A 57671-nucleotide genomic window follows, 5' to 3' on the forward strand; every position below is an offset into this window, starting at 1 on the left:
CCCGTCCTCCCTCGGGGGAGAGGACGGGCGCCGCCGTTCGGTCGTGGGGGTGCCTTCCGGACCCGCCCTAGGTGACCGTGAGATGGAGGATCTCCTCCAGGAACGGGATCCTGAGCCAGGGGTTCGGCTGCACCATGAGCGCCAGCAGCACGATCAGCCCGCCCATGACCCCGTACGTGACCATGTCGGTGAAGCGCGACCGTACGGCGAGCATCCCGACGGACGGCAGCGCGCGCCGCAGCCCCGCGCCGGTGAGCAGCGCGACTCCGACGAGCATCGTCCCGACGCGGAACGACTGCGCGAACAGGTCCGTCCCGACGATGAACAGCCCCAGCGCGGCCAGTCCCAGCACCGTGAGCAACGGCCACTGCCGGGCAGGCGCGGGCGCGCCGCCGGGAGCGGCCCGGCCGCCGCCCTCGGGTCGCGCGGTGTCCGTGGTCATGGCCGGCGGACGCCGCGTCCGCCCGGCGGCGGTCGCGGCGGCGTCCTTGGCGTCCGGGTCGGCGAGGTCCTCGCCGGGAACCGCGGACTCGTCGGGGGCGTCCGGCTCCTCGCCCCCCGTCCGGGCGGCGGCCGGCTCCTCGCCCGGGCCCTCGGCGCCGGCGGCGCCCTTGGTGCTCACGCGCGAGGTCATCGTCAGAGCGCCGCGGCCGCGCGCTCCGCGGCCTCGACGACGTTGACCAGGAGCTGGGCGCGGGTCATCGGGCCCACACCGCCGGGGTTCGGCGAGATCCAGCCGGCGACCTCGGCGACACCGGGGTCGACGTCGCCGAGGATCTTGCCCTCACCGTTGCGCGAGACACCGACGTCGAGCACGGCGGCGCCCGGCTTCACGTCCTCGGCCTTGATCAGGTGCGGCACGCCGGCCGCGGCGACGATGATGTCGGCCCGCCGCAGATGCGCCGCCAGGTCGCGCGTGCCGGTGTGGCACTGCGTCACCGTCGCGTTCTCGGAGCGCCGGGTGAGCAGCAGGGGCATCGGGCGCCCGATGGTGACACCGCGCCCCACGACCACGACCTCCGCGCCGTTGATCTCCACGCCGTGCTCGCGCAGCAGCTGGATGATGCCGTACGGGGTGCAGGGCAGCGGCGCCGGCTCGTTCAGGACCAGACGGCCGAGGTTCATCGGGTGCAGACCGTCGGCGTCCTTGGCCGGGTCCATCAGCTCCAGGATGCGGTTCTCGTCGATGCCCTTGGGGAGCGGGAGCTGCACGATGTACCCGGTGCACGCCGGGTCATCGTTGAGCTCGCGCACGACCGCCTCGATCTCCTCCTGCGTGGCGGTGGCGGGCAGCTCGCGCTGGATGGAGGCGATGCCGACCTGCGCGCAGTCGCGGTGCTTGCCGGCGACGTACTTCTGGCTGCCCGGGTCGTCACCGACCAGGATCGTGCCGAGGCCGGGCGTGACGCCCTTCTCCTCGAGAGCCGCCACACGGGCGGTCAGGTCGGACTTGATCGCGGCCGCGGTGGCCTTGCCATCGAGAATCTGGGCGCTCATGGCCCCATCCTCCCGGATGACCCCTCGCTTGTTCCAATTCGGCCGTACACAGCCTCGGAGCGCGCGTCCGGAGAGGTTGCACTTGCACAACTCCCGGCATTCCGACTGGACAAAAAGTCGATGCTACGACGACGATGACCGCGCAGTGCCGCGGGCAGTGCAGGGGGGCAAATCACTCATAAGGCGTGAGAAGTACCTCCGCGCGGGCCGCGTCGTCCCCGCACAACCCACGGAGGAACCCGCGATGAGCTTCGGCGAACCGAACAACCCCTACGGCCAGCCGCAGGGCCAGCAGCCCGGATACGGTCAGCCGCAGGGCCAGCAGCCCGGCTACGGCTACCCGCAGCAGGCTCCGCAGGGTGTGCCCCAGCAGTACGGCTACCCCCAGGCCCCGCCGATCCAGCAGCCGTACGGCGCCGGCTACCCGGGCGCCGTCGCGGAGATGCCGGGCGGTGTGAAGTCCGCGCGGGTGATCCTCTGGATCATCAGCGCGCTCAACGTGCTCGGCGGCCTCGGCGCCATCGCCTTCTCGTTCGTGATCGACAGCGAGCTGGAGAAGTCCGGCGCCTCGTCGGCCGACGCCGACGCGCTGGCGGACCTCGGCCAGGGCCTCATGATCGGTGTCGGCATCTTCTCGATCATCGTCGGCGCGCTGGGCATGGTGCTCGCGGCCAAGTTCAAGACGGGCGGCAACGGCGTCCGGATCTGCACCATCGTCTACGCCTCGTTCATGGTGCTGTTCAGCCTCTTCTCGCTGCCCGTGGGCATCATCAGCCTCGCCCTCGGCATCCTCATCATCGTCTTCGTGGCGAAGGCGGACGGCTCGGCCTGGTTCAACCGCCAGCGCAGCCAGTACTGACCCGCGTACGCGAAGGGGCCCGGTTCCTGAGGGAACCGGGCCCCTTCGCGTCCGTACACGTCACTCGCGTCACACGCGGCGCAGCACCGCGAACTGGCCCGCCCGCGTCGCCACCTCGTACCGCGCCTCCGGATGCAGCGAGGCCGCCAGCTGGACCGGGTCCGTCACCGGCTGGGACCAGCCCGAGTCGAGGTCGAGGGCGAGGTAGTCGGGACTGACGCCCTTCGCCCCGCCCACCCAGTAGACGGTGCGGTCCGCCGTGAGGTGAGCCATCAGCGTCACGTTGGTCTCCACGCTCGCCCCCTCCGGCACCGCGTCCACCGCGCGCCTGGCGTCCAGCGTCCGGGAGTCGGTGGCGTACGTCTCCGGGCGGAGCAGCTCCCGCAGCGGGAGGTTCAGGGCGACCACGATCGAGACGGCCGTGACGACGGGGACGGCGACCTTCCCGTAGGCGACGAGCCAGCCGCGCGGTGACGTCCGGACGGCCCGGACGGCGTCGACGAGGGCGAGGAAGACGACCGGCATCAGGATGGCGCTGTAGTGCCAGATCATTCCCCAGTGGTTCGGGTCCTGGGAGAGGAAGCGCCAGCCGAGCGTCGGCAGCACGAGCAGCATCAGCGGGGAGCGCAGGGCCAGGAAGCCGGTGATGCCGACGAGGAAGAAGAGCATCTCCCACTTCACGTCGGAGCCGAGTGACGAGAGCAGGGCCTGCGCCAGGGGGACGTCGGCCCCTTCGCTCGACTTCTCGATCTTGGCCCAGTAGTCGTACTGACCCACCTTGCTCGCGGCGGGGATCAGGACCAGGACCGTGAGGGCGAAGAAGGCGGTACCGAACGCGGCCACGGCGGCGCCGAGGCGCTTCTGCCCCCGCACGAAGAGGACCGCTCCGACCATGGCGACGGTGAGCCCCATGTCCTCCTTGACGAGGACGAGGGGGACGGACCAGGCGACGGCGGCGGTCCAGCGCCCCAGGAGCAGGGCCCGGCAGGTCAGCGCGAGGAGCGGGACGGCGAAGGCGATCTCGTGGAAGTCGGACTTGACCGCTTCCTGGAGCCCCCAGGACAGGCCGTAGGCCACGGTGAGGCCGAGGCCGGCCGCGCGGCTGCCGAGCACCTGCTGTGCCGTGCGGCCGACGACGACGGCGGAGGCGGCGAAGAGCGCGGCCTGCGCGAAGAGGAGGGCGAGCGGGGAGGACCAGATCCAGTACAAGGGCGCGAGGAGTGCGGTGACCGGACTGAAGTGGTCCCCGAGTATGAGGAAGCCGGGGCCCTTGATGTCGACGACGGGCGCCCGGAACTCGGCGTAGGCCCTGACGGACTGATTGAAGATCCCCAGGTCCCAGGAGGGCGTGCGGAACTGCTCGTACTGCACCCAGGAGTAGAGGAAGTACAGCGCGCACAGCACGCCCGCCACGAGGACGTACGGCCTCAGGGGCGCCTCGGGCAGAGCGCCCTCGGGCGGCCCGGCGCCGGCCTCCGGGGCGGTGGTCTCCGCCGCCGCCCCGCTCTGAACATCCAACACCGCGCCCCCACCTAGCAGCCGCCGACAAAAGAGCAACCCATTAGACCAGAGAGGACACGACCGGCGGAATCACCGGCCAAACCCGCACGGAAGGGGAAACCTGGAAAGAGGATCAAGGGAGTGTGATGCGGGTCACATTGACGGGAGTTGGAATTCACCACTCCACTCCCAGCCGTCTCCCACCGCTCAGCGATTCTCACTGGCTGCACACCACGAGGATCTCCACCCCCACGCATTCACCATGAGCGGAATCGCTCCATCACGCTGCGATATTTCGGCCACGCTTCTTCGGCCCTGGCCCGAACTCGTCCCGCGGAGCAAATAGTTCCGTCCGGGGCCCTTCCGCACTGTGCTAGCTTCCTCGACCGCAAGACCCGTTTTTCCCACTCACTGGCACGTGAAAGGAAGAGCACATGGTCAAGCGCAGAGTCCTGGCCGCCGTTCTCGGCACCGCCGCCGCGGCCGGTATGACGATGGTCGCCTCGTCTCCCGCCCAGGCTGTCGACCGGAACTGCTACGACGGCAACTTCTGTGTCTATCAGGCGAGCAGCTTCAGCCAGTCGTACCCCATGTACCGCTTCAACATCGCGGACTCCAACTGGGGCTCCGGCCAGCCCGAGATCTACGACAAGGACAGCTCCTGGCGGAACCGGTGGAGCGTCACGGTGAAGGTGTACGCCCTCAGCGACTACCGCACCGTGAACACCTGCTTCAACCCGGGCTACGAGCTCCACCAGGGCGGCTCCTCGCAGAACGACAACGGCCGTTCGCACAAGTACGACGGAACCGGCTGGTGCTGACGCTCCGCTGAGGGCCGTCCGGCCGTTCCCGGCCGGGCACTTCCGGTGAGAAGCCGGATGCCTCCCCCTCGTCGCAGGAGGGGGAGGCATCCGGCCCCACCCTATCCCCGAGAGGACCCAGATGCTTCCCCGTCACCGGATCGGCGCCGGCCTGGCCGCCGCCGCTCTGACCGCCGTCGTCGGCTGCGGTTCCGGCACCGGCACCGGCCGCGAGGAGGCCGGCGACACCTCCGGCGGCCCGGCCGCCGCACCCGGCTCGGCGGAGGCCGCCAAGGCCGCGTCCGCCTTCGAATCCGCCAAGGAACTCGCCCGCCAGGTCGGCGCGATGGAGCTGCGGATCACCAGGAAGTGCATGGTCGCCCAGGGCTTCACCGTCCATCCCCCGGACCCGGTCGCCGCGCCGGACGCGGGCGGGGAGAAGGCTCCCGAGGGCCGCGTCTCGCCCACCGCGGAGCAGGCCGCGCGGGTCGGCTACGGCGCCGCGCCGGACGCCGGCGGCGAGCGGCCGGAGAACTCCACGCAGGAGCTGCCGGGCCCCTGGCGGGACCTGCCGGAGTCGGAGAAGCAGCGGTACACCCTGGCCAAGAACGGGGCGCCCGACCAGGTCGTCAGCTACGAGACCGGGGAGGGCACGTTCGCTTCGCCGAGCGGCGGTTGCATCGGGGAGACCCGCAAGAAGCTCTACGGGGACATGCCGAAGTATCTCCGCCTCATGTGGCTGACCGACAACGGAATGCGCCATGAGGCCGGCCGCACGGCGGAACAGTCGGACACATTCCTGAAAGCCGTCGGAATCTGGTCCTCCTGCATGGAGAAAGCGGGATACGGCGGTCTGAAATCTCCGGCCGACGCGGTGAAGAAGGCCAAGGACCACTACGGCGGAAAAGACGCCGGAAAGAATCTTGACGCGGCGGCCGTGGAATCGGGCCGAAAGAAGGAGATCGCCCAGGCGAAGGCCGATGCGAGCTGTGCCGACACCGCGAAGTACGACAGCGTGTGGCGCACCGCGAATCAGCGGGCCCTGAGCGCGCTTTACGTCAGGAACGAGGCGGACCTCGTCGCCTATCAGGAAATCCTGACCGAGGCTCAGCAGAAGGCCCGGAAGATGCTGGAGTCCTGAGATGGAGATCAGCGGCGGCCGCGCCCCGGACGACGGGGCGGTCGGCGAGGAGCGGTCGTCCGGCCCGGGACGCCGCTGGGGCCGGGCCGCGGCCGCGGCCGGAGTCGTCGTCGCGCTGGCGGCGAGCGGCGCCGCCTGGCTCGCCGCCTCCCAGGCCCGCACGCCCGAGCAGCGCGCCGCCTCGGCCGCCGCCCCGCCCCGCTCCGACGTCACCGTGCCCGCGGAGCCGGGCCCGCTGGTCGACCGCGGCACCTGGGACGGCACCCTGACCCGCAGCAGCAGTCTCGTCGTGCGCGGCCCCGAGTCGGGCGGGGGCGCGGCCCGGCAGGTGGTGACCCGGCTCTCGCTGAAGCCCGGCGCGAAACTGGCCAACGGCTCGCCGGCGGCGGAGATCTCCGGCCGCCCGCTGTTCCTCCTCGAAGGGGCGTTCCCCGCCTACCGCGACCTGGCCGAGGGAATGCGGGGCCCGGACGTACGCCAACTCCAGCAGGCGTTGCGGCAGCTGTACGGGACGCCTGCCACGGGCACGTTCGACGGCCGGACGGCCCGGGACCTGCAGCGGCTGTACCGCAGCGCGGGGTACCAGCCTCTGCCGACGAGCGGGTGCGGAGCCGCGCCCGGCGACGGCACGGACGCCAGGACGGGCGGGAGCGGGGCGGGCGGGAGCGGGTCGGCCGGGAGCGGGTCGGGCGAGAGCGGGTCGGGCGGGAGCGGGACCGGTGGAAGCGACAGCGGCGGCAGCACGACGGCCGGGAGCGCGACGGCCGGGAGCGGGACCGGTGGAAGCGGGGCGGGCGGGAGCGGGACCGGTGGGCCGGGGGCGACCTCCGCGCCGGAAGGGTCCCCCGGCCCGGCCGTGCCACCACCGCCCGCCCCGAGGGCCGTCGTCACCCTCCCCATGTCCGAGGTCGTCTTCCTCGACGCGCTCCCGGCGACCGTCGGCGAGGTCTCCGGCCGGGTCGGCGCCAACGCCTCGGACCCCCTCTTCACCGTGACCGGCGGCCGCTGGCTGATCAAGGTCCCGGTACCGGACACGGCCCTGCCCGCCTTCACCTCGCTCCCCCGCGGCACACGCGCGAAGATCACCGGCGACCGGCTCGGCGGGGGCGCGCTCCAGGGCTCGTACGAGAGCGTGTCGACCGGCAGCCCGCGACATGCGTACTTCGGCGTCACCGGCACGGTGTCCGACACGGCCCTCGGCAGCCCGGTCACGGTCGACGCCGTCCGCCGCAGCAGCTCGCCCGACTCCCTGATCGTCCCCGTCTCCGCGCTCTGGACCGACCCCGCCGGCCTCGTCTCGGTCACCGTCGTCCAGGGCGACCGGCGCCGGCACGTACCGGTGGACGTCGGCCTCACGGTCGGCGGCCGGGCGGCCGTGACCGGGACCGACCCCGCGCTCGCGAAGGGCGCGCGGCTGCTCGTCGGGTACGCGTACCGGGAGGCCGGCCTTGGCTGACGGAGCGGCGCCCGCGCCACGGGTCGTGATCGCGATGCGCGGGATCTCCAAGACCTACCCGGCCGCGACGCCGGTGACCGCGCTCAGGGACGCCACGCTGGAGATCCGTACCGGCGAGATGGTCGCCATCACCGGCCCGTCCGGCTCGGGCAAGTCCACCCTCCTCAACATCCTGGGGCTCCTCGACACCGCCACGGGCGGCACGTACGCCATGGACGGCGTCGACGTCCGCACACTCGGCGAGCGGGAGCGGACCCGGCTGCGGGCGACGCGGCTCGGGTTCGTCTTCCAGTCGTTCCACCTGGTGCCGTACCTGACCTGTCTGCGCAACGTGCAGCTGCCGCTGGTGCACACGCGCCACCCCCGCGCCGACCGCCGGGAGCGCGCCGAGCGGGCGCTGCGGTCGGTCGGGCTCGGCCACCGCGTCTCGGCGCGCCCCACGACGCTCTCCGGCGGCGAACGGCAGCGGGTCGCCCTCGCCAGGGCGGTGGTGCACCAGCCGTCGGTGCTGCTCTGCGACGAGCCGACCGGGAACCTGGACTCGGCCAGCACCGACCAGGTGATGACCCTGCTGCGGGGACTCGTCACCCCGGAACGCACCGTGGTCGTCGTGACCCACGAGCGGGACGTGGCGGAGCGGGCCGACCGCGAACTGAGGGTCGTGGACGGCCATGTGGTCTGAGCGGCCCGGAGGGCGGAACGGCCGACGCGGACGGCCCGGAGCGCGGGTGCGGACCGGGACGGCGTTCGCGGACATCGTCGTCCAGGCGGTCCACGCGGTCCTCGGGCGCCGGCTGCGCTCCGTCCTGACCGTCCTCGGGATCGCGCTCGGCATCGCCGCGGCCCTGGCGACCACCGGCATCACCGCGAGCGCCGCGGACGCCGTGTCCGGACGCTTCGACGCCCTGAAGGCGACCGCCGTGACCGTCCGCTTCCCCAACGAGGCCGCACGGCCCACCACCACGGCGACGGAACGGGCCCGGAAGCTGAACGGCGTACGGTCGGCCGGGCTGCTCTGCCCCGCCGACGAGCGTCCGACGATCTCGGCCCTCGGCCCCGGACACGACGGGGCGACCCCGCAGGAGCTGCGGGTCCTGGCCGCCGACGAGGGCGCCCTCGCGGCGCTCGGCGTGACCGCGCGTTCCGGACGGCTGCCGGACGCGGGGCACACGGCGCGCGGCGACGCGGTGGCACTCGTGGACACGGTGGCCGCCAAGGCCCTCGGTCTGGACGCGCTGCTCGAACGGGCGCCGGAGGCGGCCCCGTCGGTCCATCTCGCCGGCCGGCCCTTCACCGTGATCGGTACGTTCCGGGCGCCGGCCGGCGAGGCCCGGCTGACCGGCAGTGTGATCGTCCCGTACACCTCCTGCGCGGGCGACGGCGGCGTCCTGAATCGCCCCTCGCAGGCATCGGGCGGCGATCACCTGGTCTTCGGCGCCACCGAGGCGGTGCTGCGCACCGAACTGGGCGCCGCCCAGCAGGTGGGCCTCGAAGCCCCGCTGGCGCTCCGTCCGGAGGGCCCCGACCGGCTCGCGGCCATCGTCCCGGCCGACCTCGGGACCTTCCGCGGTGGGGTGGAGAGCGAGACACGGGCGCTGTTCCTCGGTCTTGCCGGGGTGTCCCTGCTGATCGGCGCGCTCGGCGTCAGCAACACCACGTACGTCTCCGTGGTGGAGCGCCGCTCCGAGATCGGACTGCGCCGGGCGGTCGGCGCGGGCCGGGCGGCGGTCTCGGCCCAGTTCCTCGTGGAGTGCGGGCTCCTGGGTCTGGTGGGTGGGGTGCTGGGGACGGCGGTCGGGGTGGACGTGACGGCGGGCACGGCGCTGGCGAAGGGCTGGCTGGTGGTCCTCGACCCCCGGCTCACCGCCGCCGGACCGCTGCTCGGCCTCGCGGTGGGCATGGTGGCGGGCGTGTACCCGGCGCTCACGGCGTCCCGTGTCGCCCCCGCGGAGACGCTGCGCGGCTGAACGACGGAAAGGACGGCGCCCCCCTGGGGCAGGGGGGCGCCGTCCTCACATCCGTGGAGAGGTGCGTGTCAGTGGAAGAAGTGGCGCGTGCCGGTGAAGTACATGGTCACGCCGGCCTTCTTCGCGGCCTCGACGACCTGCTCGTCCCGCACCGATCCACCCGGCTGGACGACCGCCTTGACGCCGGCCGCCGTGAGGATCTCCAGGCCGTCCGGGAACGGGAAGAACGCGTCCGACGCGGCGTACGAGCCGCGGGCCCGCTCCTCACCGGCGCGCTCGACCGCGAGCTTCGCGGAGTCGACGCGGTTGACCTGGCCCATGCCGACGCCGACCGAGGCGCCGTCCTTGGCGAGCAGGATCGCGTTGGACTTGACCGCGCGGCACGCCTTCCAGGCGAAGGCGAGCTCGGCCAGCTCCTCGGCGGACAGGGCGTCGCCCGTCGCCAGGGTCCAGTTCGCCGGGTCGTCGCCCGCGGCCTGGAGACGGTCGGTGACCTGCAGGAGCGCGCCGCCGTCGATCGGCTTGACCTCGACCGGGTTGGCCGGGGCGCCCTCCGCCCGCAGGACGCGGATGTTCTTCTTCTTGGCGAGGATCTCGACGGCGCCGTCCTCGTAGCCGGGGGCGACGACGACCTCGGTGAAGATCTCGGCGACCTGCTCGGCCATCGCGACGGAGACCGGACGGTTGACGGCGATCACGCCGCCGAACGCGGAGAGCGGGTCGCAGGCGTGCGCCTTGCGGTGCGCCTCGGCGACGTCCGCGCCGACGGCGATGCCGCACGGGTTGGCGTGCTTGATGATCGCGACGCAGGGCTCGGTGTGGTCGTACGCGGCCCGGCGCGCGGCGTCGGTGTCCGTGTAGTTGTTGTACGACATCTCCTTGCCGTGGAGCTGCTCGGCGTCGGCGAGGCCGCCGGTGCCGTCGACGTAGAGCGCGGCGCCCTGGTGCGGGTTCTCGCCGTACCGCAGCACGTTGGAGCGCTCGTACGTGGCGCCCAGGAAGTCGGGGAAGCCGGAGTCGTCGGCGGCGGCGTAGTCGTCGGCGAACCAGGAGGCGACGGCCACGTCGTAGGCCGCGGTGTGCTGGAAGGCCTCGGCCGCCAGGCGCTTGCGCGTGGTCAGGTCGAAGCCGCCGCTCTGGGCGGCCGCGAGGACGTCGGCGTACCGCGCCGGGCTGGTGACCACGGCCACGGAGGGGTGGTTCTTGGCGGCGGCGCGGACCATCGACGGGCCGCCGATGTCGATCTGCTCGACGCACTCGTCGGGAGTGGCGCCGGAGGCGACGGTCTCCTTGAACGGGTACAGGTTCACGATCACCAGGTCGAAGGGCTCGACGCCCAGCTCGGCGAGCTGGTTGCGGTGGTCCTCCAGGCGCAGGTCGGCGAGGATGCCGGCGTGCACGCGCGGGTGGAGCGTCTTGACGCGGCCGTCCAGGCACTCGGGGAAGCCGGTGAGCTCCTCGACCTTGGTGACCGGGACGCCGGCCGCGGCGATCTTCGAGGCGGTGGAGCCGGTGGAGACGAGAGAGACACCCGCCTCGTGCAGGCCGCGGGCCAGCTCCTCAAGGCCGGTCTTGTCGTAGACGCTGACGAGTGCGCGGCGGATGGGGCGCTTCGTACCTTCGGCGGTCACGGGATTGTTACCTTTCGTCCCTCAATGCGGTAGCCGTGCCGGGCCAGACGCCCCACGACCTCGACGAGCAGCGAGCGCTCGACTTCCTTGATGCGCTCATGGAGAGCGTCTTCATCGTCCTCGTCCCGGACCTCGACCACGCCCTGGGCGATGATCGGGCCGGTGTCGACGCCGTCGTCGACGAAGTGGACGGTGCACCCGGTGACCTTCGCGCCGTACGCGAGTGCGTCCCGCACTCCGTGGGCACCGGGAAAGCTGGGCAGCAGCGCCGGGTGGGTGTTGACGACCCGGCCGCCGAAGCGGGCGAGGAACTCCTTGCCGACGATCTTCATGAAGCCGGCCGAGACGACGAGGTCGGGCTCGTACGCGGCGGTGGCCTCGGTCAGGGCGCGGTCCCACTCCTCGCGGGTCGCGTGGTCCTTCACCTTGCACACGAAGGTGGGCAGTCCCGCGCGCTCGGCCCGCTCCAGGCCGGCGATCGCGTCGCGGTCCGCGCCGACGGCGACGATCTCCGCTCCGTACCCCTCGGGGTCGGCGGCGATGGCGTCGAGCAGGGCCTGGAGGTTGGTGCCGGACCCGGAGACCAGGACGACGAGGCGGGCGGCGGCCACTCGGTCACTCTTTCCGTGGTGTTTGTACGGTCGCACAAAGGAATCGTGCCTCCGGATACGGGGAACCCTACGAAGGGCCCGACCGTCAGCAACGATACCGGCACACCGGACGGCCCCCACGGGACGGGGGCGTGGCCGGGGGGTAGCGTCAGGGTTCGACGACACTGGTGACACCAGTCGACACGGCAGTTGAGACAGCAGTTGCGACGACAGAGGGAAGACGTTCAGCAGATGCCGGAACGCCAGTCCACGGACGACAACAACCCGTTCGCGCCGCCGCCCGAGGGGCAGCCGGACCAGCCGTGGCAGCCGCGGCGGCCGGAGGGCTCGGACGACGACGCGTCGTCCGGCGACTCCGGTGGCTCGGGCCGCTCCGGAGGCCGCTGGAGCAGTCGCCAGCCCGGCCGCTCCACCGACGGCTTCGGCCGCCGCCCCGAACGCCAGGGAGGCCAGGGCGAGGGGCCGAACCCGAAGTGGGACCCGACGGACCCCGCGCAGCGGCGGGCGCGGTACGCGCTGCTCGCGGGCATGTGGGCGTTCTTCTTCGCCATCTTCGAGATCCAGGAGCTGGCGCTGCTCCTGGGCGCGCTGGCCCTGTACTGGGCGATCAGCGCGCTGCGGACCAAGCCCAAGGCGGCGCCCGCGGACCCCTCCGCGCCGCCGGCGCCCGCCGCCCCGGCCGGCAACCTCCCGGCGCGCGCTCAGCGCACGGCGGCCGTCAGCGGCCTGGTCGCGGCGGTGCTGTCGCTGCTGATCGTCGCGGGGAGTTTCACGATCCAGCTCGTGTACCGCGACTTCTACACCTGCGCCGACGACGCCCTGACCAAGTCCGGCCAGCTGGCCTGCAACGACCTGCTGCCGGAGCCGCTGCGGGACGTGTTCGGGGTGCAGGAGTAGCACACGCGCCAGGGGTGTCCGACCGATCGGCCGGACACCCCCTAGTCCTCGGCGGGAGCCGGGGAGGGTGAGTCCGGCGTCGGAGGTGGCTCCGACGCCGGAGTCGTATCCGGCGTCGGGCGCTGCTCCGGCGCCGGAGGTGCATCCGGCGCCTTCCGCGGCGGGACCGGGGGCGGCGGCGTCCGTTCCCAGGCCGCCGGGAGGTAGTCGTACGGCTCGAAGCCGCCCTCGTCGTCCTCCTCCTCGGTGAGCGGCACGGGCACGGGCGTCGGCTCGGGGGCGGGCCCGGCCGCGGCCGGCGCGGGCACCGGGGCGGCGAGGGGCGCGAGCGGTACCGCCTCCGGCTCGGGGACGGAACGCTCCGGCTTCGCACCGCGCCGCACCCAGGCCCGTACGCCCAGGGCCGCAGGCACCCCGAGGGCCGCGCACCACAGCACCGTCGCCGCGCCCGTCTGCCACCACACCGGGCCGAACGCCGACAGACGGCCCGAGCCGAGCGGGCCGCCCGCGGCCGCCGCGAGGAGCGTCACCGCCGCGCCGCACGCCCAGGCCGCGAGCAGGACCGTCAAGGCCGCCTCCCGGCCCGTCCACGTGCGCGCCGAACGCCCCACGGCTCCCCCGAGGAGCAGCACGGCGACGAGCGGCACGGCGACGGCGGCCCAGTGCGGCCAGGTCCCGGGACCCTGGGCGGGCAGCGCGGCCAGCAGCGGGAAGGGCGGGACCGCGGCGGTCCCGGCGAGTCCCAGCGGTGTCGCCGAGGCACCCGCACCGAGCGCGAACCCGGGGCCGAGGCCGTACGACGCGCCCCAGACGGCCGCGTTCGGCAGCAGCGCGACGGCCAGCAGCAGGACGGAGACCTGCCCCGTCCACTCCCCCGCGAGCCCGGCGAAGGACTGCTGCGCCGCGCCCGCGTGCCAGACCAGCGAGGCCCCGAACAGCGCGGCGCCTCCCCCGATCAGAGCAACGAGCGCGGTCCCGGCGGAGCGCAGCGCCACGGCGGCGTGCTCCTGTTCCGGCAGCGGCCGCCCGTGCGCCGTCCAGACGCCCAGGCCGGCCGCGGCGCCGACCGTCGCGGGCAGCCAGAAGACGGCGGTCGGCAGGTCCGCCGGGAGCGGACCGTTCGCCGCGTAGCTCACGACACCGGCCGCGACCAGCAGGTATCCGCCGCACACCGCGGTCACCGCGCCGCCCGCGGAGGGCCTGGGCCCTCCGCCGGCCGACTCCAGCGTGTCCCGTGCGGCCCGGTGCGCGAGCCAGCCCGGCAGGGCCATCAGCAGCAGGGGCGCGACGCCCAGGGGGGCGGGCACCCCGGTGAGGGTCTCCGTGCGGACGAGGTCCACCCCGTGGGCGAGCAACCACAGACCGGCGGTCGTGTGCAGGGCCCCGCCCGGTCCGCTGTCGGGGTACGGGGAGCTGATCCACGCCGCCATCACCAGGACCGCCAGCGCGCCGAGCCCGAGCCCGGCCGCGACCCCGCCCCGCGCGACCGCTGTGGCCAGTGCGGCGGATCGCCCGCCCCGGACCCGCGGATCGGCCGTCGGCGAAGGGGTGTGCTCGGTCAGCTGCGTCACGCGCCCCATGCTCCCAACGACACGCGCTTTTCACGCGTAACAGGCAAACCGCCGTTGTGTCGCTCAAGATACGTTTATGTACTTTTCCGCCCGGAGAAGCTCTGCGGGAGGTAGTCGCCCATGAGTCCGACGAGTCGGGGAAAAGCCGATTCCGTCTCGCTGCCGCCTCCGAAGGAGCGGCGCCGATTGCGCGAGGCGTTGGGCCTCAGCGAGGAACACGTGGCCGACGCGGTCGGCGTCACACGGGCCACGGTCCGCTCCTGGGAAACCGGCCGGACGGAGCCACGCGGCCGGAAGCGGGAGGCGTACGCGAAGTTCCTGACCGCCCCTGAACCCTCCTTCGCACCCCCCGTCGCCCCCGCACCACCGGCAGCGCCCCCCGTCGCCCCCGCACCACCGGCAGCGCCCCCCGTCGCCCCCGCACCACCGGCAGCGGCCCCCGGCCGAACCGCGAGCGCCTCCCGCACGGGAACGGCCGCCGCGGCGGAGCCGGGAGCGGAGCCCGGGACGGCGTCGCCCCCGGTCAAGACGTCGCGCGCGGCCGGTCCGGGAGCCGGAGCCGGACCCGGCGGCCGCACCCCCCGGGGCGGCGCGCCCACGCCGGTCAGACCCGGCAAACCCGCCGCCGCGCCCGCCGCGGCGGCGGCGAACACACGGCCGAAGGCCGCGCCCAAGCGGGCCGGCAAGCCGCCCAGAACCCCGGCACCCGCCGGACTCGGCATCGGCGTCGGACGCGGGCCCGCGCGGCCCGTCCGGGCCGGCGCCGCCCTCACCCGACACCCCCAGGAGCGGCGGAAACCGTTGGAGACCCTCCTCGCACCCGCACCACCCGCCCCCGAGACCCCGGCGCCGAGCCCGGGCCCGGCGGAGCCCACCCTCACCCCCGAGGAGGCCTTCGACGCGCTCTACGCGCACGCGGCCCCCGGTCTCGTCCACCAGACGTACCTGCTGACCGGCCGCCGCCGGCTCTCCCGGGAGTCCGTCGAGCGCGCCTTCCACCTCGCCTGGGAGAACTGGCCCGAGGTCGCGGTGGACCGCGACCCCGTCGGCTGGGTACGGGCCGCCGCGTACGAGTACGCCCTCTCCCCCTGGCACCGGTTCCGCCGCGCCCACAAGCACCCCGACGCGCCGCCCGCCGAGGCCGGGCGCCGGGCCCTGCTGGCGGCGCTGCTCGAACTGCCGCCGCCGTACCGCCGTACCGTCCTGCTCTACGACGGACTCGGCCTCGACCTGCCCGAGACGGCGGCCGAGACCGAGGCGAGCACCCCCGCCGCAGCCAACCGGCTGCTGCACGCCCGTACCGTCATCGGGCAGCGTGTGCCCGAACTCGCCGACCCCGACGCCCTGCACGAGCGGCTGGGCGTCCTGGCCACAGAGGCGCCGACGACGGCGCTCGCCGGGCCCGAGAGCGTTCGCTCGGGCAGCGAGCGGCGCTCCCGGCTGTGGACCCGCGCGGTGATCGGCGTGACGGCGGCGCTCATCGGCGTGACGGCGTTCACGGCCGCGACCGCGCCGACGCAGTACCTGCCGGTGAACCACCCGGGCGAGACCGTCAACGGCGTGCCGGTCCGCGGCGGCTCGCCGAAGCTCACCCCTCAGGACAAGCAGCTGCGCGAGAAGCTGCACTCCCAGCCGCACCACGGTCCGGAGCGGCTGATTCCGCAGCCCGATTAGCCGCGGGGGCGTGCCGGGGCACGTATGCCAGTGGGCCCCGCCCTCCCGGTTTCCCGGGAGGGCGGGGCCCACCTGTGCGGTTCAGACGGTGCTTCAGCCCGCGAGGATCGCGCGCGCCAGCTTGGCGGTCTCGGTCGGCGTCTTGCCGACCTTGACGCCGGCGGCCTCAAGGGCCTCCTTCTTCGCCTGGGCGGTGCCGGAGGAGCCGGAGACGATGGCGCCGGCGTGGCCCATGGTCTTGCCCTCGGGCGCGGTGAAGCCCGCGACGTAGCCGACGACCGGCTTGGTGACGTTCTTCGCGATGAAGTCCGCCGCACGCTCCTCGGCGTCGCCGCCGATCTCGCCGATCATGACGATCAGGTCGGTGTCGGGGTCCGCCTCGAACGCCGCGAGGGCGTCGATGTGCGTGGTGCCGATGACCGGGTCGCCACCGATGCCGACGGCGGACGAGAAGCCGATGTCACGGAGCTCGTACATCATCTGGTACGTCAGCGTGCCGGACTTCGAGACCAGACCGATGCGGCCCGGCTTCGTGATGTCGCCCGGGATGATGCCGGCGTTGGACTGGCCCGGGGTGATGAGACCGGGGCAGTTCGGGCCGATGATGCGGGTCTTGTTGCCCTTCGACTGCGCGTACGCCCAGAAGGCGGCGGAGTCGTGGACGGCGATGCCCTCGGTGATGACGACCGCGAGCGGGATCTCGGCGTCGATCGCCTCGACCACGGCGGCCTTGGCGAAGGCCGGCGGGACGAAGAGGACGGAGACGTTGGCGCCCGTCTTCTCCATCGCCTCGGCGACGGAGCCGAAGACCGGGACCTCGGTGCCGTCGAAGTCGACGGACGTGCCGGCCTTGCGCGGGTTCACGCCACCGACGATGTTGGTGCCGTCACCCAGCATGAGCTTGGTGTGCTTCATGCCCGTGGCACCGGTCATGCCCTGGACGATGACCTTGCTGTCCTTGGTGAGGAAGATAGCCATGGTGTGCTTGACCTCGTCCCTTTACTTCGCAGCCGCGAGCTCGGCGGCCTTGTCGGCCGCGCCGTCCATGGTGTCCACACGCTGCACGAGCGGGTGGTTCGCGTCCGACAGGATCTTGCGACCCAGCTCCGCGTTGTTGCCGTCGAGGCGCACGACCAGCGGCTTGGTGACCTCTTCGCCCTTGGAGGCGAGGAGCTCCAGAGCCTGGACGATGCCGTTGGCGACCTCGTCACAGGCGGTGATGCCACCGAAGACGTTGACGAACACGGACTTGACGTCCGGGTCGCCCAGGATGATCTCCAGGCCGTTCGCCATGACCTCGGCGGAGGCGCCGCCACCGATGTCGAGGAAGTTGGCCGGCTTCACGCCGCCGTGGTTCTCACCGGCGTACGCGACGACGTCCAGGGTCGACATGACCAGGCCGGCGCCGTTGCCGATGATGCCGACCTCGCCGTCCAGCTTGACGTAGTTGAGGCCCTTGGCCTTGGCAGCAGCCTCGAGCGGGTTGGCTGCGTCCTTGTCCTCCAGCGCCTCGTGCTCGGGCTGACGGAAGTCGGCGTTGGCGTCCAGGGACACCTTGCCGTCGAGGGCCAGGATGCGGCCGTCCTTGGTCTTCACCAGCGGGTTGACCTCGACGAGGAGCGCGTCCTCGGCGACGAAGGTCTTCCACAGGGTGACCAGGGCCTCGGCGACACCCTCGGCCACGTCGGCCGGGAACTTCGCCTGGGCCACGATCTCGCGGGCCTTCTCGATGTCGACGCCGTCGACGGCGTTGACCGGGACCTTCGCGAGGGCCTCGGGGGTCTTCTCCGCGACCTCCTCGATGTCCATGCCGCCCTGCACCGACGCCATCGCGAGGAAGGTGCGGTTGGTGCGGTCGAGGAGGTACGAGACGTAGTACTCCGCCTCGATCTCCGGGGACAGCTCGGCGATCATCACCTTGTGGACCGTGTGGCCCTTGATGTCCATCCCGAGAATGTCCGTCGCGCGGGCGACGGCCTCGTCCGGGGTCGCGGCCAGCTTCACGCCGCCGGCCTTGCCGCGGCCGCCGACCTTCACCTGCGCCTTGACGACCGACTTGCCGCCAAGACGCTCGGTGGCCTCGCGCGCCGCCTCAGGCGTGTCGATGACTTCACCGGCCAGCACCGGTACACCGTGCTTGGCGAAGAGGTCCCTCGCCTGGTACTCGAACAGGTCCACGCGCGTCCGTCCCTTTTCTGATGATCGCGGTTCGTTGTCTGCGTGGGCGTGCCGCGGAGGGCAACGTGACTGCGCTGTCACAAGGGAGGCGTACACGGTGTCCGTGGACGCGGCATGTCCGTCTCGCAGGTTATCCCCGAGGGACGTGGGTCCCTAAATCGCAGATCACAACGGAGCGGTGATACGGGTCACAGATCGTAGGGGCCGCGGGGCGGTCCGTAGGGGGCCCCGGGGGCGGCTCCGGGGCCCACCACACAGGTGGGGACAGGCTGTTGCGGACCTCACGGCGCGCCGTGACGCGGGGTGAGGGGCCTCCCGTGCCCGTTGTGACATGGACCTCAGTCCGGCCGCGCTCGGCCGGTCGGGTGGTGTCGGGCTGCGGAATCCGCAGCGGTCACGGAGTGTCCGGCACCGGCAGGGGCCGCTTCTCGATCGCCGCCGCCATCACCTCGGGGAAGAGGTCCGGGGTGCAGGCGAAGGCGGGGGCTCCGAGCGCGGCGAGAGCGGCCGCGTGCTCGCGGTCGTACGCGGGAGCGCCCTCGTCGGAGAGCGCCAGCAGGGCCACGAACTGCACACCCGACGCCTTCATCGCCGCGACCCGCTTCAGCATCTCGTCCCGGATCCCCCCTTCGTAGAGATCGCTGATCAGGACGACGATCGTCTCGGCCGGCCGGGTGATCCGCGACTGGCAGTAGGCCAGCGCGCGGTTGATGTCGGTGCCGCCGCCGAGCTGGGTGCCGAAGAGGACGTCGACCGGGTCGTCGAGCTGGTCGGTGAGGTCGACGACCGCCGTGTCGAAGACGACGAGCCGGGTGGCGATCGAGCGCATCGAGGCGAGGACCGCCCCGAACACCGAGGCGTGGACGACGGAGGCCGCCATGGAACCGGACTGGTCGACGCAGAGGACGACGTCCTTGGTGACCGACCGCGCCGCCCGGCCGTGGCCGACGAGCCGCTCGGGGACGACCGTGCGGTGCTCGGGGAGGTAGTTCTTCAGGTTGGCGCGGATCGTGCGGTCCCAGTCGATGTCCCGGTGCCGGGGACGGCTGGTCCGGGCCGAACGGTCGAGCGCGCCGGTGAGGGTGGCCCTGGTGCGGGTCGCGAGGCGCTTCTCCAGGTCGTCGACGACCTTGCGCACGACGGCCCGCGCCGTCTCCTTGGTGGTCTCGGGCATGGCCTTGCCGAGGGAGAGGAGCGTGCCGACGAGGTGGACGTCCGCCTCGACGGCCGCCAGCATCTCGGGCTCCAGGAGCAGGGTGGAGAGCCCGAGCCGATCGATGGCGTCACGCTGCATGACCTGGACGACGGAGCTGGGGAAGTACGTCCGGATGTCGCCGAGCCAGCGGGCCACGGAGGGGGCCGAGGCGCCGAGACCGGCCGAGCGGTCGCCCGCGGTGGAGCCCGTGGCGCCGCGGCCGTAGAGGGCGGTCAGGGCGCCGTCCATCGCGGAGTCCGTGCCGGCGAGCGTGCGTCCCGTGCCGTCCGCCTCGCCGCCGCCGAGGACCAGCCGCCACCGCCGCAGCCGCTCGTCGTTCCCGCTTCGGGAGCCGGAGCCGGAGCCGTGTCCGCGGCGTTCGGCGCCCGCGGCGGCGGTTGCTTCGTGGGGGGCGGTGCCGGTTGCTTCGTCGGTGCCGCTCGCTTCGTGGGGGGCGGTGCCGGTTGCTTCGTCGGTGCCGGTTCCTTCGTCACTGCCGGTGCCGGTGGCGGTTGCGGCCTCGGCACCGACCGGCGCGTCGGCGGCGGTCCACGCGGCGGCGCCGGTTCCTGTTCCGTTCATCGCTCCGCTTCCGTTCATCGCTCCGCTCCTTCCGGCTCGTCGTGTCCCAGCAGCAGGCGCAGGACCGGCAGCACTCCGTCGGCCCGCTCCTCGTCGAGGCTCGCGGCGAAGCCGGGGGGTCCGGCCTCCGGACGGCTCACGGCGGCGGACGGGCCGCGCGCGACCAGCTCGCCCAGGGTGCGCCGGACTCCCGGTTCGTACGCGGAGAAGGTGCGCCGCAGCAAGGGCAGGACGTCGGTGAAGGTGTCGGCGGGGACGCCGGTCAGCCAGTCGTCGACCAGGGCCAGCAGCCGTTCGTCGTGGACGAGGATCATGCCGCCTCCGGCGGCGCCGCCGACGAAGCCCTCGATCCAGGCGGCCGCGTCGGCGGGCGCCGTCCCGGGCGAGAGCGCGAGGCCCATGAGCCGCGCGGCCTCGTCCTCGTCGAGTCGCCGCTCGTCCAGGAGGAGCCGGGCGGCGCGCCCCCGAAGGATCCCGGGGACGGCGTCGCGGTCCGCGAGCTTGCGGAGCACGCCCGTCCAGCGCTCGGTGCGTTCCGCGCTGTCGGGGAGCAGCCCGAGGGCGCCGTGGACCGCGTCGAGGTGCCCGCGCATCTCGGCGGCGGCCTCGGCGTCCAGTCCGGCGCAGGCCGGCGGGAGGCCGACGCAGATCCGCTCGGCGAGCCCGGCGGCCACCTCGCCGAGCGCGGCCGTGTCGGTGTCACGGACGTCTCCATAGCGCAGGGACCTGGCGAGCGCGGGCAGGGCCTGGGCGAGGTGCCCGACGTCGGAGTCGAGCGCGGCGCGGTCGGCGAGGGCCGTCATAACAGCGGGCAGGGCCTCCCCGAGTCCGGCGAGCAGGCACTGCTCGGCGAGCGCGGTGATCTCGGCGAGCGTCGTGGCCTCCAGGGCGCGGGCCTCTGCCCTGGCGGTGGCGGCGGATTCGACGGTGGTGCCCCAGACGCCCGCCTCGGCGACCCGGACGTGCAGCTCCGGCTGCCACCGCAGCCGCCAGCTCTCCCGGAAGGTGCCGGTGCTGCCGCGCCCGGTGACGGGCTCGCCCCAGCCGACGCCGAGCAGCCGCAGCCGGTGCAGCAGTCTGCTGCGGGCGGTGTCGTTCTCCTTGCGCAGATCGAGCTCCAGCTCACGCTCCTGTGCCTCGGGCTTGAGGCGCAGCCCGCGCTGGAGCCGGGCGAGGTCGCGCTGGAGCGGTACGGCGGGCGCGTCGGCGGGGACCTCGCCGAGGACGTCGCCGACGACGAGGCGGTCGCGGACGAGGTCGAGCGGGACGTCGGAGCCGTCGCACATGACGGCGCGTACGGCGTCGGTGGTCTCGCCGAGCCCCGCCAGCGGCCGGCCGCGCAGGGCCGCGAGGGTCTCGGCGAGCCGTACGGCCTCGATGACATGGGCGGAGGAGACGATCCGGTCCTCTTCCCTGAGGAGGCCCGCGACCTTGGTCATCCAGCGTTCGACGGGCCGGTCGGGGGCCGCGAAGAGGTGTGCGTACCAGCCGGGCGCGTCGATGCCGGCGCCGTATCCCGAGCGGCGGGCGAGCCGGCGGTGCGTCCAGGGCACCCAGGTCGTCTCGGTCTTGACCTTGGGAAGGCCCTTGAGCAGGGCGCGGTCGGCCGCGACGGTGGTCCTGCGGGCCAGCGCCGGCACGTGCCAGGCGCCGCAGACGACGGCCACGGAGTCCCCGAACTCCTTGCGGGCGGCGCGCAGTCGGAGCCGCATGTGGGCCTCGCGGATCAGGTCGCGGGCGTGGCCGCCGTCGCCGTGGGCCTCGCGCAGGGCGCCCATGGCCTCCGCGACCGCCGCGAACGGGGCAGTGGGGTCGGCGGGCGCGGTGGCGCCGCGGAGTTCGATCACGTCCTCCCACCAGCGCTCGGGGTCGTCGTACCCGGCGGTCCGCGCGAGCTCGCCGATCGGGTCGACGCGCAGCCCCTCCTCGGCCTCGTCACCCGTGGGGTCGGTGGCTCCTACGGGGTCGGTGGCGGCGAGGCTGTGGGCGGCGGGCAGGTCGATGAAGCGGACCTCGGCTCCATGGGTCAGGCCCCAGCGGATCGCGACCCACTCGGGCGAGAACGCGGCGAAGGGCCAGAACGCGGCCCGTCCGGGGTCGTCGACGGCGTGGGCCAGCAGCGCGACCGGCGGCCGCATCTCCTCGTCCGCGGCGAGCGCGAGCAGTCCGTCCGCCTCGGGCGGACCTTCGATCAGGACGCACGCGGGGCGCGCCGCGTCGAGCGCCCCGCGCACCCCGCGCGCCGACCCGGGGCCGTGGTGCCGCACCCCGAGCAGCAGCGGTCCGGAGTCGCGACGCGCGACGGGCGGCGATTCCGCGGCGGCCACCCGGCGCTCCGGCGCGGGCCGGTCCGGTGGGGCCGCGGGGACCTCGCCGGCCGTCACCGTCGAAGGCGTCGTCACGCGCTCACCTCGCGGCAGGCGCGGTAGAAGTCCTTCCAGCCGTCGCGCTCCCGGACGACCGTCTCCAGGTACTCCTGCCAGATGACCCGGTCCGCGGCCGGATCGCGGACGACGGCGCCGAGGATGCCCGCGGCGACGTCCGCGGGGCGCAGGACTCCGTCGCCGAAGTGGGCGGCCAGGGCGAGGCCGCCGGTGACGACGGAGATGGCCTCGGCCGTCGACAGCGCCCCCGAGGGGGACTTGAGCTTCGTGCGGCCGTCCGTGGTGACCCCGTCGCGCAGCTCGCGGAAGACGGTGACGATCCGGCGGATCTCCTCGACGCCCTCGGGGACGGCGGGCAGGTCGAGGGAGCGGCCGATCTGGTCGACGCGGCGGGCGACGATGTCGACCTCCGCCTCCGGCGTGGCCGGCAGGGGCAGCACGACGGTGTTGAAGCGGCGGCGGAGCGCGCTGGAGAGGTCGTTGACCCCGCGGTCGCGGTCGTTCGCGGTGGCGATGAGGTTGAAGCCCCGTACGGCCTGCACCTCTTGGCCGAGCTCCGGCACGGGCAGGGTCTTCTCGGACAGGATCGTGATGAGCGTGTCCTGGACGTCGGCGGGGATGCGGGTGAGCTCCTCGACGCGGGCGGTCAGGCCCTGGGACATCGCGCGCATGACGGGACCGGGCACGAGGGCGTCCCGGCTGGGGCCGTGGGCGAGCAGCCTGGCGTAGTTCCAGCCGTAGCGGATCGCCTCCTCGGGCGTCCCCGCGGTGCCCTGGACCAGCAGGGTCGAGTCGCCGCTGACGGCGGCGGCGAGGTGTTCGGAGACCCAGGTCTTGGCGGTGCCGGGCACTCCGAGCAGGAGCAGCGCCCGATCGGTGGCGAGTGTGGTGACGGCGACCTCGACGATCCTGCGCGGTCCGACGTACTTCGGCGTGATCACGGTCCCGTCGGGCAGCGTGCCGCCGAGGAGGTAGGTGGCGACGGCCCACGGCGAGAGCTGCCAACGGGCGGGCCGCGGGCGGTCGTCGGCGGCGGCGAGCGCCTTGAGCTCGTCCGCGAAGGCGTGTTCGGCGTGGGGCCGCAGGACCTCGGCGCCGGATGCGACGCCGGTGTCGCCGCCCGCCCCGAAGCCGGCCTCCGCTCCGGTCGGCGCGGTCGCCCCGGTGCCGCTTCCGGCACCGGGGACGGCGCTCGTGATGGTTTCGGGCACGGTCATGGATCCCCCTCCAGATCGTTCGACCTGTTGTGGGATCCACCGTGCACCACGCCACTGACAATCGGCCGTCGCCGCGGTCAGGGGGCCAAGTCCGCGGGTGCGGAAGGGAGTCAGCCGCCGGCGATCGGGGAGACGGCGACGCAGCCGCCGGCCATCGCCTGCTCGCCCTTCGCCTCCTTGATGACCTTGCCCTTGTGGATGACCTTGCAGGTGAGGTCGGCCGCCGGGTCGAGCGAGAGCGGCATGACGGCGGGCGGCATGACGCCCTTCAGCGTCACCGTCTTCGTCCACGGCGTGGCCGGCTTGGTCTCCTTCTCGAGTTTCGGCTCCATGGCCGAACCGCTGCCGCCGTGGAACTCGATCGACTCGATGTTCTTGCCGGTGACCTCGTACGTGACCTCGTAGGTCTCGTTGACGGCCTTGTCGACCTGGTCCGCGGCCTTGTCGGCGGCGGCGGAGCAGGCGCCGAGGCCGAACGCGAGGCTGGTGGCGGCGAGGACCGCGACGGTGGTGCGGATGCTGCGCTTCATGAGGTGTCTCCCCCGTGGGTTCCGTGGTTGCCTCCGCACACAATCGCAAAGGGAAGGTAAAGTCAAATGACCCGCCGGGACTGCCGCAGGTGCCTGAAATCGCAGGTCAGGATCGTTGTCAGTGGGGCCCCCTACCGTCGTGGTCATGGATACACAGGGGGTGCGCTGGACGGCGGATCAGGTGCTGGCTCTGGCTCCTGACGACGCCTCACGCAGAGCGGGCGGCAAGCTCGGCACGGCCGGGCCGTGGTCGGGCACGGGCGGGAGCGGCGAGGGCGCCGTCTGGGGTCTGTGCAAGGGCAGCGGCAGCACGCCCTACCGCACGGTCGTCGACATCACCGGCCCGGCGTACTCGTGCAGCTGCCCCAGCTTCAAGTTCCCGTGCAAGCACGCGCTGGGCCTGCTGCTGCTCTGGGCCTCGGACGGAGTGGACTCAGGGCACGGTGACGCTCCGGACTGGGCGGGGCAGTGGCTGGAGGGCAGACGCAGGCGCGCCGAGGGCGCCCGGGCCCGCGAGGCGCACGGCTCCGGCCGGGCGGGCGCCGCCGATCCGGAGGCGGCGCGCCGCCGGGCCGAGCGACGGGCCGCCCGGATCACGGCGGGCGCCGAGGAGTTGGAGCAGCGGCTCGCCGATCTCCTGCGGGGCGGTCTCGCCTCGGCGGAGCAGTCCGGGTACGGCCTGTGGGAGGAGACGGCGGCCCGCATGGTCGACGCGCAGGCACCCGGCCTCGCGGGTCGCGTGCGGGAGTTGGGCGCGATTCCCGGCTCGGGGCCCGGCTGGCCGGTCCGGCTCCTGGAGGAGTGCGCGCTGACTCATCTCCTGGACCGCGCCTGGCTCTCCGTGGACCGGCTCCCGGGCCCGCTGGCGGCGACCGTCCGCACGCGCGTGGGACTGCCCGCCGCCGCGCGGGACGACTCGGTGCGGGACGAGTGGCGGGTGCTCGCGCAGTACGACTCCACGGACGGCAAGCTGACGACGCGCCGCATCTGGCTGCACGGCGCGAGGACCGGACGCACGGCGCTGCTCCTCTCCTTCGGAGCGATGGGGCGCGCGCCCGAACTGGGCCTCCCCGTGGGCATGACGGTCGACGCCGCGCTCACCCCGCACGCGGGCGCGGGCGCGCTGCGGGCCGACCTCGGCGAGCTCTTCTCGGCTCCCGCCCCGCTCGACGCCCCGCCCCCGGGCGGCACGGTCGGGGACGCTCTGAACGCCTACGGAATCGCCCTGCGCGAGGACCCCTGGCTGGACTCCTGGCCGGTGACGCTCTCCGACGTGGTCCCCCTGCCGACGGAGCACGGCTGGCAGCTCGCCGACGCGTCGCCGGTCGCGGGCGGCGGGGAGGCGCTGCCGCTCAGCGGCCCCGCCCTCGGGCGGCCGGGCCTGTGGCGGCTCGCCGCGCTCTCCGGAGGGGGGCCGGTGACCGTGTTCGGGGAGTGCGGGCACCGCGGGTTCACCCCGCTCGCCGCCTGGTCCGCCGACGCCCCCGGAGAGACGGTCCCGCTCCACTGAGTCCGCACGACCGCCCGACGACAGCCTGGAGGACCTCGATGGACGCATGGGAAGAACTCGTCACCTCGGCGCTGCTCGGCACGGACCGCAGGCCGCCCGCTCTCCCCGGGACGGCGGCCGGGGGCGCCCCCGTCGCGCTGCTGGACGCCGCGGCGCTGCACACCGTCCGGCGCAGGGCGGGGCTGAGGCCGGGGCCCGCCGCCCCCGCGCCCGAGCCCGCGGCCGCGGACACCCGCAGACAGCTGCCCGAGGCCGCCCGCCACCGCCTCGCCCAGCTGCTCGCGGGCCGCACGGCGGCCACACCGTCGGGAGGGCGCCGCGGCGCCGCGCCCGACCTCGCCGAGCTGCTCCCGCAGTGGCTCGCCGCCGCCAACGACCACGGCTACAAGGCGCCCGCCTCGGCCCTGCCCGCCCTCCTCGACGCCGCCCGCGCGCGTACCGATCTACGGCCCCAGGCACTGGCGTTGGCCGGCCCGCGCGGACTCTGGCTGGCCCGGCTGAACCCGGAGTGGAGGTTCGCCCTGCGCGGCGCGGGCGGGAGTCCGGCGCTCCCGGACCCGCGGGACGGCGAAGCGGTCCGGGAGCTGTGGGAGGAGGGGCTGTTCGCGGAGCGGGTCTCGCTCCTCGCCTCCCTACGGGCCGAGGACGCGGCGGCCGCCCTGGAGTTGCTGCGCTCCACCTGGTCGGCCGAGCGGGCGGAGGACCGGCTGATGTTCCTGGACTCGCTGAGGGCCGGGCTGTCCGGCGCGGACGAGGAGTTCCTGGAAGCCGCCCTGACGGACCGCAGTCGCAATGTGCGCTCCACGGCCGCCGAGCTGCTCTCCGCGCTGCCCGACTCGGCGCTCGCGGGCCGGATGGCGGAGCGCGCCTCGTCCTGTGTCTCGCTGGACCGCACGAAGGGGGCAGAGACGGTCGTCGTCGAAGCCCCGCACGAATGCGATGAGGCGATGCAGCGGGACGGGGTGATCGCCACGCCGCCGGCGGGGCGCGGCGAGCGGTCGTGGTGGCTGGGGCAGCTGGTCGAGTCCGCGCCGCTGTCGTGCTGGCGGGCGCGGTTCGGCGGGCGGGCGCCCGAGGAGATCGTCGCCCTTCCGGTCGCGGACGACTGGCAGGCGGAGTTGCACGCCGCCTGGTGCCGGGCCGCCGTACGGCAGCGGGACGCCGGCTGGTCCCGGGCCCTGCTCGGCGCCCCGGCCGCCCCGCCGGCGACCGGCCCCGGCATCGCGTCGCTCGCGGAGCGGGCGAAGCTTCTCTCCACCCTTCCGGAGGAGGAGCGGGCGCGCTGGGTCGCCTCGTTCATCGCGGCCCACGGGCTGTCGGAGGCGTTCCAGCTGCTCGGCGTGTGCACGGTGCCCTGGGCGGAACCGCTGGGAGGAGCGGTGATCGACGCCCTGGACATCGCCCGCGAGGCGGGCAGCTACCCCTGGAGCTTCAGCGGGGTGATGGGCCTCGCGGAGCGCTGCCTGTCCCCGGACGCGGCACCGCAGCTGGAGTCCCTGACCGCACTCCCCACCGAACCGGAGGACGCCTCCCCAGGTGCCGGAAGCTACTGGTCGGAGGCGTTCCAGCGCCTGGTGTCCACCTTGCGCCTCCGCGCGACGATGCGGGCGGAACTGGCGGGGTGACCGGTCGACGCGGCGCGACGGGAGAACGAGCGTTCGAAGTGGCGCGCGGCAACGGCCTCGCCGGCGCGGTTTCCGCCGCGCCGGCGGCCGGGCGTGGCGGGTGCGAGCACCCCGGGCGCCCGGCCGTCCCGGTCCGGACTACGCCGCGACGCGGACGTTCGCGTTCACCCAGGCCACGATCGACGCCGTCGTCGCGCCCGGCGTGAAGATCTCCGCCACGCCCTTCTCCTTCAGCGGCGCGATGTCCGCGTCCGGGATGATGCCGCCGCCGAAGACCTTGATGTCCTCCGCGTCGCGCTCCTTCAGGAGCTCCAGGACCTTCACGAAGAGCGTGTTGTGCGCGCCCGAGAGGATGGAGAGGCCGATCGCATCGGCGTCCTCCTGGATCGCCGTGTCCACGATCTGCTCCGGCGTCTGGTGCAGCCCCGTGTAGATGACCTCCATGCCGGCGTCGCGCAGTGCCCGCGCGATCACCTTGGCCCCGCGATCGTGGCCGTCGAGACCCGGCTTGGCCACCACCACGCGGATCGGACCGGTCACACCCATCACTGCCTCCACATGCGACCCCCGGGCGCCTTTGCCGGGGAGGTGAACGAACGTTATCGCCAGCATCCCGCACGTGACCGTTTCGCGGAGCCCGGCGAGGGGGAAATCACACGGTGGGACATTGTTCGCCTGCGCCGGACCCTCCCGGGCCCCCACACGGGGTCCACCAGCCGCAATCGGGTCGTGCGCAAGGGAGCCGCTACGGGGGTGCCGTACCTCCGCGCCGTCAGCCGCACGGCACGGAGGTACGGCGCACCGCACCGCCGTTCCGGCGCCCGCGTGCCGTTTCGGGAGGTCGCCGATGGAGCTCACCCGGCTCACCAAGGTCACGACTGCGCTGAAGGCCAACGCCCTGGAGCTGGCGATCCTCACCGGCCATCTGATCCTCTACCCCTCCGGCATCACCGCCGAGCGCCCCACACCCGCCCCGCGCGCGGGCACGGCCACCGGGCGGCCGGTCGTCCTGCTGCACGGCTTCGTCGACAACCGCTCGGTCTTCGTCCTGCTGCGCCGCGCCCTCACCCGGCACGGCCGTCACCCCGTCGAGTCGTTCAACTACTCTCCGCTCACGGGTGACCTCCGCTCCGCCGCCGCACTGCTCGGCCGGCACGTGGAGGAGCTCTGCGCCCGCACCGGCCACCACGAGGTCGACCTCGTCGGCCACAGCCTGGGCGGGCTCATCGCCCGCTATTACGTACAGCGCCTGGGCGGCGACACGCGGGTGCGCACGCTCGTCATGCTCGGCACCCCGCACTCCGGCACGGCCGCCGCACCGTGGGTCGGCGCCCACCCCCTGATCCGGCAGATGCGCCCCGGCTCCGAGGTGCTCCTGGAGCTCGCCGAGCCCGCGCCCGGCTGCCGCACGCGCTGCGTCAGCTTCTGGAGCGACCTCGACCAGGTGATGGTCCCGGTGGAGACGGCGCGGCTCGACCACCCCGATCTGCGGGTGCACAACGTGCGCGTCAGCGGGATCGGCCACCTCGCCCTGCCGGTCCACCCGACCGTGGTGGCCGGCATCCGCGACGCCCTCGACGCCGAGGACGCGGCCGCCACGCCGGGGACCGAGCCGGGAGCCGCGTCCGTGGCGTGATCCCGCGCCCGCACCCCGGCGTGCGACCCGGCGCATATCCCGGCACACACACGCCTGACGACCCGCCAGAAGGTAACTGTTCTTCGAACGTTCCTCGAACACAGAGCCAAAGCTCTGCCGCCGGGCCGCCGAAACACGGCCGATTGCCCGTTTCCTGTGGACCCAAAACCCTCGGAAGATTGTCGCGCTCGTATACCGCCGGGTACAGTCGCGCCACTGCTTAACCCCGGGACACCCTTCGCGGGCCCGACCCGGGCTGGTCCTGCCGCCGAGGCGAGAGAGAAGTTGGTGAACGACCAGCACCCCCACGCCGGGTACGTCGGAGACGACGCCCACAGCACCGGCGGCTTCGCCACCGACCCGCTCTTCGGTGCCCTCCCGGGCGGTTACGACGCGGGCCACAGCGGCCAGTACGACACCACTCAGTGGAACGGCAGCCACCAGTGGGACGCCGGCACGTACGACACCTACGCCGCGCAGCAGCCGATGACGCAGCAGTACGACACCACCGGCCAGTACGGCGTCTCGGTCCAGTACGACACCACGGGCCAGTGGGACGCGACGGCCTGGAGCGAGGCGCAGCAGACGGGCCCGTACGAGTCCGCGCACCTCACCTCGTACGACACCACCGGCCAGTGGACGACCCCCGGCTCCGAGACGGGCACGTACGACGCCACCGCCTGGAACTACGCCACGCCGGAGCAGGACCTTCTGGTCGCGGACCCGGTCGTTCCGCAGCAGTACACCCCCGAGTACGAGTTCGTGCCCGAGCAGCAGGCCGCACAGCCGGCCGAGCACCAGCCCGAGTACGCCCCCCAGCCCGAGTACGCCGAGCACACCGCGCAGTTCGAGGTCCTCTCGCAGGACGACCCGTACGCGGACCCGGAGACGGACGGCTACACCTTCGAGTACGTCTACGAGCCCCCGGCGGAGCCCGAGGAACCGGCCGTCGAGAGCCCGGTCGGCGCGACGGCGACCGCCGCCCGCCCGGTGCGCCGTTCCTCCGGTGGCGGCCGAGGCCGTCGCCGTACGCCCGCCAAGCGCTCCGCCCTGCTGACCGTCGCCGTCCCGTCCGCCTGCGTCATGGGCGTCGCCGGGATCGCCGCCGCCTCCGTCGGCGGGCTCGCCGACGCGGGTGACACCAAGGACGACACGACGGCGCTCGCCGCCGCCGACCCGGCCTCGGTCAAGCCCGTGGCCGCCAACAACGAGCTGGACACCCAGCTCGCGGCGCTCAGCGCCGACGCCCGCGACTTCGGTGACCGCGCCAGCCGCACCCAGGAGCGCATCGACCTCAAGCTGCGCCAGGAGGCCGAGAAGAAGAAGCGCGAGGAGGAGGCGGCCCGCAAGGAGGCGCTGCGCCCCAAGTTCGCGCTTCCGGTGAAGCTGCACGAGCTCAGCGCGCGCTACGGTCAGGCCGGCGTCAACTGGATGTCCGTGCACACCGGCATCGACTTCCCGGTGCAGTACGGCACGAAGGTGATGGCCGCGACCGACGGCACGGTCCGCACCCAGTACAACAGCGCCTACGGCAACATGGCGATCGTGACAGCCGCGGACGGCACGGAGACCTGGTACTGCCATCTGAGCAGCACCAAGATCCGCAGCGGCAAGGTCAAGGCCGGTGACGTCATCGCGTACTCGGGCAACTCCGGCAACTCCACCGGCCCGCACCTCCACTTCGAGGTCCGGCCGAACGGCGGCGCGGCGATCGACCCCGAGGCGTGGCTGCGCAGCCACGGACTCAGCCCCACCGGCTGACACCTCGCACGGACGCGAGAGAGGGGCCCCGGCCGATGGCCGGGGCCCCTCTCGTCGTCTCCGTCGGTCCGGCTACAGCTTCTCGACCGGCGCGTACCGCAGCAGCAGCCGCTTGGGCTTCTCGTCACCGAAGTCGATCGTCGCCTGCGCGTCGGAACCGGCGCCCGTGACCTGCATGACCGTGCCGAGGCCGAACTGGTCGTGCGTGACCCGGTCGCCCACCTGCAGCGTGATCACCGGCTTGTCGCTGGTCCGGCGGGTGGCGAAGCCCGAGGGTCCCGAGCGCGCGCGGGAGGAGGAGAGCGAGGAGGTGATCCCCGAGGTCGGCCCGGCGGGCTTGACCATGGGACCGGTCCGCTTCCACTCCAGATACGTCGCCGGGATCTCCTCCAGGAAGCGGGAGGCCGGGTTGTACGACGGCTGGCCCCAGGCGCTGCGCATCGAGGAGCGGGTCAGATACAGCCGCTCGCGGGCGCGCGTGATGCCGACGTACGCCAGCCGCCGCTCCTCCTCCAGCTCCTTGGCCTGGCCGAGGGCCCGCATGTGCGGGAAGACGCCGTCCTCCATGCCGGTCAGGAACACCACGGGGAACTCGAGGCCCTTGGCGGTGTGCAGCGTCATCAGGGTGATGACCCCGGACCCCTCCTCGTCCTCGTCGGGGATCTGGTCGGAGTCGGCGACGAGCGCGACCTGCTCCAGGAACTCGGCGAGCGTGCCGCCCTCCTCCCCGCGCTCCTGCTCGAACTCCAGCGCCACGGAGGCCAGTTCCTGGAGGTTCTCGATCCGGGTCTCGTCCTGCGGGTCGGTCGACGCCTGCAGCTCGGCGAGGTAGCCGGTCCGCTCCAGGACGGCTTCGAGGACGACGGCCGGACCGGCGCCGGAGTCCACGATCGTGCGGAGCTCCTCCATCAGCGCGTTGAAGCGCTTGACGGCGTTGGCGGAGCGGGCGGCCATGCCGTACGCCTCGTCGACGCGCTTCAGCGCCTGCGGGAAGGTGATCTTCTCCCGGAGGGAGAGGGCGTCGATCATCGCCTCGGCGCGCTCGCCGATGCCGCGCTTGGGCACGTTCAGAATGCGGCGCAGCGGGACGTTGTCCTCGGGGTTGGCGAGAACCCGCAGGTAGGCGAGGACGTCGCGGACCTCCTTGCGCTCGTAGAAGCGCACGCCGCCGACGACCTTGTAGGGCAGGCCGACGCGGATGAAGATCTCCTCGAAGACGCGGGACTGGGCGTTCGTCCGGTAGAAGACGGCGACGTCGCCGGCCTTCGCGTCGCCCGCGTCCGTGAGCCGGTCGATCTCGTCGGCGACGAACTGGGCCTCGTCGTGCTCGGTGTCGGCGACGTAGCCGGTGATCTGCGATCCCGCACCGGCGTTGGTCCACAGGTTCTTGGGGCGGCGGGACTCGTTGCGCTCGATGACCGCGTTGGCGGCGGAGAGGATCGTCTGCGTGGAGCGGTAGTTCTGCTCCAGCAGGATCGTCGTCGCGTTCGGGTAGTCCTCCTCGAACTGGAGGATGTTGCGGATGGTCGCGCCGCGGAAGGCGTAGATCGACTGGTCCGCGTCGCCGACGACGCACAGCTCGGCCGGTTCCAGGTCCTCGTAGCCGGTGCCGACCAGCTCCCGTACGAGGGTGTACTGCGCGTGGTTGGTGTCCTGGTACTCGTCGACGAGGACGTGGCGGAAGCGGCGGCGGTAGTGCTCGGCGACGTCCGGGAACGCCTGGAGCAGGTGGACCGTCGTCATGATGATGTCGTCGAAGTCCAGGGCGTTGGCCTCGCGCAGCCGCGCCTGGTACATCCGGTACGCCTCGGCGAGCGTCTTCTCGAAGCCGTCGGCGGCCTGGTCGGCGAAGGTCTCCTCGTCGATCAGCTCGTTCTTGAGGTTCGAGATCTTGGCGCTGAAGGACTTCGGCGGGAACTTCTTCGGGTCGAGGTCCAGATCGCGGCAGACCAGCGACATGAGGCGCTTGGAGTCGGCGGCGTCGTAGATCGAGAACGACGAGGTGAAGCCGAGCCTCTTCGATTCGCGGCGCAGGATGCGGACGCAGGCGCTGTGGAACGTCATGACCCACATGGCGTTGGCGCGCGGGCCGACGAGCTGCTCGACCCGCTCCTTCATCTCGCCGGCGGCCTTGTTGGTGAAGGTGATCGCCAGTATCTGGCCGGGGTGGACGTGCCGGGTGGCCAGGAGGTGGGCGATGCGGTGGGTGAGCACCCGGGTCTTGCCGGAGCCGGCGCCCGCGACGATGAGCAGCGGGGCGTCGGTGTGGACGACGGCGGCGCGCTGCTGTTCGTTCAGCCCGTCCAGGAGCGCGGCGGCGTCCACGACGGGGCGGGCGGCCCCGTCGCGGTAGTAGGCGTCCCTGGCCGGCGGGGCGTCGAAGCGCCCCTCGAAGAGGTCGTGCGGGACCTCCTCCGCGGCCGGGGCGCCGTGGTGGTGGTCGTCCTCGGGCGGGGGCGGAGGCTCCTCCGAGGAGTGGTTCTGGAGGCTCGCCAGGAAGCTGTCGTCAAAGAGGCTGCTCATCGCCTATCGAGTCTAGGCCGCCGCACCGACAGCCCGCCGCCACCTCCCGAAGTGAGCGGAATCTCACGGAGGGTGACGTTCCGCTTCAGGTCACGAAAATGTATCGGACATATCGAACATCGACCTTCACAGCACCCCCACGAGTTGGCTAGCGTGCTCGCCCAAGCAGCCCGTCCCCTCCGGCGGCAAATCGCGCCGAGCGGGCAGCCCACGCCGAACCCGGCCCTCTCCCCTGCCAGTTGGGCCTGCGCAACTCGGCGGCCAGGGAAGGAGATGCCGGTCTTGGCGTCCCATCGCAAGCCGCGCAGCACACGTCCGCACTCCCCCGCCGTCGGGGTCACGACGGCCGCCATAGCGTCGGTGACGCTGCTTTCCACCCAGAGCGCGCAGGCGGCTCCCGCGCCGCCGAAGCCGACGGTGGAGGAGATCCAGAAGAAGGTCGACGACCTCTACCGGCAGGCCGGCACGGCGACGCAGGAGTACAACCGGGCCAAGGAGTCCACCGACCAGCAGCGCCGCAAGGTCGACCGGATCCTCGACGACGTGGCCAAGCGGACGGACGCGATCAACGAGTCCCGGCGCGCGCTCGGCTCGTACGCGGCGGCGCAGTACCGGGCCGGGGCGGTCGGCCCCACCGCCGCGCTGATCTTCGCCGACAGCCCGCAGCAGTACTTCGACCAGACCCACCTCATGGACCGGCTCTCCGAGCGGCAGCACAGCGCGGTGGCGGACTACGAGGGCAAGCGCGCCGAGGCCGCGAAGCAGCGCGCGGAGGCGACGAAGAGCCTGGAGAGCCTCACCGAGTCGCAGGCGACCCTGCGCACGAGCAAGCAGAACGTCCAGCGGAAGCTGGCGGAGGCGCGGACCCTGCTGGCCCGGCTGACGGCCGAGGAGAAGGCCCGGCTGGCGGAGCTGGAGCGCAAGCGCCAGGCCGAGGCGCGGCGCAAGGCGGAGGAGCAGGCGAAGGCCGAGGCCGCGGCGGCGGCCAAGGCGGCCGCGGAGGCCGAGCGGCGCCGCCAGGAGGAGGCGGCCAAGGAGCAGCCCGAGCCGCCGGCGACCGGCGGGACGAGCGACTCGACGTACGCGGCGAAGGCGGAGAAGGCCCTGGCGTTCGCGCGGAACCAGATCGGCAAGCCGTACGTGTGGGGCGCGACGGGGCCGAGTTCGTACGACTGCTCGGGGCTGACCCAGGCCGCCTGGAAGGCCGCCGGCGTCGAGCTGCCCCGGACCACCTGGGACCAGGTGGAGGCGGGGACCCGGGTCGCGACGGCGGACCTGCTCCCCGGTGACCTCGTCTTCTTCTACGACGACATCAGCCACGTCGGTCTGTACATCGGCGGCGGCAAGATGATCCACGCCCCGAAGCCGGGGGCCAACGTCCGCGAGGAGTCGATCTACTACATGCCGATCTACGGGAGCGTGCGCCCCGCCTGAGCCGTTTCCCGGAACACGAGGAGCCGGCTCCGTGACACGAGGAGCCGGCTCCGAGGCGCCGGAAGCCGGTTTCCGGCGGGTGAGGGGCCGGGCGCCTCCGGCGGCGGCCCCGGTTCCGTCAGGTCCAGAGCGTCGCGATGAAGATGTTGGCCACGGTCAGACCGCCGACCGCGCCGAAGAGGCCCTTGGAGACCTGCTCCTCGTCCCGCTTCACGTACACGAGGCCGAGGATGACGACGAGGATCGCCATCTTGATCGCGATCTTCACGTTGTTGACGGCCTGGTCGTCCGCCTGGTTCAGGCCGACGAGGGCGATTCCGGTGATCAGCATCGTCAGCGCGCCGTGCAGCATGGCCGGGACGAAGCGGGCCGTACCCGCGCCCATCGCCTTCATCTGCGTGAGGAATCCGCCGAGGAGCGAGGCGATCCCGATGATGTGCAGGGCGACGAAGACATTGATGAGTACGTCCATGAGGCGGAGCCTAACCGGGGCCTAGCACCGCTGTTCGGCCGGGTCCAGCCGGTCCGGCGCATCGGTCACGGGCGGGCCGGAATGCGGCACCCACCCGCCGCGGGCCGCGGAAGCGAACGGTCCCGGAGCGCCAACTGACGCCAATAGCTGTCAACTCCCCGCCCTGCCGTGACGGCCAGGTTTAGCGTCCTCCTCCAGGTGGCCGGCTCCCCACCACCGTCGGTCCTCCCGACGGCCGTCGGCCGCCCCCGCCGAGAAATCCGGCGGTGGGCCGTCTCCCCTGTGCGGTCCATCGCCGGACCCGGTGGGCATCGACCCCCACAGGGAGAGGATGTGACCCGCCCTCGTGGCAGCTCACCGCAAGCCCAGGAACTCACCCCTCGGTGGCCAGGCGGTACGGACCGCCGCCACGCTCGCCCTCGCCTCCGCGGCCACGGCGACCGTCTTCGAGGGATCCGGGCAGGCCGAGCCCAGGCTCACCCCCGCGCAGGTGAAGGCGAAGGTCGACCGGCTGTACCAGGAGGCCGAGGTGGCCACCGAGAAGTACAACGGGGCGAAGGAGAAGGCGGACGAGGCCCGGGGCGCGCTCGACCGACTGCGCGACGAGGCCGCCCGCAGGACCGAGCGTCTCAACACCGCCCGTGACGCGCTCGGCTCCACGGCCGCCGCGCAGTACCGCTCCGGTGGTCTCGATCCGGCCGTTCAGCTCGCCCTGACCTCGGACCCGGACGAGTACCTGGCGCGCGCGGCGCTCGTGGAGAAGGCCGGCGAGCGGCAGGCGACGGCGGTCACCTCCGTACGGCGTGAGCTCGCCGGGATCCGGCAGCTGCACGCCGAGTCGACGGAGCGGCTGACGCGGCTGCGCGGTCACGAGGCCGAGCTGCGGCGGCAGAAGTCGGCCGTGCGGGGCAAGCTCGACGAGGCGCGGAAGCTGCTGGCGCGACTGACCGCCGAGGAGCGGGCGCGGTACGAGGCGGCGGCGACCGGCTCGGGGCGCGGCGGCGACGGTTCGGGAGGCTTCGCCGGTACGGACGGGGCCCGGGCGGACCGGGCCGGCGACGGGCGCGGACCGGTGGCGGCGCCGAACGGGCGGGCCGCCCAGGCGATCGCCTTCGCCAGGGACCAGCTCGGCAAGCCGTACGTATGGGGGGCGACGGGCCCGTCGGGCTACGACTGCTCGGGCCTGACGCAGGCCGCCTGGCGCTCCGCCGGGGTGTCGCTGCCCCGTACGACGTATACGCAGATCAACGCCGGGCAGCGGGTGTCGCGATCCGAACTCGCCCCGGGCGACCTGGTGTTCTTCTACTCCGGCATCAGCCACGTCGGGCTGTACATCGGCGGCGGGCAGATGATCCACGCGCCCCGGCCGGGCAGCCCGATCCGGGTGGCGCCGATCGACGAGATGCCGTTCGCGGGGGCGACGCGGGTGGCGTGAGAGCGGTCATCCCTTGACCTTTGGATAGTGGCGCTATCTACTATGGGTAGTGCCACTATCCAATCGTGGAGAGGACCTGCCGTGCCCACCCTCCCCTGGACCGTCCCGAATCAGGCCCGCCCCGGCACCGAGGCGCAGGTCATGGCCTCGCGCTTCGAGGTGCGCTCCCTGAAGGACGTCCCCCGGTTCTTCCTCCGCTCGCTCAGCGCCTGGCGCCAGGTGAAGTCGGCGCCGGGCGCCCTGGGCGCCTCGTTGATCGCCCAGCCGCTGAAGCGCACCTTCTACACCCTCTCGGCGTGGGAGGACCGCGACGCCCTCTACGCCTACGCCCGCACCGAGCCCCACCGCTCGATCATGGGCGGCCTGCGCACGACGATGCGCGATTCCACCTTCACCTTCTGGAAGGTCCCGGTGGACCGGCTGCCGATCGACTGGACCGAGGCCAGGCGCCGGCTCGCCGAGGAGGCCGCGAAGCGCCCGGGTTCCTAGGGCGTTTCCGCCCGGCGCCTCAGACCAGTCGGCGGCGCATCCGCCCGGCGCCTCGGCGTCGGGCGGAGGCACCTTCGCGGCGGCGCCTCAGACCAGTCGGCGGGCCGTCGCCCAGCGGGTCAGCTCATGCCGGTTGGACAACTGGAGCTTGCGCAGGACCGCGGAGACATGCGACTCGACCGTCTTCACCGAGATGTAGAGCTGCTTGGCGATCTCCTTGTACGCGTACCCGCGGGCGATCAGGCGCAGCACCTCGCGCTCCCGCTGGGTGAGGCGGTCGAGGTCCTCGTCCACCGGCGGGGCGTCCGTGGAGGCGAAGGCGTCGAGCACGAAGCCGGCCAGGCGCGGGGAGAACACCGCGTCGCCCTCCTGGACCCGGAAGATCGAGTCGACCAGGTCGGTGCCGGTGATCGTCTTGGTGACATAGCCCCGCGCGCCGCCCCGGATCACGCCGATCACGTCCTCGGCGGCGTCGGAGACCGAGAGCGCGAGGAAGCGCACCGGGTCCTCGGCCGCCGCCATCAGGCTCGCGCAGCGGCGCAGCACCTCGACCCCGCCGCCACCCGGCAGGTGCACGTCGAGCAGGACGACCTCCGGGCGGGTGGCGGTGATCACCGTGACCGCCTGATCGACGTCGGCCGCCTCACCGACCACTTCGACCCCGGTCACATCGGTCCGGCCGATCTCGGCCTGCACACCCGTGCGGAACATCCGGTGGTCGTCGACGAGCACGACCCGTACCCGGCGCTCCGCGGTCGGCGTCCCCGTCGTCCCGGTTCCGGTCTCGTCGCTCATGCGTCCGCCCTCTCCATCTCAAGCTCCACTTCGGTGCCTCCGCCCGGCACCGACCGCAGCCGGGCCGAACCGCCGTTGCGCTGCATCCGGCCGATGATCGATTCTCGTACGCCCATCCGGTCGGCGGGTACGGAATCGAGGTCGAAGCCGGGCCCCCGGTCCCGTACGGAGACGAAGACCGAACGGCCCTCGACCTCCGCGTAGACCTGCACCGCCCCACCCTCGCCACCGTACTTCGCGGCGTTGACCATCGCCTCGCGTGCGGCCTGCATCTGTGCCACCAGCTTCTCGTCGAGCGGGCAGTCGCCCACGACGACGACCTCCAGCGGGACGCCGTGCTTGTCCTCGACCTCTGCCGCGGCCCGCTTCACCGCCTCGGCGAGGGTCTCCGGCTCCTCCGCCTCGTCCTTGCCCGTGCCCTCCGGCCTGTACAGCCAGTTCCGCAGCTCCCGCTCCTGGGCGCGGGCGAGCCGGCGCACCTCCCCGGGCTCGTCCGCGTTCCGCTGGATCAGCGTGAGCGTGTGGAGCACGGAGTCGTGGACATGGGCCGCGACCTCGGCGCGCTCCTGCGCGCGGATGCGCATCGTGCGCTCCTCGGAGAGGTCCTGCGACATCCGCACCAGCCACGGCCCGGCGAGCAGCGCTATGCCGGTGAGAACGGCGATCGCGGCGGTCAGCGCCGTGCCCAGCTGGGCGGCGGAGCCGCGGACCACCATGAAGACGGCCAGCCCCATGCCGACCAGCGCGACTCCGGCGAAACCGCGGGCCAGTTGCAGGGCGCGCCTGCGGCGGCCGGTCTCGGTCCAGCTGGCCCGGCGGGCGTTGTCCGCCTGTCGCCAGACGAGCACGACCCCGACGCCGATCAGGAGCGTCGGCCAGACGTAGCGGTCCGTCCGATTGCCCCAGTCGATGTTCCCCGCGAAGATCGCGGCGCCGATCGCGAGCGCGATCAGCGCGAAGACCTGGCCCCGGTCCGGCTTGCGCAGCCTGCGCCGGCCGTCGGCGGTGGTCTCGAAGACCGGCCGGGGCGTGGAGCGGCCGCCGACACCGAGCGGGACGACGATCCAGAAGACCGCGTACAGCAGGGCGCCGAGGCCGTCCGCGAGGAGCAGGGCCACGAACAGGGCCCGGACCCAGACGACGGGCAGCCCCAGATGCCCCGCGAGGCCGCGCGCGACGCCACCGAGCCACCGTCCGTCGGCGCTCCGGTAGAGCTTGCGCACGGGCGGTTCGTCGGTCTCGGTGACACGGGCGGTTGCGGGCATGGACCGATCGTCACACGTCCGGCCGGGCGCGGACATCAGGGTCTGCCCTGAGATCGCCCCGAGAAGTACACGACCCCCCGGGGCTCCCTCGGGGTCGAACGTCCGCGGAATATCAGGGTCGGGCCAGGGTCGGTCCCGGTGCCGCGGCGGGGCACCGGCCGTCACCATGGACGCATGACGAGTTCGACGCCCTCTCACCACGAGGCCCCGCCCGCGACGGGGGCCCCGCCCGTCGCGCCCCTGCGGCGCTCGCGGCGGCACAAGGTCGTGGCCGGTGTCTGCGGCGGCCTCGGCCGGCACTTCGATCTCGATCCGGTGATCTTCCGGATCGCGGTGGGCGTGCTGTCCGTGACCGGCGGCATCGGGCTGATCTTCTACGGCTTCGCGTGGCTGCTCCTCCCGCTCGCGGGCGAGGAGGAGAACGAGGGCCGCAGGCTGCTGTCCGGCCGGGTCGACGGGGCGGCGCTCGCGGCCGTGCTGATGGCCCTGGTCGGCTGCGGCGTCTTCCTCTCGATGCTCGGCAACGGCGGGACGCTGGCGTTCGCGATGATGCTGTCGATAGCGGTGTGCGGGGCGGCGGTCTGGTCGCAGCGACGCATGCAGGTGGTCGGCGGGGACACCGAGGGAAGGGTGGACGCGGCGACGGCGCAGGCGGTCGCGGAGGCACCACCGGAGGCGAAGGCACCGCCGCTGGTGGAGTTCCCGTCCTGGTGGAAGGACCCCATCGTCAAGGACGGTTCGACCGGCAGGATCGCCGTCGGCTACCTCTGGGGCCCGCACGGTGCGGTGGACGGGGACGGCCGGTTCGAGAACGGCGGGATCCCGGAGCCCGGAAGCCGGTGGGGCACGGACGGCGGCGGTGCCGGGCGGGGCCCGGCGGCCTCGGCGGTCCGGCGCGGCCCGCGCTCCATCGGCGGCCCGGTCTTCCTGCTCGCGCTGCTCGCCGGCGGCCTGGGCACGGGCCTGTCCTGGGAGACGCATCCGCTCGGCACGGCCCTGCAGATCGGCCTGGTCGCCGCCCTGGGCGTGTTCGGTCTCGGCCTGGTGGTCAGCAGCTTCCTCGGCCGGACCGGATTCGGCACGATCTTCCTGACCGTGGTCACCGCCGGACTGCTCGCGGTGGCGGCGGCGCTGCCGAAGGAGATCTCCACGGAGTGGGTCCGCACGACCTGGGAGCCCGCGTCGGTCGCCGCCGTACAGCCGCGGTACGAACTGGGCACGGGCGTCGGCACGCTCGATCTCTCCCGCCTCGTGGTGCCCGCCGGGGAGACCGTCGGCACGGAGGCCGACGTCGGGGCCGGCAAGCTGGAGGTGATCGTCCCGGAGAACGTCACCGTGAAGCTGCGGGCCCAGGTGGGACTGGGCGATCTCCAGCTGCCCCAGCAGGCTCCCGGCGACATCGACATCGCGCCGGACCGCGACGTCACCCGGACGCTCGCCCCGCCGAAGGGCACCGTCCCGGCGGGTACGGTCGACCTCTCGCTGGAGGTCGGTCTCGGACAGGTGGAGGTCACCCGTGCTGCTTCATGAGTTCCGCCCCGGCCGGCTGATCGCCGGCGCGACCGCCCTCGCGCTCACCGCGATGTACGCCGGCGACGCCTCGGGCGCCTGGACCACCCCCTGGTACGAGGTGGCCCCGGTCCTCTTCGGTGGTCTGGGGGTGGCCGCCCTGGCGACCTGGGTCGCCTACCGTGTGCGCCGTCGCTCGGCGCGCAGGGCGTCGAGCGAGAAGTACGCGGCTCCGGCGAGCACGAGCGGCAGCCAGGACATCAGATAGGCGAGGTCGTTCCCGTAGTAGTACGGGTTCACCTGCCAGCTGACGGTCAGCCACAGGCTGAGGGAGATCAACGCCCCGCCGAGTGCGGCCAGCCGGGCGAACAGGCCCACGAGCGTCCCGATGCCGACGGCGAGCTCCCCGAACGCGATGGCGTAGCCGAAGCCGACGGGGTTGTTCAGGGCCATGTCCACCATGGCCGGGATCGCCGAGGTGTCCCGGACGCCGCGCATCATCTCGCCGATGGACCCGCTGCCGGTGTCGGACATGAAGGCGGAGTCGGTGAGCTTGTCGATCCCGGCGTAGACGAAGGTGATCCCGAGGAAGAGCCTCAGCGGCAGCAGGGCGTACCGCGAGCCGGTCTCCTTCCAGCCGGCGAGCCCCGTGGCCGACCGTCCGTGGCCACCGTTCCCGTACGTCCCGGTCGTTCCGTGCATTCGTTCCGACATCGTCGACCTGCCTCTCCCGCGCCGCTGTCCGTCCGCAGAACCGATTGTCCTCGGACCCCCTGTGTGGGGATACGCGAGGAACGCGTCGGGAGTTCAGGCGAGCCCGATCGGCTCAGTCGACGACGTCGATCGTGACCCGGTTGGTCTCCACGCCCGAGGCCGTCACCACCCACACCTCGACCCGTCCCGGCTCGACGTCCACGGGCAGCGGGACGGTCAGGGAGGTGTCCGTGGGGTTGGCGAAGCCGCCCGGGACGGGCACCAGCGGGACATGGGCGTGGACGGATCCGATGCGCACGACCAGTCGGGTCAACGGGTCCGGCCCGGCGGCGCCGGCCGGTACGAAACCGGCCCCGCGGATCTCGATGTCGTCGCCGGTACGGATCGGGGCGTCCAGATCGCCCGCCTCGCGGGAGCGGACGACGGAGAAGACGGCGGGCCGGCCGCCCTCGACGCACTTCGCGGCGAGCGAGCAGGCCGCCGCGGTGGCGACCAGGAGCACCAGGTACCAGGGCAGGCCGGGCAGCCGGTCGGGTGCGCTCCCCAGGCGCACGGCACCGAGGGCGAGGGCGACGCCGGAGACGGCGAGGTAGGCGAGGTCCGTGGGGCAGGCGCGTCCGTTGTCGTCGCAGAGGAGGTCGGCCGCGCGGGGACGGTCGGCGCGGACCTTCTGAAGGCTCTGCGCCATGACCCGGGCCCACACGATCCGGCGGGTGGCGACGGCGACCGCCGCCGTCAGCGCGAAGACGGCCGTCAGCCCGGCGCCGTGGGAGATCCCGAGACCGGCAGGGTGGGCTCCGGTGGCCAGCCGCAGCGTCAGGAAGAGCACCGTGTAGACGGCGAAGAGCAGCCAGCAGGCCGCGACCGCGCGGGACGTGGAGAGCCGGTTGTCCTCCCCGATCAGCGGGGCGAGGACTCCGCCGCGTGCCCGGTGGGCGTGGGCGGCGCCGGTCAGCGGGACCGCGAGGAGGAGCGCGGCGACGAGCGCGGCCGTGCGCGCCCCCGTCCAGCCCGTGCCGATCGCGGTGAGCGCCTGCCCCAGGAGCAGCGCGAGGACCGCACCCCACACGGTGCCGAGGGTGGCGTGCCTGACCCGCCGGTGCCAGGCGTCGCCGGCCTCGCGGCCGCGCGCGGCGACGGCACGGGCCGACTGGGCCAGTTCGTCGGAGACCCACTGGCGGGAGGCGACGGGCGAGTGCGCGACGGCCGCGGGCACCCCGTGGCCGGCGGCGAGCTCGTCGCGTCGGGCGAGGAAGGCGGCGACGGCACGCCGGTGACCCGCGCGCCCGCCCTGTGCGCATCCCGCGTGGTCACCGCACTGTCTCGCCTCTTGCACCGCCACGGCGCCCACTTCCCGATCCATCCGTCAACTGGCCGTTGATGTAAGGGAATTGTGCCGCACCGGGGAGCCTCCCGAGTGCTCCGCGCGCCCCGCGCGAGAGTGATTGAAGCGTCATCACATTGACGTAAGGACAGCCAAGACCTGCTTCTACGACAACAGTTCGGGCTCCGCTCGGCTGATCCTGCGCCACAGCGGCTGGTAGTTGATCCAGGCGGCGAGATCGGTGCCGAGCTGCTCGCGGGTGGCCACCGCCTCCCGGTGCCCGATCGGCACCGGTTTGCCCGCGGCGCGCGCCGCCAGCTGCACCTCGGCGCAGCGCTCCATCGCGATGAACCACCAGGCGGCCGCGTCGACCGAGGTCCCGACGGTCAGCAGACCGTGGTTGCGCAGCACGATCGCCTTGTACGGCCCGAGGGCCGTGGCGATCCGCCGTCCCTCCTCGCGGTCGACGGCCACCCCGGTGTACGCGTCGTAGAGCGCGTGGTCCCGGTAGAAGCCGCAGGCTTCCTGGGTGATCGGCTCGACCATCTCGCCGAGGGCGGCCAGCGCCCGCCCGTAGGTGGAATGGCTGTGCGCGACGGCGACGACGTCGGGCCGGGCCCGGTGGACCTCGGCGTGGACGGCGAAGGCGGCCTGGTTGACCGGGGCGCCGCCGAGCACGACCCGCCCGTCGCCGTCGACCAGGACGAGGTCGCTCGCCGTCACCTCCTCGAAGGGCGCGCCGAAGGGGTTCACCCAGAAGCAGTCGGCGTGCTCGGGGTCCCGGGCGGTGACATGACCGGAGACGCCCTCCTCGTATCCGAACCGCCCGAAGAGTCTGAGCGCGCCCGCGAGTCTCCGCTTGCGGTACGTCCGCTCCTCCTCGACGGTCCCGTGGACGGGAGGCATCGCGACGCGGAGCCGGTCGGCGGGTACGGGGGCCGGTGTCTCGCTCATGCGCGGGAAGGTAACGCCGGACCGCGCAACTGACCAGAGCGATCACACACCGAAGACGACGAGGACGAGGAATTCGCCGAACCCGGCGGAACACCCCGGGCGGCGGACACGGCGAAGCCGCCGCACCCGGACTGCGGGGCGGCGGCTTCGTCGGACTACGGAGTGACCGGGAGGACTACTCCCACTCGATGGTGCCCGGCGGCTTGCTCGTCACGTCGAGCACCACGCGGTTCACATCGGCGACCTCGTTGGTGATCCGGGTCGAGATCTTCGCCAGGACGTCGTACGGCATCCGCGTCCAGTCCGCCGTCATGGCGTCCTCGGAGGAGACGGGGCGCAGGACGATCGGGTGGCCGTAGGTGCGGCCGTCGCCCTGCACACCCACCGAGCGCACATCGGCGAGCAGCACGACCGGGCACTGCCAGATCTCGCGGTCGAGACCGGCGGCCGTCAGCTCCTCGCGGGCGATGGCGTCGGCGTCGCGCAGCAGGTCGAGGCGCTCCTTGGTGACCTCGCCGACGATGCGGATGCCGAGGCCGGGGCCGGGGAACGGCTGGCGCTGGACGATCTCCTCCGGCAGGCCGAGCTCCTGGCCGACCATGCGGACCTCGTCCTTGAACAGCTGGCGCAGGGGCTCGACGAGCTCGAACTCGATGTCGTCGGGGAGGCCGCCCACGTTGTGGTGGGACTTGATGTTGGCGGTGCCGGTGCCGCCGCCGGACTCGACGATGTCCGGGTAGAGCGTGCCCTGGACGAGGAAGGCGACCTCGGGACCCTCCTCCTGGAGGATCTCCAGCTGCGCCTGCTCGAAGACGCGGATGAACTCGCGGCCGATGATCTTCCGCTTGGTCTCCGGGTCGGAGACGCCGGCGAGCGCGTCGAGGAAACGCTGCTGCGCGTCGACGACCTTGAGGTTGGCGCCGGTGGCGGCCACGAAGTCCTTCTCGACCTGCTCGGTCTCGCCCTTGCGCATCAGACCGTGGTCGACGTAGACGCAGGTGAGCTGCGAGCCGATGGCCTTCTGCACGAGCGCGGCGGCCACGGCGGAGTCGACGCCGCCGGAGAGACCGCAGATGGCGCGCTTGGTGCCGACCTGGGCGCGGATGGCCGCGACCTGCTCCTCGATGACGTTGCCCGTGGTCCAGCTGGGCTCGATGCCGGCGCCGCGGTAGAGGAAGTGCTCCAGGATCTGCTGGCCGTGCGTGGAGTGCAGCACCTCGGGGTGGTACTGGACGCCGTACAGCTTCTTCTCGTCGTTCTCGAAGGCGGCGACCGGGACGACGTCCGTGGACGCGGTGACGGCGAAGCCCTCGGGAGCGGCGGAGCAGGCGTCGCCGTGCGACATCCACACGGACTGCTCGGTCGGGGTGCCCTCGAAGAGGGTCGATCCGGCCTTGGAGACGTGCAGCGGCGTACGGCCGTACTCGCGGGCGCCCGTGTTGTCGACGGTGCCACCGAGGGTGGTCGCCATCAGCTGGAAGCCGTAGCACATGCCGAAGACGGGGACACCGGCCTCGAAGAGCGAGCGGTCGAGGCGCGGGGCGCCCTCCGCGTACACGGAGGACGGGCCGCCGGAGAGGATGATCGCCTTCGGGTTCTTGGCCAGCATCTCGGCCACCGGCATGGTGGACGGGACGATCTCGCTGTAGACCCGCGCCTCACGGACGCGTCGGGCGATGAGCTGGGCGTACTGGGCGCCGAAGTCGACAACGAGGACTACGTCCGGGTTGGTGACGTCGGGCGCGGCAGCGGGAGTCGCTGATGACACTACGGCGGCCTTCCGGCGGTAGGGAGGGGGTCCCCCGAAGGGGGCTATTTGTCGATTCTACCGGCGCGCCGGAGTCGCTTTTCGTCTCACCATCCGAACCCGGTTTGGTCCCGCCACCGGACGGGGGTCCATACTGTCGCCATGCGCAAGCTCACGACCTTCGTCTTTACCTATGGCACCGGCCCGTCCGGCTGCCATGGTCGTGTTGCTTAGCTGACAAGCGACTTCCCAGGCGCCCCGGGCCGACAAGGCCCGGGGCGTTCTGTCGTTTCCGGGCCGTGTCACTCCGGGGCAGCCGACACCGACACCCCGAGGAGCACCACCATGACCGCCCTGACCCACACCGAGAAGACCGGCGCCCGCACCGACGAGGCGGCGGCGCTCATCGGCGACGCCCGTGAGCGCATCGACGCGCTCGACGACCGGATCATCGGCCTGATCCAGGAACGGATGGCCGTCTCGGCCGTCATCCAGGAGGCCCGGATCGGCTCGGGCGGGCGCCGGGTGAACCTCGCCCGCGAGATGGAGGTGCTGGGCCACTACAGGGACGCGCTGGGCAAGCCCGGTACGGCGCTGGCGATGACGATGCTGGAGCTCTGCCGGGGCCGCATCTGAGCGCGCGGGCCGGTGCGCTCGCGCGTCCGTGCGGGCGCGGGCGGGTGTGGCGCCCGCGCCGCGCGGTGAGCGCGCTCGCGGATCGGCGTGCGCTCGCGTATCCGGGTGCGTCCCCGCATCTGCGTTCGGGCCCGCTCTCACCCGTACGGCGCGTGACCGGCTCCCGTACCCCTTCGTTGGTCCCGGTGTCCGTGCCAGCCAGGGGCGGGCCCGAAAAAACCACGCGTGGCTTCGCTGGGGCGTGTGACGTACCGCAAGTACGTCGTGGGACCTCGCCCCAGCGCGCGTGACCGGACGGCAGGGGACAGCAGCCCGGTCACCCAGAAAGGGCGGTCGGCCCCGGGGACGCCCGGGGCCGACCGCAACCGGCACGACGGATGCCCGGCCGCACCCGTCCAGCACGATGCGAGACACCCACACCCCCGTCCCACCGCACCTCCTCACCACACACGCGGCGCAACCCCCCGGCGCCGCTCCCCTCGGCACCGCAGCTGCCCTGTCACCGGTGCCGATCTCCGAGGGCCCCGTCGCGCGACCGGAATCGCGCGACGGGGCCCTCGCGTACGAGATCTTCGACGTGACGCGCGTCACATGACATTTCCGTCCGGCGCCTACAACCAATCCCCCTGGCCACAGGTCATCTATGCAGCACCACCCAGAAGCTGGAGAGGCGCTGCACTCGGAGGGGGGTGCAGCGCCTCTTCCATGTCCTCTCCCGCTACGACTTCTTCGGCGGGACGGCGGGCATCCCCAGGAACGGCAGCTTCAGCGCGCCGAAGGCGTCCGCGGGGACCACCGGCGACTTCGGAGCGACCGCCGCCAGTCGCGCGTACGCCTCGCCCTGGACCGGCCGCGGGTCCTCCTCGCCCTTGTTCGGCCAGAACGACATCGCGCGCTCCGCCTGGGCCGTGATCGTCAGCGAGGGGTTGACCCCGAGGTTCGCGGAGACCGCCGCACCGTCGACGACCGAGATGCCCGGGTGTCCGTAGAGCCGGTGGTACGGGTCGATGACACCGGACTCGGCGTCGGCGCCGATCGGGCAGCCGCCGAGGAAGTGCGCCGTGAGCGGGGTGCCCATCAGCTCGCCGATGTTGGAGCCGGCGAAGCCGTTGAGCTCCTCGGCGAGCAGGGAGGCCGCCTTGGTCGCCTCCGGGATCTGGTTCGGGTTGGGCGCGCCGTGGCCCTGGCGGGCCGTGAGGAGCCCCTTCCCGATGCCGCCGGGCTTGCGGAAGGTCGTCAGGGAGTTGTCGAGGGACTGCATGACGAGGCCGATGATGGTCCGCTCCGACCAGCGGCGGTTCGAGAGCGCCCGGAGCGCGAGCGTGGGGTGCTTCGCCATGTTGAGGAACCAGCTCCGCACCCGGTGCGCGCCGTAGGGCACCTGGAGGATCGTCATGCCGCCCATGGCGTTCGAGCCCTTGCCGTAGCGGACCGGCTCGATGTGGGTGTTCTCGTCCGGGTGGATCGAGGAGGTGATCGCCACACCGCGCGTGAAGTCGACCTTCTGCGCGCCGTGCTTCTTGCGGTACCGCCGGTCGGTGGTCTGCGCGCCGACCAGTGCCTCGGAGTTGGTGCGGGTCAGCTCGCCCAGCCGGCCCGAGATCCGGGGCAGCAGCCCGGTGTCCTTCATCCGGTGCAGCAGCGTCTGCGTCCCGTACGTCCCGGCCGCGACGACGACCCGCGGGGCGGTGAAGGTGCGGCCCTTCCCCTTCTTCTTGTCGTCGGTGGGGAGGGTCCTGACGGCGTAGCCGCCCCGGGAGTCCTCGGTGAGGGCGATCACCGACGTCATGGGGTGGACGACGGCTCCCGCCTTCTCGGCGAGGTAGAGGTAGTTCTCGTTGAGGGTGTTCTTGGCACCGTGACGGCAGCCCGTCATGCACTCGCCGCACTCGGTGCATGCCTTGCGGGACGGACCGGCGCCGCCGAAGTACGGGTCGGCGACCTCGGCGCCCGGCTTCGCCTTCGCCGTCCCGTCGGCATCGTCGCCGTCGCCGAAGAAGACGCCGACCGGCGCCAGGTGGAAGGTGTCGCCGATCCCCATGGCCTGCGCGGTGGCCTTCAGATGGACGTCCGAGGGAGTCGTCGTCGGGTTGATCCGGACGCCCAGCATCCGCTTGGCCTGGTCGTAGTAGGGCGTCAGCTCCTCCTGCCAGTCCGTGATGTTCTTCCACTGCGGATCGTTGAAGAACGGCGCGGGCGGCACGTAGAGGGTGTTGGCGTAGTTCAGGGAGCCTCCGCCCACACCGGCGCCCGCCAGCACCATGACATTGCCCAGCAGGTGGATGCGCTGGATGCCGTAGAGGCCGAGGGCCGGGGCCCAGAGGAAGTTCTTCAGGTCCCAGGAGTTCTTCGGCAGCTCGGCCCGTGCGAAACGGCGCCCGGCCTCCAGGACGCCGACCCGGTAGCCCTTCTCCGTCAGACGCAGGGCCGTGACGGAGCCGCCGAAGCCGGAGCCGACGACGATGACGTCGTAGTCGTACGCGTCGTCCTCTTCCTGCTCCTGATTTGGGGAAGGGGGTACCGCGGTCATGGCTCTCCTCGTACGAAAGGGTGCGGAATCGGGCAGTGCGGTCAGCGCAGGCGCAGGGCCTTCATCGCCTTCAGGGACAGGCTCATGAAGGCGGCGTACTTCTCGTCGTCCATCCCGAAGGAGGGGGCGAGCGGGATCAGCCGCTGCTGGGCCACGGTCTGGGCCTCGGTGAACTTGAGGATGCCCTCCGAGCCGTGGCGCCGGCCGAGACCGGAGTCCTTCATCCCGCCCATCGGCGCCTGGACGCTGCCGTAGGCCGGCGCGTACCCCTCGTTGATGTTGACGGTGCCGGTGCGCAGCCGTGCGGCGACCGCGTGGCCACGGCGGGAGTCCTTCGTCCAGACCGAGGAGTTGAGGCCGTACGGGGTGGCGTTGGCCAGCTCGACGACCTCGTCCTCGTCCGTGAAGCGGTAGAGGGAGACGACCGGGCCGAAGGTCTCCTCGGAGCAGACGGCCATCGGCGCCTCGACGCCGTCGAGGATGGTCGGCTCGTAGAACAGCGGGCCGATGTCGGGGCGGGCGACACCACCGGCGACGAGCGTGGCGCCCTTGGCGACGGCCTCCTCGACGTGCTTCTTGACCGTCTCCAGCTGCCGCTCGCCGACGAGGGAGCCCATGTCGGCGCCGTAGGAGAGGGAGTTGCCGAGCCGCATCGCCTTCGTGCGGGCGGCGAAACGGGCGACGAAGTCGTCGGCGACCGACTCGTGGACGTAGAGGCGCTCGATGGAGATGCAGAGCTGTCCGGCGGAGGAGAAGCAGGCGCGGACGGCTCCGGCGGCGGCCTTCTCGATGTCGGCGTCCTTGAGGACCAGCATGGCGTTCTTGCCGCCGAGCTCCAGGGTCACGCCGACGAGCCGGGCGGCGGCGCCCCGGGCGACCTCGCGGCCGGTGCGGGTGGAGCCGGTGAAGGAGACGTAGTCGGCGTGCTTGACGACCTCGGGGCCGACGACCGGGCCCTCACCGATGACGACCTGGAAGACCTCGGCGGGCAGCCCGGCCTCGATGAGCAGGTCACGGGCCCACAGGGCGGTGAGCGCGGTCTCGGTGTCCGGCTTCATCACGACGGCGTTGCCCGAGACGAAGGCGGGCAGCGCGTCGCCGACGGACAGCTCCAGCGGGTAGTTCCAGGGCGCGATCTGGCCGACGACACCGCGCGGCTGGCGCAGCTCGGTGACCTTGGTGAGGGTCGGCACGACGCCGGTGTGGTGCTTGGGGCGCAGGTAGGAGGGGGCCTTGCGGCCGTAGTGGCGGGCGGCGACGGCGACCGCCTGCACCTCCTCGTGGGCGTGGAGTCGCGCCTTGCCGGTCTCCAGCTGGATGAGGTCGAGGACCTCGGCCTGGCGCTCCAGGATCAGGTCGTGGAAGCGGAGGAGCACCGCGGCGCGGGCGCGGACGGGGAGCGCGGCCCAGGCGGCCTGGGCGGCGCGGGCGCGGGTGAACGCCTCGGCGACGTCGTCGGGGGTGGACTCGGGCAGCTCGGCCAGCCGCTCCCCGGTGAAGGGGGTGTGGTTCGCGGTGCGGCCGGAGCCCACCACTCCGCGGGTCAGCTGGGCGACCACCTCCGGCGTGACCACGTCGGCGGCGGTGCGGACACCGGCCGGGGAGGGCGCGAGGGGGTTCGTGCCGATGGCGGCGGTGGCCGGGGTGGCGAGTGCCTGCGAGTCCGTCATGAGGGCGAGAGTAGGCCGCATTCCGCCCTTTGGGTACCCGTCGGTAACGCGTTTTCACCGGGTGCGCACAATCGCGCCAGCGATCGCTGGCACATAAGCCCTGATCAGCGGCTTACGGCGGCTGGGAGGGCGATTTCGCGGATTGCCGCCCGGTCAGTCGCCCGGCGCCCGCCAGTGCTGGAGAACGATGTCGAACTGCTCCCGGGTGGTCTCCCAGCTCGACTCCGGCGAGGCCATGTAGATGGCGTACTCGGTGCCGTCGTCCGCGAAGTACAACTGGTCGATGGCGTGTCTCGGGCCCGGGAACTCCTGCTTCTCGTACCAGGTGAACTCCCACCGGGCCGAGCGGACCTGGTCGCGGTAGGTGTTCTGGTTCAGCTTGATCTTCTGGTAGTTCATGCGCTTCTTGAGCGTCTTCTCCAGATCCAGCACGTGCATGTACGGGTTCTCGAAGTCGGGCGTGGGATCGATGCTGATCCGGATCCGGTGGCGTCCGTTGTCCGGCGTGTAGTCGATGCTGTCGCCCTCGGTCTGGCGCTTCCAGCCCTTGGGGACCGCCAGGCTGAAGCCCTTGAGGTCCTCGACGCGGTGCCAGCCGGCCGGGAGGGCCTCCTCGTCGGCGGGCTGCGTCACCTCGGGCTGCGTGCTCTGACCGGCGTCCGCGGCCTTGCCGCCTCCGGAGTAGTGCATGGCGGCGAAGACGGCTCCACCGGCGACCAGGCCGGCGAGGACGGCCGCCAGGACCGCCGAACGCCACCGGCCGCGCCCCTTGGGCGCCGTCGCTCCGGGCCGGGGCACGACGGTGGGGGTGGCCGTGGGGACGGGGGTGGCCGTGGGCGTGGGTTCCTGCTCGGGGATGCGGGCCGTCGCGGAGGCCAGCTCCTCCCGCCCCACTCTCCGCGTCGGCACGTACGCCTGCGCGGCCTGGGGCGTACGGCCCTCCATGGCGTCGAGCAGCATCCGCTCCGCCTCGTCGGCCCCCGGCCGGTCCGCCGGGTCCTTGCGGAGCAGCGCCACGATCACGGGGGCCAGCGCGCCGGCCTTGCCCGGGTGCGGCGGTTCCTCGGTCACCACGGCCTGCATGGTGCTGATGGGCGAGGTCCGCCGGAACGGCGAGGTTCCCTCCACCGCCGTGTACAGCGTCGCCCCGAGCGACCAGAGGTCGGAGGCCGGGCCGGGGTCCCCGCCCCGCACCCGCTCGGGCGCCAGGTAGTCGATGGAGCCGACGAGTTCACCGGTCCGGGTGATCGTGGAGTCGCCCTCGATCGCGGCGATGCCGAAGTCGGTGAGCAGGACCCGGCCGTCGCGGGCCAGCAGGACGTTGCCGGGCTTGACGTCCCGGTGCAGGACGCCCGCGGCATGCGCGGCACGCAGCGCACCGAGGACGTGCAGGCCGATCCGGGCCGCCTCGGCGGGCTCGATCGTGCCCGCCTCCTTCGCGGCGTCCGCGAGCGAGGGGCCGTCGACGTACTGCATCACGATCCACGGCCGGTCGTCGTGCTCCAGCACGTCGTGCACGGTGACCACGCCCGGGTGCGTGATCCGGGCCGCGGCCCGGGCCTCCTTCTGCGTACGGGCGTGGAGAACCAGCCGGTCGGCCTCGGCGACGAACCGACCCGCCGTCAACTCCTTGACCGCCACCACCCGGTGCAGGACCTCGTCGTGCGCCCGCCAGACCTTGCCCATGCCACCACGGCCGATGGTCTCGGCCAGCCGATAACGACCGGCGAGCAGCAGCCCCGCCGCGGTGTCCGCACTCTGTGAATGTTCCACTGTCCCCCGCCTGTTCCTTCAGATGCCAGGTTACGGAGGGGAAGTGGGGGTACGGAACATCGGGGCGGGCAAAGGAACAGCACTGTGACCAGCCCGACGAGGACCGATGCTTTTCGGCCACGTATGCGAGGCTCGTCCCGTGCGAACCAGGGGCTTTCGTTGCGAGCTCAACGAGTCGCGCGGTACGCCTTCACGGCCTGGTCGTAGATCTCCGAGACCTTGTCCCGCTCGCTCTCCGGGCCGATGACCTGCACCACGTGGTAGCGCCCGCCGTGGATCAGGGCGAGATTGCGGACGAAGACATCCCGCCCGGTGGTGTCCTGCCAGGTGAACTGGCCCACCGCCATGGCCTGCTGGCCGACATCGATCCTGCGCAGCCCCGAGGCGCTGGACCAGGAGGAATCCCGCCACGGCTGGAGCTCACGCTCCTTGGTGCGCTGGTACGCCATCGGGTCGGAGCCGTTGGCCTGGACGGTGTCCCGGCCGGGGACGACGATCAGCGTGAAATCACCGCCGGTGTAGCGGACTTGGCCGGCGTCGTTGATCGGACTGCGCCGCCAGCCCTCGGCCACACCGATCTGGAAGCCCTCCGGGTCCTTCCGCAGGGTGTAACCGGCGGCGAGGGCGGGCGTGCTGGGCTCGGCGGCCGGCGGGGTCGTCCGCGCGGCGCTCGGCTCGGGGCTCGGTGTGGCGGGCGGCGCGGAACCTGCCGTGGACCGCTGCCCGGTGGGGCGGTCGGAGGAGCTGCCGACGGGCTGTTCGCCCTCGGCTCCCTCCTTGGGCATGAACAGCACGGCGTACGCGACCGCGCCCGCCAGCAGCAGGAAGATCAGGAGCAGCAGCGTGCGCCCGAGGGCGCGCGGGGAGCCGGCACCGCCGGTCGCTCGCGGCGCCCGGGGCGCGCGCTGCGGAAGCTCCTCGTGGAAGTACTCCTGGCGTGCGTCGTGACGCTGCTCCGCCCGCCGGTCCTCGCGGCGGCCCTCACGACGGCCGGGGCGTACGCTCCGTGGCTCCTTGCCCTTCCTGTGACGGTGCCGGCCACCGGCCGCACTCCCGCGGCGCCTGCGCACGAGCTCACCACGGCGGCGCACCACGGGCAGCCGGGTGGCGTCCACGGCGGGCAGCGGAACGATCCCCTGTCCGGCCTCGGGCTCCGGGGCGGACCGGACGAGCGAGCGCAGCCAGCCGCTCAGCTCCTCGAAGTCGGGGCGCTCGGTGGGGTCCTGGCGGAGCAGGGACTCGACGACCGGGCGCAGCGGGCCGCACTCCTCGGCGAACGCGGGTGGCTCGGCACACACGAGCTGGACCAGTTCGGCGGCGTTGTCCTCGGGGTACGGGGCGTGGCCCTGGACCACGCGGTAGAGCAGCGCGCCGAGCGCCCAGAGGTCGGTGGCCGGGCCGATCGGCGGGGCGAGCCGCCAGTTCTCGTGGACCGGTCCCGCCTGCTCGGGCGCCCAGCGCTCGGTGACCGCGCCGACGACCGCGATCCGCGCCTGGCGGGCCCGCTCGCCCGCCAGACGGGTGGCCGGCCCTCGGTAGACGCTCGCGGGGCCGGTCGCCTCGGCGGGGTCGCCCCAGCCTCCGGAGGAGGGTGCCGGTACGGGTACGGGCGGCTGGGGTGCGGACGCGGGGGTGTATCCCGCGGGGAGGGCGGGGAGCGCCGGGCCGGGAACGGAGCCGCCGCCCGCGGGTACGGGACCCGCGCCGTCGCGCGAGGCGTGGGGGCCGTCGCTCCAGGATCCGGTGAGCAGGGCCCGCGGCCCGCCGCCCTCGGTCCCGTACCCCTTCCGGTACGGGTACTCGTCGTCGGTGTCGTCCTCGTCGTCCTCGTCCGCGGCCTGGGACCACCAGTGCGGCTCCGGGCCCAGTCCCTGGGCGGGAGCCGGGGGAAGCGCGGGCGGCCCGTCGGGCTCGGGCTCCGGCTCGGGGGTCGAGCGCTGCACCGGGACGGCCCCGGTGTCGCCGGTGCGGGCCGCGGCGCGCGCTCCCGCCCGGTAGGCGGCGATGGCACCGGCGCGGGCCGCCCGTACGTCTCCCGTGGCGGGGGCCGCGGCCGGCCCCGGCAGCTCGGGGCGCGAGTCCGCCGTGATCTCCGTGCCCCCGCGCGCCCCCGGCACCACCGTGCCCGGGGCGGGGGCCTCCCCCGCGGAGGGCCCGACCGCGGGTGGCTCCCCGGACGACGCGTGACCGGAACCGGCCGCGCCCTCGTCCTCCTCGGCGAGCGGCACCGGTGCGTAGCCGCACAGCGCCTCCTCGGCCGCACCGGCCGCGAGGCCGGTCAGCACCACGCGGCCGTCGTCGCAGACGAGCACGGTCCGGGTGGTGATGTTCCGGTGGGTCCAGCCGTGCGCGTGCAGGGCGCGCAGGGCCGTCAGGACGTCGGAGCCGATCTCGGCCGCGCGGTAGGGGGAGAGGGGGCGCTCGGCGAGCAGCGCGGCCAGCGGCCTCGCGTCGACCAGTTCACTCACTATCCACAAGGAACCGGCCTCCGCGAACACGTCGAAGACCTGGTCGAGGCGCGGGTGGTCGGGGATCTGCGCGGCGGCCTGCGCCGCCTCGACGGCGCGTCGCACCGCGGGATCGGCCGGCCTGCGGGTCGCCCCGCCGTGGCCGCGGTCCGGTCGGTAGCCGGAGCCGTCGGCGTCGAGGAACTCGGCGTCGACCACTTCGGGCAACGGCACCTGTCGCACCCGGACTTCCTGGCCGCTGTAGGTGTCGAAGGCCCGTGTCTCCACGAGCTCGTGCGCGTCCGGGGAGGACAGAGGCAGGCGGTAGCGCTCGGCGAGCACCCTTCCCGCGTACTCCTCCACGACGCCTCCCCACCGAGCGCGCTGTCCCCCTGGTCCCGGCTACCCCGTGGCATCCCGTTCAGCTCTGGGGATCCCATGGATCAGTCGAAACCGTCAATTCCGATCCGGGCCCGTGCAGTTAACGGCTCTGTTCGGCTGCGTACGGTCCTCGGCCTCTCACGATACGTGGCGCCGGTCAGTCCTTGGGGCTGAACGTGGCGAACGCCGTGTCCCGCAGCGTCTTGCACGCGGGGGCGTCCCACTCGGCCGCCTTGCAGCTGATCATGATCGAGTACCCGCGCTTGGCGTCCACCTTGAAGCCCCGGTTCAGTATCCGGATCCTCATGCCCTTCTCGGTGCGCTCGAACTGCCAGTCGGCGACGGTCGGGTAGCCCTTGTACGAGACGGCGTCGATGCCGATGTGCCGGTAGCCGTTGCTGGTGGCGGCGACACCGACCGAGGCCGCGGCCCACGCGGCCCTCGCGTCGTCCTTGGGGTTGTTGTTGAAGTCGACCTGCACGCGGGGGTACCCGCCGTCGGCGTTGAATATCCCGCCCGAGTTCCGGCCGGCGATGCCGTTGAGCCGGAAGGTGGACGGCATCGCCATGGTGAAGTGGAACCGGTCGTTGCTCACCATGGTGTAGCCGGCGGGCAGCTGGGTGCCGCCCGTTCCGGGCCCGTTGGTGTTCGGCGCCCCGGAGGGCGTACCGCTCTGCTCGCCGGAGCCGGAGCCCGAACCGGAGCCCGAACCGGAGTCGGAGCCGGGCTGTTCGCCGCCCTGCTGGTCGGGGCTGCTCGGCTGCGTGCCCTGGTCCGTGCCGTCGCCGTTGCCGGCCGTGGCGCCGGCCGAGGCCACGGTGTCCCCGCCCTTGCCGCCGCCCTTGTTGTCCTTGCCCTCCTCGCCGCCGTTCAGCGCGACGGCCAGGATCGTGCCGAGGAGGGCCAGGACCACGACCGCCGCGATGATCACCAGCGTCCGGCGCGGTACGACATCGGTGAGCGAGGCCCGCGGCTGCGCCGGCCGGTTCCCGGTGTGGAGCGACTCCGGCCTGGCCTTCGGCTCGGGCCTCGCCGCGGCGGCCGCGTTCCGTACGGACCTCAGCGCTCCGCGCATGCGCTCCGCGGCCGCGTCCGCGCCCTTCTCCTTCGTGGCGGGCGGGGCGAACGGCGGCGTGGGCGGGACCGGCGGAAGCGGCACCACACGGGTGGCCTCCGGCGACGGCTCGGGCTCGGGGACGGGGGCGTCGAGCACCGCCCGCAGCAGCACCCGCGCGCCCGCGTCGTCGAGGCGCTGGGCGGGGTCCTTGACGAGCAGGCCGTAGATGACCTTCTCCAGGAGCGGCCCGGCGTTCTTCGGCGGGTCGACGGACTCGGTCATCACGGCGGTGAGCGTCGCGATCGCGGAGCCCTTGTCGTACGGCGGGCTGCCCTCGACGCTCGCGTACAACAGTCCGCCCAGGGACCACATGTCGGCGGCGGGGCCGGGCTTGTGGCCGCGCGCCCGCTCGGGCGAGATGTACGAGGGGGCGCCGACGAGCATGCCGGTGGAGGTGATCGACGGGTCGCCCTCCACCTGGGCGATGCCGAAGTCGGTGAGGACGACCCGGCCGTCCTCGGCGATCAGTACGTTGGACGGCTTCACGTCGCGGTGCAGGATGCCCTCGCGGTGCGCCGAGCGCAGCACGTCGAGGATCGCGAGGCCGACCTCGGCCGCGCGGTGCGGAGTGAGCGTGCCGTCCTCGCGCACGGCGTCGGCGAGGGACTTGCCCTCGATGAGCTCCATGACGATCCAGGGACGGTCGTCCTCGTCGACGACGTCGTAGACGGTCACGGCGCCGTTGTTGCGGATCCGGGCGATGGCCTTGGCTTCGCGCAGGGTCCGGGTGATGAGGCGTCGCTTCTCGTCCTCGTCGATGCTGTTGGGGAAGCGCAGCTCCTTGACGGCGACGGTGCGTCCCAGGGTCTCGTCGACCGCGCGCCACACCGTGCCCATGCCGCCGCGCCCGAGCACCGCGCCCAGCCGGTACCGGCCGGCCAGCAGACGTCCCTCGGCCGTCGCGGCCGTGCTGCCCGCCCCGGAGCGCCCCGCGCTCGCGGTGGCCTTCCGAGGCTCTGGCGCCTCGGCCTCGGACGCCTTGGTCTCCGGGCGCCTGGGCGCGTCGGCGTCCTTGGGCGCCGCGTCCCCGGGGCCACCGGCCTTGGAGGCATCGGCCTGGGAGACGTCGGGCTTGGAGGCACCGGACCTGGTGACCGCGTCCTTGGGCGCGTCGGCGGCCTGGGGCGCGACCGCGTCCCTGGGCTCCGAGCCCTCGGGCGCCTTGCCCCGGGGCACCTCGGCCTCGCGCGCCTCGCCCTCGGCGTTCGTGCCGCGCTCGGCCCCTGCCGTGTCATCGGTCGCCGCGGGCTCGGCCGACGTGGCCGGATCCTTGCCCCGCGTCACCTCCGGCTCCGCCTCACGCGCCGCTGGAACCACACCCCGGTCGCCGTCGGTTCCGGCACCCGCAGCGGCGTCCCGCCGAGGATCCCGCGCCGTGTCCCGCGACTGCTCCGCCTCCGACATGCGTCCCCTCTGCGATCCCTGATCTCCGCCCGCGTCCGCCGCTGCCCGCGCGATGCGGTAACCCACCCTGGAAGAGAGCTCATTGTCTCTCACTCAGGGACCGATACCGATCCCGGGTCCGCACTCCGAGAGGACGGCCTCGGAGGAAAGCTCTCCCACCATGGCACCCGACGCCGGGGCACCCCCTTCGGGTTCCCCGTCCGCGCGAACAGAATCCCGCAACCTCCCCCAAGGAGTCCCACCGGAGAGCGGCTTCTGCCGACGCGTCAGATCGGGACGATGTCCGGAGCGCCGAGCCGGGCCGCGTCGGCGGTCAGGTCGTCCGGCTGCCGCTGCGACTCCCTCTCCGCCTCGACCCGCTTGTCGTAGTGCTCGACCTCCTTCTCGATCTGGTTCTCGTCCCAGCCCAGCACCGGCGCCATCAACTCCGCGCACTCCCGGGCGCTGCGCGTCCCCCGGTCGAAGGTCTCGATCGAGATGCGGGTGCGCCGGGTCAGCACGTCGTCCAGGTGCCGGGCCCCCTCGTGGGAGGCCGCGTAGACGACCTCGGCGCGCAGATAGTCCTCGGCCCCGGTCAGGGGCTCGGCGAGGCCCGGGTCGGCGGCGATGAGTTCCAGGACCTCCTCGGCCAGCGACCCGAACCGGTTGAGCAGATGCTCGACGCGGACCACGTGCAGGCCCGTCCGCGCGGCGATCCTGGCCCGCGCGTTCCACAGTGCCTTGTACCCCTCGGCACCCAGGAGCGGGATGTCCTCTGTGACGCAGGCGGCGACCCGCTGGTCGAGCGCGTGGACGGCCTCGTCCACGGCGTCCTTGGCCATCACCCGGTA

44 protein-coding genes and 1 pseudogene (1 of these 45 running past the window's edge) are annotated in these 57671 nt (G+C 73.0%); 18 read left to right on the top strand and 27 right to left on the bottom strand.

Annotation, left to right across the window (positions count from 1 at the left end; translation table 11 throughout):
* Nucleotides 1-67: 67 nt before the first annotated feature.
* Together AB0D99_RS17025 and AB0D99_RS17030 are read right to left on the bottom strand one after the other, a co-directional pair.
* A complete protein-coding gene (locus tag AB0D99_RS17025; RefSeq protein WP_362361874.1) occupies nt 68-622 on the bottom strand; it encodes a DUF3017 domain-containing protein in 555 nt (184 codons plus the stop codon).
* Nucleotides 623-636: 14 nt separating this feature from the next.
* On the bottom strand, nt 637-1497 hold the full coding sequence (locus AB0D99_RS17030) for a bifunctional methylenetetrahydrofolate dehydrogenase/methenyltetrahydrofolate cyclohydrolase (RefSeq protein ID WP_362361877.1): 861 nt from the start codon (nt 1495-1497) through the stop codon (nt 637-639).
* A gap of 244 nt (nt 1498-1741) precedes the next feature.
* Here AB0D99_RS17030 and AB0D99_RS17035 point away from each other — a divergent pair, with 244 nt between their 5' ends.
* Complete coding sequence (locus AB0D99_RS17035) at nt 1742-2356, top strand: hypothetical protein (RefSeq protein ID WP_362361880.1); 615 nt, start codon at nt 1742-1744, stop codon at nt 2354-2356.
* Nucleotides 2357-2425: 69 nt separating this feature from the next.
* On the opposite strand, the gene AB0D99_RS17040 is transcribed toward AB0D99_RS17035, so the two are convergent.
* Nucleotides 2426-3877: a DUF2079 domain-containing protein gene (locus AB0D99_RS17040; RefSeq protein ID WP_362361883.1), complete on the bottom strand. Its 1452-nt coding sequence runs from the start codon at nt 3875-3877 to the stop codon at nt 2426-2428.
* Between the two features lie 413 nt (nt 3878-4290).
* On the opposite strand from AB0D99_RS17040, the gene AB0D99_RS17045 reads away from it, so the two are divergent.
* The 5 genes from AB0D99_RS17045 to AB0D99_RS17065 all read left to right on the top strand — a co-directional run bounded on the left by AB0D99_RS17045 (nt 4291) and on the right by AB0D99_RS17065 (nt 9220).
* The gene (locus AB0D99_RS17045; protein ID WP_362361886.1) at nt 4291-4677 is read left to right on the top strand and encodes a peptidase inhibitor family I36 protein; all 387 of its coding nucleotides are present in this window, start codon (nt 4291-4293) and stop codon (nt 4675-4677) included.
* Nucleotides 4678-4798: 121 nt separating this feature from the next.
* On the top strand, nt 4799-5797 hold the full coding sequence (locus AB0D99_RS17050) for a hypothetical protein (protein ID WP_362361889.1): 999 nt from the start codon (nt 4799-4801) through the stop codon (nt 5795-5797).
* A 1-nt stretch (nt 5798) separates the two neighbouring features.
* Nucleotides 5799-7253 (top strand): peptidoglycan-binding domain-containing protein, encoded by a 1455-nt coding sequence (locus AB0D99_RS17055; protein ID WP_362361892.1) that lies wholly within the window; start codon nt 5799-5801, stop codon nt 7251-7253.
* Nucleotides 7246-7935, top strand: coding sequence for an ABC transporter ATP-binding protein (locus AB0D99_RS17060; RefSeq protein ID WP_362361895.1), 690 nt, complete (start codon nt 7246-7248; stop codon nt 7933-7935). Before AB0D99_RS17055 ends, AB0D99_RS17060 begins: the two co-directional genes overlap by 8 nt.
* A 46-nt stretch (nt 7936-7981) precedes the next feature.
* On the top strand, nt 7982-9220 hold the full coding sequence (locus tag AB0D99_RS17065) for an ABC transporter permease (RefSeq protein WP_362361898.1): 1239 nt from the start codon (nt 7982-7984) through the stop codon (nt 9218-9220).
* A gap of 68 nt (nt 9221-9288) precedes the next feature.
* On the opposite strand, the gene purH is transcribed toward AB0D99_RS17065, so the two are convergent.
* Both purH and purN read right to left on the bottom strand, forming a co-directional pair.
* Nucleotides 9289-10851 carry a bifunctional phosphoribosylaminoimidazolecarboxamide formyltransferase/IMP cyclohydrolase gene (gene purH, locus AB0D99_RS17070; protein ID WP_362361901.1) on the bottom strand — a complete coding sequence of 521 codons (1563 nt, stop codon included), beginning with the start codon at nt 10849-10851 and terminating at the stop codon, nt 9289-9291.
* On the bottom strand, nt 10848-11462 hold the full coding sequence (purN, locus tag AB0D99_RS17075) for a phosphoribosylglycinamide formyltransferase (protein ID WP_362361904.1): 615 nt from the start codon (nt 11460-11462) through the stop codon (nt 10848-10850). Before purN ends, purH begins: the two co-directional genes overlap by 4 nt.
* A gap of 231 nt (nt 11463-11693) precedes the next feature.
* Between purN and AB0D99_RS17080 the strand changes: the two genes are divergently transcribed.
* Nucleotides 11694-12359, top strand: coding sequence for a hypothetical protein (locus AB0D99_RS17080; RefSeq protein WP_362361907.1), 666 nt, complete (start codon nt 11694-11696; stop codon nt 12357-12359).
* A 41-nt stretch (nt 12360-12400) separates the two neighbouring features.
* Here the strand turns inward: AB0D99_RS17080 and AB0D99_RS17085 are convergent, their stop codons facing one another.
* A complete protein-coding gene (locus AB0D99_RS17085) occupies nt 12401-13939 on the bottom strand; it encodes a DUF6350 family protein (RefSeq protein ID WP_362361910.1) in 1539 nt (512 codons plus the stop codon).
* A gap of 111 nt (nt 13940-14050) precedes the next feature.
* On the opposite strand from AB0D99_RS17085, the gene AB0D99_RS17090 reads away from it, so the two are divergent.
* The gene (locus AB0D99_RS17090) at nt 14051-15604 is read left to right on the top strand and encodes a sigma factor-like helix-turn-helix DNA-binding protein (RefSeq protein WP_362361913.1); all 1554 of its coding nucleotides are present in this window, start codon (nt 14051-14053) and stop codon (nt 15602-15604) included.
* Nucleotides 15605-15697: 93 nt separating this feature from the next.
* Here the strand turns inward: AB0D99_RS17090 and sucD are convergent, their stop codons facing one another.
* The 6 genes from sucD to AB0D99_RS17120 all read right to left on the bottom strand — a co-directional run bounded on the left by sucD (nt 15698) and on the right by AB0D99_RS17120 (nt 23690).
* A complete protein-coding gene (gene sucD, locus AB0D99_RS17095) occupies nt 15698-16582 on the bottom strand; it encodes a succinate--CoA ligase subunit alpha (protein WP_260229316.1) in 885 nt (294 codons plus the stop codon).
* 21 nt (nt 16583-16603) lie between these two features.
* A complete protein-coding gene (sucC, locus tag AB0D99_RS17100) occupies nt 16604-17782 on the bottom strand; it encodes an ADP-forming succinate--CoA ligase subunit beta (protein WP_362361917.1) in 1179 nt (392 codons plus the stop codon).
* A gap of 394 nt (nt 17783-18176) precedes the next feature.
* Nucleotides 18177-19577: a VWA domain-containing protein gene (locus AB0D99_RS17105; protein WP_362361920.1), complete on the bottom strand. Its 1401-nt coding sequence runs from the start codon at nt 19575-19577 to the stop codon at nt 18177-18179.
* Nucleotides 19574-21886 carry a DUF5682 family protein gene (locus AB0D99_RS17110; protein ID WP_362362226.1) on the bottom strand — a complete coding sequence of 771 codons (2313 nt, stop codon included), beginning with the start codon at nt 21884-21886 and terminating at the stop codon, nt 19574-19576. The genes AB0D99_RS17105 and AB0D99_RS17110 overlap by 4 nt, the downstream gene beginning before the upstream one ends.
* Nucleotides 21887-21957: 71 nt before the next feature.
* On the bottom strand, nt 21958-23160 hold the full coding sequence (locus AB0D99_RS17115; RefSeq protein ID WP_362361923.1) for an AAA family ATPase: 1203 nt from the start codon (nt 23158-23160) through the stop codon (nt 21958-21960).
* A 110-nt stretch (nt 23161-23270) separates the two neighbouring features.
* Nucleotides 23271-23690 carry a hypothetical protein gene (locus AB0D99_RS17120; protein WP_362361926.1) on the bottom strand — a complete coding sequence of 140 codons (420 nt, stop codon included), beginning with the start codon at nt 23688-23690 and terminating at the stop codon, nt 23271-23273.
* 145 nt (nt 23691-23835) lie between these two features.
* On the opposite strand from AB0D99_RS17120, the gene AB0D99_RS17125 reads away from it, so the two are divergent.
* Both AB0D99_RS17125 and AB0D99_RS17130 read left to right on the top strand, forming a co-directional pair.
* Nucleotides 23836-25200, top strand: coding sequence for an SWIM zinc finger family protein (locus AB0D99_RS17125; RefSeq protein WP_362361929.1), 1365 nt, complete (start codon nt 23836-23838; stop codon nt 25198-25200).
* A gap of 38 nt (nt 25201-25238) precedes the next feature.
* On the top strand, nt 25239-26825 hold the full coding sequence (locus AB0D99_RS17130) for a DUF5691 domain-containing protein (protein WP_362361932.1): 1587 nt from the start codon (nt 25239-25241) through the stop codon (nt 26823-26825).
* A 138-nt stretch (nt 26826-26963) separates the two neighbouring features.
* On the opposite strand, the gene AB0D99_RS17135 is transcribed toward AB0D99_RS17130, so the two are convergent.
* Complete coding sequence (locus AB0D99_RS17135; protein WP_260229324.1) at nt 26964-27371, bottom strand: cobalamin B12-binding domain-containing protein; 408 nt, start codon at nt 27369-27371, stop codon at nt 26964-26966.
* A gap of 301 nt (nt 27372-27672) precedes the next feature.
* On the opposite strand from AB0D99_RS17135, the gene AB0D99_RS17140 reads away from it, so the two are divergent.
* Nucleotides 27673-28461: an alpha/beta fold hydrolase gene (locus tag AB0D99_RS17140; RefSeq protein WP_362361936.1), complete on the top strand. Its 789-nt coding sequence runs from the start codon at nt 27673-27675 to the stop codon at nt 28459-28461.
* A gap of 288 nt (nt 28462-28749) precedes the next feature.
* A complete protein-coding gene (locus tag AB0D99_RS17145; RefSeq protein WP_362361939.1) occupies nt 28750-30222 on the top strand; it encodes a peptidoglycan DD-metalloendopeptidase family protein in 1473 nt (490 codons plus the stop codon).
* Nucleotides 30223-30294: 72 nt separating this feature from the next.
* Here the strand turns inward: AB0D99_RS17145 and pcrA are convergent, their stop codons facing one another.
* Nucleotides 30295-32745, bottom strand: coding sequence for a DNA helicase PcrA (gene pcrA, locus AB0D99_RS17150; protein ID WP_362361942.1), 2451 nt, complete (start codon nt 32743-32745; stop codon nt 30295-30297).
* A 273-nt stretch (nt 32746-33018) separates the two neighbouring features.
* Between pcrA and AB0D99_RS17155 the strand changes: the two genes are divergently transcribed.
* On the top strand, nt 33019-34179 hold the full coding sequence (locus AB0D99_RS17155) for an NlpC/P60 family protein (protein WP_362361945.1): 1161 nt from the start codon (nt 33019-33021) through the stop codon (nt 34177-34179).
* 118 nt (nt 34180-34297) lie between these two features.
* Here the strand turns inward: AB0D99_RS17155 and AB0D99_RS17160 are convergent, their stop codons facing one another.
* Nucleotides 34298-34651: a hypothetical protein gene (locus AB0D99_RS17160; RefSeq protein ID WP_362361948.1), complete on the bottom strand. Its 354-nt coding sequence runs from the start codon at nt 34649-34651 to the stop codon at nt 34298-34300.
* A gap of 346 nt (nt 34652-34997) precedes the next feature.
* On the opposite strand from AB0D99_RS17160, the gene AB0D99_RS17165 reads away from it, so the two are divergent.
* Complete coding sequence (locus AB0D99_RS17165; RefSeq protein ID WP_362361951.1) at nt 34998-36086, top strand: NlpC/P60 family protein; 1089 nt, start codon at nt 34998-35000, stop codon at nt 36084-36086.
* A gap of 81 nt (nt 36087-36167) precedes the next feature.
* On the top strand, nt 36168-36575 hold the full coding sequence (locus AB0D99_RS17170) for a DUF3291 domain-containing protein (protein ID WP_362361954.1): 408 nt from the start codon (nt 36168-36170) through the stop codon (nt 36573-36575).
* A gap of 87 nt (nt 36576-36662) precedes the next feature.
* On the opposite strand, the gene AB0D99_RS17175 is transcribed toward AB0D99_RS17170, so the two are convergent.
* Nucleotides 36663-37370 (bottom strand): response regulator transcription factor, encoded by a 708-nt coding sequence (locus AB0D99_RS17175; RefSeq protein WP_362361957.1) that lies wholly within the window; start codon nt 37368-37370, stop codon nt 36663-36665.
* Nucleotides 37367-38635 (bottom strand): PspC domain-containing protein, encoded by a 1269-nt coding sequence (locus AB0D99_RS17180; protein ID WP_362361960.1) that lies wholly within the window; start codon nt 38633-38635, stop codon nt 37367-37369. The genes AB0D99_RS17175 and AB0D99_RS17180 overlap by 4 nt, the downstream gene beginning before the upstream one ends.
* A 174-nt stretch (nt 38636-38809) precedes the next feature.
* Here AB0D99_RS17180 and AB0D99_RS17185 point away from each other — a divergent pair, with 174 nt between their 5' ends.
* Together AB0D99_RS17185 and AB0D99_RS17190 are read left to right on the top strand one after the other, a co-directional pair.
* Nucleotides 38810-40165 (top strand): PspC domain-containing protein, encoded by a 1356-nt coding sequence (locus tag AB0D99_RS17185; RefSeq protein WP_362361963.1) that lies wholly within the window; start codon nt 38810-38812, stop codon nt 40163-40165.
* Nucleotides 40152-40412 (top strand): hypothetical protein, encoded by a 261-nt coding sequence (locus AB0D99_RS17190; protein WP_362361966.1) that lies wholly within the window; start codon nt 40152-40154, stop codon nt 40410-40412. The genes AB0D99_RS17185 and AB0D99_RS17190 overlap by 14 nt, the downstream gene beginning before the upstream one ends.
* On the opposite strand, the gene AB0D99_RS17195 is transcribed toward AB0D99_RS17190, so the two are convergent.
* The 4 genes from AB0D99_RS17195 to guaA all read right to left on the bottom strand — a co-directional run bounded on the left by AB0D99_RS17195 (nt 40322) and on the right by guaA (nt 44904).
* Nucleotides 40322-40846 carry a DoxX family protein gene (locus tag AB0D99_RS17195; protein ID WP_362361969.1) on the bottom strand — a complete coding sequence of 175 codons (525 nt, stop codon included), beginning with the start codon at nt 40844-40846 and terminating at the stop codon, nt 40322-40324. The genes AB0D99_RS17190 and AB0D99_RS17195 overlap by 91 nt on opposite strands.
* Before the next feature lie 124 nt (nt 40847-40970).
* Nucleotides 40971-42200: a hypothetical protein gene (locus tag AB0D99_RS17200; protein ID WP_362361972.1), complete on the bottom strand. Its 1230-nt coding sequence runs from the start codon at nt 42198-42200 to the stop codon at nt 40971-40973.
* Nucleotides 42201-42347: 147 nt separating this feature from the next.
* Nucleotides 42348-43136: a class II aldolase/adducin family protein gene (locus AB0D99_RS17205; RefSeq protein ID WP_362361975.1), complete on the bottom strand. Its 789-nt coding sequence runs from the start codon at nt 43134-43136 to the stop codon at nt 42348-42350.
* Between the two features lie 175 nt (nt 43137-43311).
* Nucleotides 43312-44904 carry a glutamine-hydrolyzing GMP synthase gene (guaA, locus tag AB0D99_RS17210; RefSeq protein WP_362361978.1) on the bottom strand — a complete coding sequence of 531 codons (1593 nt, stop codon included), beginning with the start codon at nt 44902-44904 and terminating at the stop codon, nt 43312-43314.
* Between the two features lie 315 nt (nt 44905-45219).
* Here guaA and AB0D99_RS17215 point away from each other — a divergent pair.
* A pseudogene (locus tag AB0D99_RS17215) lies at nt 45220-45519 on the top strand (chorismate mutase); the annotation flags it as partial.
* A gap of 718 nt (nt 45520-46237) precedes the next feature.
* On the opposite strand, the gene AB0D99_RS17220 reads toward AB0D99_RS17215, so the two are convergent.
* The 6 genes from AB0D99_RS17220 to AB0D99_RS17245 all read right to left on the bottom strand — a co-directional run.
* Nucleotides 46238-48049, bottom strand: coding sequence for a GMC family oxidoreductase (locus AB0D99_RS17220; RefSeq protein ID WP_362361981.1), 1812 nt, complete (start codon nt 48047-48049; stop codon nt 46238-46240).
* Nucleotides 48050-48090: 41 nt separating this feature from the next.
* Nucleotides 48091-49719, bottom strand: a complete 1629-nt coding sequence (locus tag AB0D99_RS17225) for a succinic semialdehyde dehydrogenase (protein WP_362361984.1) — start codon at nt 49717-49719, stop codon at nt 48091-48093.
* Nucleotides 49720-49872: 153 nt separating this feature from the next.
* Entirely contained in the window at nt 49873-51492 is a 1620-nt protein-coding gene (locus AB0D99_RS17230; RefSeq protein ID WP_362361987.1) for a serine/threonine-protein kinase, read from the bottom strand.
* A gap of 167 nt (nt 51493-51659) precedes the next feature.
* On the bottom strand, nt 51660-54302 hold the full coding sequence (locus AB0D99_RS17235; RefSeq protein WP_362361990.1) for a protein kinase: 2643 nt from the start codon (nt 54300-54302) through the stop codon (nt 51660-51662).
* 175 nt (nt 54303-54477) lie between these two features.
* Nucleotides 54478-56841, bottom strand: a complete 2364-nt coding sequence (locus AB0D99_RS17240) for a protein kinase (protein ID WP_362361993.1) — start codon at nt 56839-56841, stop codon at nt 54478-54480.
* Nucleotides 56842-57107: 266 nt separating this feature from the next.
* Nucleotides 57108-57671, bottom strand: the 3' end of a protein-coding gene (locus AB0D99_RS17245; protein WP_362361996.1) for a glycerol-3-phosphate dehydrogenase/oxidase. It continues 1143 nt past the right edge of the window; 564 of the gene's 1707 nt are visible here — the last part of the coding sequence; its start codon lies off the right edge, out of view; it ends in the stop codon at nt 57108-57110.

It is taken from the genome of Streptomyces sp. NPDC047971, assembly GCF_040653355.1.
GTDB lineage: Bacteria > Actinomycetota > Actinomycetes > Streptomycetales > Streptomycetaceae > Streptomyces.

What these genes read in the sequence shown, in the direction of transcription:
- AB0D99_RS17130 (WP_362361932.1), top strand. Translation starts at nt 25,239, where the DNA reads ATGGACGCATGGGAAGAACTCGTCACCTCGGCGCTGCTCGGCACGGAC.
- AB0D99_RS17035 (WP_362361880.1), top strand. Translation starts at nt 1,742, where the DNA reads ATGAGCTTCGGCGAACCGAACAACCCCTACGGCCAGCCGCAGGGCCAG.
- pcrA (WP_362361942.1), bottom strand. Translation starts at nt 32,745, where the DNA reads ATGAGCAGCCTCTTTGACGACAGCTTCCTGGCGAGCCTCCAGAACCAC.
- AB0D99_RS17085 (WP_362361910.1), bottom strand. Translation starts at nt 13,939, where the DNA reads ATGGGGCGCGTGACGCAGCTGACCGAGCACACCCCTTCGCCGACGGCC.
- AB0D99_RS17140 (WP_362361936.1), top strand. Translation starts at nt 27,673, where the DNA reads ATGGAGCTCACCCGGCTCACCAAGGTCACGACTGCGCTGAAGGCCAAC.
- AB0D99_RS17080 (WP_362361907.1), top strand. Translation starts at nt 11,694, where the DNA reads ATGCCGGAACGCCAGTCCACGGACGACAACAACCCGTTCGCGCCGCCG.
- AB0D99_RS17090 (WP_362361913.1), top strand. Translation starts at nt 14,051, where the DNA reads ATGAGTCCGACGAGTCGGGGAAAAGCCGATTCCGTCTCGCTGCCGCCT.
- AB0D99_RS17155 (WP_362361945.1), top strand. Translation starts at nt 33,019, where the DNA reads ATGCCGGTCTTGGCGTCCCATCGCAAGCCGCGCAGCACACGTCCGCAC.
- AB0D99_RS17125 (WP_362361929.1), top strand. Translation starts at nt 23,836, where the DNA reads ATGGATACACAGGGGGTGCGCTGGACGGCGGATCAGGTGCTGGCTCTG.
- AB0D99_RS17160 (WP_362361948.1), bottom strand. Translation starts at nt 34,651, where the DNA reads ATGGACGTACTCATCAATGTCTTCGTCGCCCTGCACATCATCGGGATC.
- AB0D99_RS17220 (WP_362361981.1), bottom strand. Translation starts at nt 48,049, where the DNA reads ATGACCGCGGTACCCCCTTCCCCAAATCAGGAGCAGGAAGAGGACGAC.
- AB0D99_RS17180 (WP_362361960.1), bottom strand. Translation starts at nt 38,635, where the DNA reads ATGCCCGCAACCGCCCGTGTCACCGAGACCGACGAACCGCCCGTGCGC.
- AB0D99_RS17185 (WP_362361963.1), top strand. Translation starts at nt 38,810, where the DNA reads ATGACGAGTTCGACGCCCTCTCACCACGAGGCCCCGCCCGCGACGGGG.
- sucD (WP_260229316.1), bottom strand. Translation starts at nt 16,582, where the DNA reads ATGGCTATCTTCCTCACCAAGGACAGCAAGGTCATCGTCCAGGGCATG.
- AB0D99_RS17205 (WP_362361975.1), bottom strand. Translation starts at nt 43,136, where the DNA reads ATGAGCGAGACACCGGCCCCCGTACCCGCCGACCGGCTCCGCGTCGCG.
- AB0D99_RS17240 (WP_362361993.1), bottom strand. Translation starts at nt 56,841, where the DNA reads ATGTCGGAGGCGGAGCAGTCGCGGGACACGGCGCGGGATCCTCGGCGG.
- AB0D99_RS17045 (WP_362361886.1), top strand. Translation starts at nt 4,291, where the DNA reads ATGGTCAAGCGCAGAGTCCTGGCCGCCGTTCTCGGCACCGCCGCCGCG.
- AB0D99_RS17225 (WP_362361984.1), bottom strand. Translation starts at nt 49,719, where the DNA reads ATGACGGACTCGCAGGCACTCGCCACCCCGGCCACCGCCGCCATCGGC.
- AB0D99_RS17120 (WP_362361926.1), bottom strand. Translation starts at nt 23,690, where the DNA reads ATGAAGCGCAGCATCCGCACCACCGTCGCGGTCCTCGCCGCCACCAGC.
- AB0D99_RS17030 (WP_362361877.1), bottom strand. Translation starts at nt 1,497, where the DNA reads ATGAGCGCCCAGATTCTCGATGGCAAGGCCACCGCGGCCGCGATCAAG.
- AB0D99_RS17195 (WP_362361969.1), bottom strand. Translation starts at nt 40,846, where the DNA reads ATGCACGGAACGACCGGGACGTACGGGAACGGTGGCCACGGACGGTCG.
- AB0D99_RS17115 (WP_362361923.1), bottom strand. Translation starts at nt 23,160, where the DNA reads ATGACCGTGCCCGAAACCATCACGAGCGCCGTCCCCGGTGCCGGAAGC.
- AB0D99_RS17105 (WP_362361920.1), bottom strand. Translation starts at nt 19,577, where the DNA reads ATGAACGGAAGCGGAGCGATGAACGGAACAGGAACCGGCGCCGCCGCG.
- AB0D99_RS17135 (WP_260229324.1), bottom strand. Translation starts at nt 27,371, where the DNA reads ATGGGTGTGACCGGTCCGATCCGCGTGGTGGTGGCCAAGCCGGGTCTC.
- AB0D99_RS17175 (WP_362361957.1), bottom strand. Translation starts at nt 37,370, where the DNA reads ATGAGCGACGAGACCGGAACCGGGACGACGGGGACGCCGACCGCGGAG.
- AB0D99_RS17050 (WP_362361889.1), top strand. Translation starts at nt 4,799, where the DNA reads ATGCTTCCCCGTCACCGGATCGGCGCCGGCCTGGCCGCCGCCGCTCTG.
- AB0D99_RS17055 (WP_362361892.1), top strand. Translation starts at nt 5,799, where the DNA reads ATGGAGATCAGCGGCGGCCGCGCCCCGGACGACGGGGCGGTCGGCGAG.